This is a genomic window from Streptomyces sp. SDT5-1 (genome assembly GCF_052245995.1).
GTDB lineage: Bacteria > Actinomycetota > Actinomycetes > Streptomycetales > Streptomycetaceae > Streptomyces.
Window position 1 is genome coordinate 2906318 of record NZ_CM125963.1, and the last position, 54608, is coordinate 2960925.

Consider the following 54608-nt stretch of genomic DNA (forward strand, 5'->3'; position numbering starts at 1 on the left):
GGTCGGCATGCCTGACGAGACCTCCAACTCCCCCTCCCCGTCGCGGCGTTCCCTGCTCACGGTCGGCGGCGCCGGGCTCGCGCTCGGCGCCGCCGCCGCGGGCGGCGCGGTCGCCCTCACCCGCTCCGACGACGCCTCGGACATGCAGCCCGCAGGCGAGGCGGGCGGCGCCGTGGAGTTCCACGGCACCCACCAGGCGGGCATCGCCACGGCGGTGCAGGACCGGCTGCACTTCGCCGCGTTCGACGTGAAGACGGACGACCGCGAGGAGTTCGTGCAGCTCCTCAAGGACTGGACGGCCGCCGCCGCGCGGATGACCGCGGGCAAGGCCGTCGGAGAGGGCGCGTACGGCGGGCTCGCCGAGGCGCCGCCGGACGACACCGGCGAGGCCCTCGGCCTCAAGGCGTCCCGGCTCACGCTGACCATCGGCTTCGGCCCGTCCCTGTTCGAGAAGCACGGCAAGGCCTTCGGGATCGCCGACAAGCGGCCCGAGGCCCTCGTCGACCTGCCGAAGTTCCCCGGCGAGAACCTGGAGAAGACCCGCAGCGGCGGCGACCTGTGCGTGCAGGCGTGCGCCGACGACCCGCAGGTCGCCGTGCACGCCATCCGCAATCTGGCGCGCATCGGCTTCGGCAAGGTCGCCGTCCGCTGGTCGCAGCTCGGTTTCGGCAAGACGTCGTCGACGACGCCGGGCGCGCAGACCCCGCGCAATCTGTTCGGCTTCAAGGACGGCACGCGCAACATCGCGGGCACCGAGAAGGACCGCCTCGACAAGCACGTGTGGGTGGACGCCCCGGACGCCGGGTGGATGAAGGACGGTTCGTACCTCGTCGCCCGCAGGATCCGGATGAACATCGAGACCTGGGACCGCACGTCGCTGCAGGAGCAGGAGGACGTGTTCGGCCGCGACAAGCGGGAGGGCGCGCCGGTCGGCAAGGCCAAGGAGCACGACCAGCCGTTCCTGAAGGCGATGAAGCCGACCGCGCACGTGCGGCTCGCGCACCCCGACTCCAACCACGGCGCGACGCTGCTGCGCCGCGGCTACTCGTTCACCGACGGCACGGACGGCCTCGGTCGGCTCGAGGCGGGCCTGTTCTTCCTCGCGTACCAGAAGGACATCCGCAAGGGGTTCATCCCGGTGCAGCGGAACCTGGCGACGGACGCGCTCAACGAGTACATCCAGCACGTCGGTTCGGCGGTGTTCGCGATTCCGCCGGGTGTGCGGGACGGCAGTGACTGGTGGGGCCGCGGCCTCTTCGAGCAGACGGAGGCGTGAGAAGCCATGTTCGCGAACTACTTGATCGGACTGCGCGAGGGCCTGGAGGCCAGCCTCATCGTCTGCATCCTCGTCGCCTACCTGGTGAAGACGGAGCGCAGGGACGCCCTGAAGCCCGTCTGGGCGGGGATCGGCGTCGCGATCCTGGTGTCGCTCGGCTTCGGCGCGGGCCTCGAATTCGGTTCGCAGGAGCTGACGTTCCAGGCGCAGGAGGCGCTCGGCGGCTCGCTGTCGATCATCGCGGTGGGCCTGGTGACGTGGATGGTGTTCTGGATGCGGCGCACCGCACGGCACCTGAAGTCGGAGCTGCACGGCAAGCTGGACAGCGCGCTGCAGATGGGCACGGTGGCCCTGGTCGTGACGGCGTTCCTCGCGGTCGGCCGCGAGGGCCTGGAGACGTCCCTGTTCGTGTGGACGGCGGTGCACGCCACCAGCAACGGGACGACGGACCCGGTGATCGGCGCGCTGCTCGGCCTCGCCACGGCCGTCGTCCTCGGCTGGCTGTTCTACCGGGGCGCGCTCCGCATCAACCTGGCGAAGTTCTTCACGTGGACCGGCGGCATGCTGGTCGTCGTGGCTGCGGGCGTCCTCGCGTACGGCTTCCACGACCTCCAGGAGGCGGACTTCATCGGCGGCCTCAACAACCTGGCCTTCGACATCAGTTCCACGATCTCCCCCGACGGCTGGCTCGGCACGCTCCTCAAGGGCGTCTTCAACTTCCAGCCCGACCCGACCGTTCTCCAGGTCACCGTCTGGTTCGTCTACCTTGTGCCGACCCTCGCGCTGTTCTTCGCTCCTCCCGGAGTGTTTTCCCGCAGGGTCGCGGCAGTGCGGGCCTCCTCTTCCCGGTAGGGTTCGGGCCCGTGGCAGGGGCCGGGGAGCGGAAGGTGAATCGAACGTCATGAGCGAGGCCAGGAACAGGATCGGCCGACCGGTCGCGGCAGCGGCGGCCGCGGTCGTGCTGTCCCTCACGGCGAGCGGCTGTGTGACCGTGCACGGCGAGCTGGAGATCGTCCCGACGACCACGAAGGCGCAGGCGGCGCGCGCCGTCGACACCTTCGTGGACGCGTACAACGAGGCGGACAGGACGTACGACGCCGATGCCGACGCCAAGTACGTGACGGGGGCGCTCGGCGCGATCGACGCGGCGAAGCTGAAGGCGGGCCGCGCGATCAACCCGACGGGCAACCCGAAGCACGCGCCGCTGAAGCTCACCGACACGCAGATCACGGTGCCGAAGAAGGCGGGCTGGCCGCGCTGGTTCGTGACGAACTCGGACAACAACCGGGTCGACGGCTACCGCTGGGTCATGGTGTTCACGCGGAACGCCGAGGGCGCGCCGTGGGCGGTGTCGTACCTGTCGCTGCTCCGCGACGGCACGGTGCCCGAGTTCAAGACGGACAAGGACGGTTACGGCGAGGCCGTGGACCTCGACGCGTCCGGTCTCGCGCAGCGCCCGAAGGACATGGGCGAGGAGTACACCCGGTACCTGAAGAAGGGCGGCGACGCGTTCGCGGACGGCCCGCACACCACGCGCTGGCGCCAGACCCGCGAGAAGGTCGCCTCCCGCCCCGGTCTCGCCATGCAGTTCATCGACGAGCCGCTGACGTCCGGTGCCTACGCGCCCGTGGCGCTGCGCACCAAGAACGGCGGCGCGCTCGTCTTCTTCTCGACCCGCCGCTACGAGAAGCTGACGGCGTCCCCCGGCTCGAACCTGCCCGCGATCGGCGCGGACGTGAAGGCCCTGATGACCGGCGAGGCCAAGCAGTCGGCCACGTACGGCTACGTCTCGGGCCAGGCGGCCATCGACCCGCCGAAGTCGTCGGGCAAGGTCAGCGTGGTGTCCCGGGTCGAGGGCATCACGACGGCCGAGGGCAGCTGACCCCGGCCGGGCCGGCTACGGCCAGGCCGAGGTGAAGTCGGGCTCCGCGCCCGCGTACCGGGCACACGCGTCCGTCAGCGTCTCGAGCAGCGTCAGCGGGTCGGGAAGCGGGTGCTCGGGCCCCCGTACCCAGAACACGGACCGCTCCCCCGGCAGCCGCGCGGGCGGCACCAGCACGTAGGAGCCGCGGCAGTGCCAGCGCAGCCCGGGGTGCTCGTCCATGGTCTCGGGGTGGCAGTCCAGCTCGCACGGCCACCACTCGTCCTCCTCGTCCGGCGTCCCGCGGGTCGCGGTGAAGAAGAGCATGCGGTCCTCGCCGGACTCGGCGACGGGACCGACCTCGACCCCGGCGGCGAGCAGCCGCTCCAGCGCCTCGTGCCCGGCCTCCAGCGGTACGTCGAGGACGTCGTGGACCATGCCGGTCGCGGTGACGAAGTTGGCCTGCGGCTGGTGTCTCGCCCAGCGCTCGATCTGCGCGCGGTCCGTCGTGGACTGCGTCTGCCAGGCGAAGGAGACGGGGTGCCTGCCGGGGGTGGGACAGCCGACGCGGTTGCAGGAGCACCGGTAGTCGGCCGGGTATGCGGCCGGGGCGAGCGGCAGTCCCGCCGCCGCGGCGGCGAGCAGCAGGCTCTCGCGGTCGGCGTCGGCGGCCGCGGTGTCCTTCGGGCCGCGCGCGCCGCGCAGCCACCGGGAGATCAGGCCGCCCGCCGCACGCCCGTCCGTACCGCTCCGCCCGCCGAATCGGCGGCCCCGCTCCGCGCCCATCAATCCCCTCACCATCGCCGTCGAGCCACTGCTGTCGTGCCGAGTCCGGATGAACCTTGGACCAAAAGTGTCCCACCATCCTGCGCCTCGGGTGGCCACAGTCCACATCCGGGGTGGGTGAGTGCGCTCGGGGCCGGTCCGCTACGTGCGCGGGCGTGCGCTGATTCCGTACAGGGCGTACTCGACGAGGGTGTCCGCGTACGCGTGGTCGAGGGGGCCCGTGTTCTGGAGCCAGCGCTGGGCGAGCGGGCCCGAGAAGAGGTCGCGGGCGACGATCGGGTCGACGTCGGCGCGGAGCTGCCCGGCGTCCTGTGCGGCGCGCAGCCGGGCCGCGTACAGGTCGAGTCCTGGCATGAGGAGCTTGGCGACGAAGTCCTCGGCGAAGTCGCGGTTGGCGAGGCCCTCGGCGGCGAGGGCGCGGGCCGGGGCCTCGAAGCGGGGGTCCTTGAGCTCGTCGACGGTGGCGCGCAGCACCAGCTTGAGGTCGGCCTCGATGTCGCCGGTGTCGGGCAGCGCGTCGCGGTCGAGCGGGTAGTCGGGGTGGTTCGCGGCGGCGGTCTCCTGGTTGCGCTCGCCGAGGTCGATGAAGGCCTCCATGAGGACCTCGGCCTTGGAGCCCCACCAGCGGTAGATCGTCTGCTTGCCGACGCCGGCGCGGGCGGCGATGCCCTCGATGGTGGTGCGCGGGTAGCCGATCTCGCCGACGAGGGCGAGGGCGGCGTCGTAGATGGCGCGGCGGGAGCGTTCGCTGCGGCGGGTGGAGTCGGGGGCGGTCTTCTTCGCCGCCGACTGGCTCTTTGCTGCTGACATGGTTCGAATGTAGCAGCGCACGAGCCGAGACGTACCGTCTCGAATTGGTGCGGGGTGGGTCAGGCGTGAACCACCCGTTCGGTTCACAGCCCGGAGGGCTCCCTCGACCGCACCATGGGCTTCACCCAAGTCCTGCGGTCGTGAGGAGCCCTCATTGCGTAATCCGCGCCGTGTCGAACGTCGCGCCACACCCCGGCGCTTTCTCATGTGCCCACCGGCACACTTCAAGGTCACGTACTCGATCAACCCGTGGATGGACCCGGCGAAACCCGTCGACGTCCCGCTCGCGGTGGCCCAGTGGGAGGACCTCAGGGACCGCTACCGGGCGCTCGGCCACACCGTGGAACTGCTCGACCCGCGCCCCGGCCTCCCGGACATGGTGTTCGCGGCGAACGGCGCGACGGTGGTGGACGGGCGGGTGCTCGGCGCCCGGTTCGCCCATCCGCAGCGGGAGCCGGAGGCCGCGGCGCACCTGGAGTGGTTCAGGGCGCACGGCTACGCCGACGTCCACGAGCCGGTCCACGTCAACGAGGGCGAGGGCGACTTCGCCGTCACCGCCTCCTACGTGCTCGCGGGCCGCGGCTTCCGGGCCTCGCCGCTGTCGCACGGGGAGGCGCAGGAGTGTTTCGGGCGGCCGGTGATCGGGCTCGACCTCGTCGACCCGCGCTTCTACCACCTGGACACGGCGCTCGCCGTCCTGGACGACGCGCGCGACTCCGTCATGTACTACCCGGGCGCCTTCTCCCCCGGCAGCCGGGCGGTGCTGCGCCGGATGTTCCCCGACGCGCTGATCGCCTCCGAGGAGGACGCGGTGGCCTTCGGCCTCAACGCGGTCTCCGACGGCCTGAACGTGCTGCTGCCGCAGGGGGCGGTGGGCCTGTTCGAGCCGCTGCGGGAGCGGGGGTTCGTGCCGGTGGGCATGGACCTGGGCGAACTCCTGAAGGGAGGCGGCTCGGTGAAGTGCTGCACGCTTGAGCTCCGCTGAGCCGGGGGCCGGTCAGGGCGACGGCCAGCTGTCGCCCCAATCGGCCTTCCTGGCCTCCCGGTAGGCCTCACCGTGCTTCTTGGTCACCGTCGCACGGGTCAGGCTCCCCTCCGCCTCGCACAGATCCAGCAGCACCTGCCCCTTGCGGATCTGGGGCCTGCGGACGATGCGGGCCGGGGCGGGGGTCGGTTCGAAGCGGGTCGCTGCGACGTAGGAGAACTTCTCGTCCTCGTACGCGAGGGAGCCGCCCTTGACCTGGCGGTGCAGGGAGGAGCGGGCGACCCGCGCCGAGAAGTGACACCAGTCCGTGCCGGGCACGATGGGGCAGGCGGCGCTGTGCGGGCAGGGCGCGGCGACGTGGAACCCGGCGGCGATCAGCCGGTCGCGGGCCTCGATGACGCGGGCGTAGCCGTCCGGTGTGCCGGGCTCGATGACCACGACGGCGCCGGTGGCGGCGCTCGCGGCGGCGTCGACGACGTCCGCCCGGTCGCCCTCGGTCAGTTCCTTCAGGACGTACGAGATGGTGACGAGGTCGGCCGCGGGCGCGTCGTGGGCGCCGATCCGCCCCCGCTCCCAGCGCACGGAATCCTTCGACCCGGCCTCCGCGGCGGCCAGTTCACGCCCGAGGTCGAGCGCGGGCTGCGACCAGTCGACGACGGTGGTGTCCCGCTCCCCCGGCCACACGTCCCGCGCCGCCCACACGGCCGCGCCCGTGCCGCCGCCGATGTCGAGGTGGCTCGCGGGCGACCAGTCGGACACGGCGTCCAGCGCGTCGAGCGCGGACCGCACCGCCTCGAACGTCGCCGGCATCCGGTACGCCGCGTACGCCACGACGTCCGCCCGCTCGCGCAGGATCGGGGCGTCGGTCGGGGTGGTCCCCCGATAGTTCGCGATGAGCCGCTCGACGGCCTTCGCCGCCTGCGTGGGCGGGAGGCCGTCGACGAGTCCGGCGAGGGCCGTGCGGAGGGTGTCGGAGGTCGACTGGAGGGGGGCGTTCACCCGGCGATTTTAGTCGAGGACCGCACGGGCGAGGCGGGTGGCCGCCGCCGCCCGTGGCCGCGAGCCCGCGCGGCGGCGGCGCGGGTGGACCGTGTTGGCCAGGAGGACCAGGAAGGTGTCCGTCGCCGGGTCGATGACCAGGGACGTGCCCGTGAAGCCGGTGTGGCCCGCCGCGCCGCGGCCCGCCAGGTCGCCCATGAACCACGGCTGGTCGATGGCGAAGCCGAGGCCGGGCGCCGCGAGCATCAGGTCGACGAAGTCGGGGCCGAGGATGCGGGCCGTGCCGTGGGAGCCGCCGGTGAGCAGGGCGCGGCACAGGACCGCGAGGTCGTGGGCCGTGGAGAAGAGGCCCGCGTGGCCCGCGACGCCGCCGAGCGCCCACGCGTTCTCGTCGTGCACCTCGCCGCGCAGCATGCCGCGGTCGGCCTTGGCCCAGGGCCGGCGCTGGTCCTCGGTGGCGGCGGCGTCGGGGCGCGGCCCGTAGGACGTGGCGGTCATGCCGAGGGGGCGGGTGATGCCCTCGCGGATCAGGACGTCGAGCGGCCGGTCCGTGACGCGCTCGAGGACCTGCTGGAGGAGCAGCATGTTCAGGTCGGAGTAGAGGTGGTCGCCGGGCGGCGACGAGGGTTCCTCCTCCCGGAGGAGGGTCAGCATGGCGGCGCGGTCCTCGGCCTCGTACAGCGGGAGTTCGGGGCGCAGGCCCGAGGTGTGCGTGAGGAGTTCGCGGACCGTGATGCCGTGCCGGGCCGCGGCCGTGCACTCGGGGACGTAGGCCGCGACCTTCGCGTCGATGCCGAGCCTGCCGCGCTCGATCTGCTGCACGGCTGCGACCGAGGTGAAGAGCTTGGTGAGGGAGGCGAGGTCGAAGGGGGTGTCGACCGTCATCGGGACCCGGTCCGCGGGCGGCAGCTCGATCCCGGTGTCGGTCTCCTCGTCGTACGCGGAGAAGCGCACCGCCCAGCCGCTCGCGTCCTCGGCGGCGATCACCGGTCCGCGGCCCGCGAGGACGACGGCCCCGGCGCACCAGGGGCGCGGGCCTTCGCTCAGCGCGCGCACGTCGCGGACGAGGCCCGCGAGCTGCTCCGCGTCGAGCCCTGCCCGCTCGGGGGTGGCGTGGCGCAGTCGTGGCGCGTTCAGCGCTGAGCCACCTCCTCGGCCGGGCGGCGCCGCCAGGGGCGGCACAGCGTCACGAAGGCGAGGGCCGCGACGAGCCCGCAGACGAGCTGGACGAGCGCCATCGGCACGGCTGTGTGCTCGCCCGCGATGCCGACGAGCGGGGAGGCGACGGCGCCGATCAGGAACGACGACGTGCCGAGCAGCGCGGAGGCGGAGCCCGCCGCGTGCGGGGTGCGCATCAGGGCGAGGGCGTTGGTGTTGGGCGTGGTGAGGGCCATGGACGCCATGAGGACGAAGAGTCCTGCCGCGATCGGGGCGAGGCCCAGTTCGTCGGGACCGCCGAAGACGCCGGACGCGGCGAGGAGCAGGAAGGTGGCGGCGAGGACGACGAGGGTGAGGCCGACGGCGAGCACCTTGTCGAGGTTGACGCGGCCGACGAGCACCTTGCCGTTGAGCTGGCCGACGGCGATCAGGCCGATCGAGTTGAGCCCGAAGAGGAGGCTGAACGTCTGCGGGGACGCTCCGTAGATCTCCTGGATGACGAAGGGGCTGGCGCTCACGTACGCGAAGAGGGCCGCGAAGGCGAAGCCGCCGACGATCGTGTAGCCGAGGAAGGCACGGTCCGCGAGCAGCCCGCGCATGGTGCGCAGCGCCTCCATGGTGCCGCCGCCGTGCCGCCGCTCGGGCGCGAGGGTCTCCGGCAGGAACTTCCACACGACGGCGGTGAGCGCGATGCCGATGCCGGTGAGCACGACGAAGACGCCGCGCCAGTCGGTGAACCGCAGCACCTGCCCGCCGATCAGCGGCGCGACGATCGGGGCGATGCCGGAGATCAGCATCAGGGACGAGAAGAACCGGGCCATCGCGACGCCGTCGTACAGGTCGCGGACCACGGCCCGCGCGATGACGATGCCCGCCGAGCCCGCGAGGCCCTGCATCAGGCGGAAGGCGATGAGCAGCGCGGCGTTCGGCGCGAAGGCGCAGATCGCGGTCGCGAGGACGTAGATGAGCAGGCTGATGACGAGGGGCCTGCGGCGGCCCCACTTGTCGCTCATCGGGCCGACCACGAGCTGCCCGAGCGCCATGCCGGTGAGGCAGGCGGTGAGGGTGAGCTGGGCGGTGGCGGCGGAGGTGTGGAGGACCTCGGTGACCTGCGGCAGCGCCGGCAGGTACATGTCCATGGAGAGCGGTGGTACGGCGGTCAGACCGCCGAGGATGAAGGTGACGAGGAGGCTCGCGCCCGCGCCGACGGCCGCCTTGGGAACGGGACTCGGGGCTGCGTTCCTGACCTCACCGGTCGCGTTCTCCCCCGTGGCGCTCCCGGTGGAACATCCGCTGTCCTTCATTCCGTTGTCCCTCGTTTCCCTTCGTCTCTCCCGGCCACCTGTGCGATTCCCTATGCTCTCAGCTCGGCGGTGCGGTCGAGACCAATATCTGGAGTGGGTGGGGCGCGATGGCGGAACGGGTGCGTTGGGGAATCCTCGCGACGGGCGGTATCGCCGCGTCGTTCACGGCCGATCTGCTGGATCTGCCGGACGCCGACGTGGTGGCGGTGGCCTCGCGCAAGGAGACCTCGGCGAAGGCGTTCGCGGAGCGCTTCGGGATCGAGCGGGCGTACGGCGACTGGGCCTCGCTCGCCGCCGACGAGGACGTCGACGTCGTGTACGTCGCGACGCCGCACGCCGCGCACCGGGAGGCGGCCGGGCTGTGCCTGGAGGCGGGCCGTGCGGTGCTGTGCGAGAAGGCGTTCACGCTGAACGCGCGGGAGGCGGCGGAGCTGGTGACGCTGGCCCGCTCGCGCGGCGTGTTCCTGATGGAGGCCATGTGGATGTACTGCCATCCGCTGATACGCCGCCTGAAGGCGCTGGTCGACGACGGGGCGATCGGTGAAGTCCGCACGGTGCAGGCCGACTTCGGGCTCGCGGGCCCCTTCCCGCCCGCGCACCGGCTGCGCGACCCGGCGCAGGGCGGCGGCGCGCTGCTCGACCTCGGCGTGTACCCGGTGTCGTTCGCGCAGCTGCTGCTCGGGGAGCCTTCGGGGGTGACGGCGTCGGCGCAGCTGTCCGAGGAGGGCGTGGACCTGCAGACCGGGATGCTGCTGTCGTGGGAGAGCGGGGCGCAGGCGCTGCTGCACTGCGCGATCAACGCGGGTACGGGCGTGACCGCTTCGGTGACGGGTTCGGCGGGGCGCATCGACGTGCCGGGCGGCTTCTTCTACCCGGAGCGGTTCGTGCTGCACCGGGACGGGCGTGACCCGGAGGAGTTCGTCGCGGTGGCGGAGGACGGCCCGCGGGACTCGATGCGGCACGAGGCGATCGAGGTGACGCGGCGGATCCTGGCGGGCGACACGGAGTCGCCACTGGTGCCGCTCGACGGCACGCTCGCCGTGATGCGGACGCTCGACGCCGTCAGGGAACGGGTCGGCGTCCGCTATCCCGGCGAGTGACCGCTACGCGGGCTTCAGACCCGGCTCCCCGACGGCCGTCACGAAGGAAGCGGCGGTGGTGAGGGCGGCGCCCGGCGTGGTCACGGCGGGCACGGTCTTGAAGTCGGCGCGCGCCGCCTCCTGCCCCAACTCGACGGTGACGTAGCCGCGTTGACCGTTGTAGTGCTTCATGTGCGGGTTGCGGGCGAGGTAGTTCGCCCAGTTGGACGGCTTGGCGGAGCCGTCCTTGCCGCTGGTGATCGACGTGGTGACGATCTCGGTGCCGACGGTCCGCGAGTCCTGGTCGTCGGCGTCCCGCTTGATGTCCATGGCGTACGAGACGTGGACGTCGCCGGTGAGGACCATCAGGTTCTCGACGCGGGCGGCGTCGGCGCCCTTGAGGATCCGCTCGCGGGAGGCCGGGTAGCCGTCCCAGGAGTCCATGGAGAGCGTCGTGTTGCCCGCGGTCGGGTTGTTGCGGCGGGAGAACGTGACCTGCTGCGGGACGACGTTCCACAGGGCGCGCGAGTCCCGCCAGCCGTCGGTCAGCCAGCGCTCCTGCGTGAAGCCCGGCAGCGTCTGCGAGGCGGCCTCGGACTCGGGCGTCGGCGTCTTCCAGCCGTCGCCGTTGGCCTGGTCGGTGCGGTACTGGCGGGTGTCGAGGATGTCGAACTGGGCGAGCCTGCCCCAGTGCAGCCGCCGGTACAGCTTCATGTCGGGGCCGCTCGGGACCTGCGGGCGGCGCAGCGGCTGGTTCTCCCAGTACGCGCGGTACGCGGAGGCGCGGCGCAGCAGGAACTCCTCGGGCGGGTTGCCGTTCTCGTCGGTGTCGCCCGCGTAGTTGTTCTCGGTCTCGTGGTCGTCCCAGGTGACGACGAAGGGGTGCGCGGCGTGGGCGGCGCGCAGGTCCTCGTCGGACTTGTAGAGGGCGTACCGCAGCCGGTAGTCCTCCAGCGTCGTCGTCTCCCGGTTGAAGACGTCGGGCAGCACGCGGTCGGTGTAGTTGCGGGCGCCGCCGACGGAGGTCACGGCGTACTCGTACAGGTAGTCGCCGAGGTGGAGGACGACGTCGACGTCGTCCTGGGCGAGGTGCTTGTACGCGGTGTAGTACCCGTCGTGGTACGCCTGGCAGGAGACGGCGGCGAGGGTGAGCGCGGAGGCCTTGGCGGCGGTGGCGGGCGCGGTGCGGGTGCGACCCGCGGGGCTCACCCAACTCCCGGCGCGGAAGCGGTAGTAGTAGACGCGTCCGGCGGCCAGCCTGTCGACCTCGACGTGCACGGAGTGGTTGTACTCGGGGTGCGCGGTGGTGGTGCCGCGCCGCACCACACGCCGGAACTTCGCGTCGGCCGCCAGCTCCCAGGCCACGTCGACGCGCGCGGCGGGCAGCCCGCCACCGGTCTCGTACGGGGACGGGGCGAGCCGCGTCCACAGCAGCACGGAGTCGGGCAGCGGGTCGCCGGACGCGACACCGAGCGTGAAGGGGTCGCTCTTGATCTTCCGGGCGTCGAGCTCGGCGGCGGCAGCGGTGCCGGCGGTCGGCAGGTTGGTCGCGAAGGCGAGCGCGGCGGCGGCGCCCGTGACGGTCAGGAAGCGTCTGCGGCCCAAGTGCTGGGCGGCGACACGGAGTTCGGCTGCGTGCTGCGATGTCTGGGGCATGAAGCGTTATTGCAGTGGCCGGGGACGACGCCCGACTGTCACGTACACAACAGCCACATGGCGGATCGATGATCTCCGCGTGGCCCCGGGGCCCGTACGCTGCGGCCTCATGAACGCTTCGCAAACGGACACCGCTCCGCGCTCCGCCGTCGTCACCGGCGCGGGCTCCGGCATCGGCCGGGCCGTCGCCCTTGAACTGCTGCGCGCGGGCTGGCGGGTGGCGCTCGCGGGCCGCCGCACCGAGACCCTGGAGGCGACCGCGGCCCTCGCGCCCGACGCCGACTCCCTCGTGGTGCGCGCGGACGTGTCGTCGCCGGACGACGTGACGGGCCTCTTCGCCGCGGCGGCCGACCGGTTCGGCCGGCTCGACCTGCTCTTCAACAACGCGGGCACGTTCGGGCCGGGCGGCGTGGGCATCGAGGACCTGGAGTACGACGCGTGGCGGCAGGTCGTCGACGTGAACCTCAACGGGGCGTTCCTGTGCGCGCGGGCGGCGTTCCGGCAGATGAAGGAGCAGGACCCGCAGGGCGGCCGGATCATCAACAACGGCTCCATCTCGGCGCACGCCCCGCGCCCGCGCTCGGTCGCGTACACGACGACGAAGCACGCCCTGACCGGCCTCACCAAGTCGCTCTCGCTCGACGGCCGGCCCTACCGGATCGCCTGCGGCCAGATCGACATCGGCAACGCGGCGACCGACATGACCGAGGTCATGCAGCGGGGGATCCCGCAGGCCAACGGGGAACTGGCGGCCGAGCCGGTCATGGACGTCGCCGACGTGGCGCGCACGGTGCGGCACATGGCGGAGCTGCCGCTGGAGGCCAACGTGCAGTTCGCGACGGTCCTCGCGACGAACATGCCGTACATCGGGCGGGGCTGATCCACGGCGTCCGCCGTGTCCCGTGTGCGTCTTGATCAACTGCACTGGGGTCACTCGAACGGGCCCGCGCACCGGGTGCGGGCCGGACGAGTGCCGGACGGTGAGGTCATGACCTGCTCACGTTTTCGTACGTCTCGTAAAACCTGCCCCGGCCGCCGTGACCTGGGCCTGCTCGCGCTGCGGCTCGGCACCGGCGGGGTGCTCGCCGCGCACGGCGCGCAGAAGCTGCTCGGCTGGTTCGGCGGCGGCGGGGTGTCCGGCACGGCCGCCGGCATGGAGGCCATGGGGTACCACCCGCCGAAGGCCAGCGCCCTCGCGGCCGGGCTCGGCGAGGCGGGCGGCGGGGTGCTGCTCGCGCTCGGGCTCGCGACGCCGGTGGGCGGTGCGGCCGCCGCCGGGACCATGGCGGGCGCGGCCGCCGTGCACGCGCCGAACGGGTTCTTCGCGCAGGGCGGCGGTTACGAGTACCCGGCGTTCCTCGGCTTCGTCTCGGCGGGCCTCGCCGTGACCGGGGCGGGCCGGTACTCCCTCGACCACGCCCTCGGGCACCGGCTCGACCGGCACTGGATGGTGCCCGCCGCGCTGGTCGGGGCGGGGGCGGCGGCGCTGGCCGTCGTGGCGACCCGCAACAAGCAGGTGGCCGCGCGCCAGGAGGAGAAGGAAGAGGAATAGCCTCGTCGCCCGTGACGACGAACTCCGACTCCCCCGCCGCGGCCGACGACGTGCTGTGGACGACGATCGACCGACTGCGGTCCTGGCTCGACGACAACAACGCCCGCCCACCCCAGGAGGCGCTGCTCCTGCGGATGCTGAAGCTGTCCGAGGAGGTCGGCGAGGTCTCCGAGGCGGTGATCGGGGCGATCGGCCAGAACCCGCGCAAGGGCGTCAGCCACTCGTGGACCGACGTCCAGTCGGAGCTGTGCGACGTGGTGGTGACGGCGCTCGTCGCCCTCGGCACGCTGACGCCCGACCCGCGGGGTGCGTTGCGGGCGCACGTGGCGGGCGTGGCGGAGCGCTCGCTGGAACGCTGAGCAGCGGGGCCCCGGACGGCTTCACGGCAGCCGCCCCGCCCCGCGCAGCAACGGCACGACCTGCCCGCCGACCGCGGGCGCGAGCCGCACGCCGTCCCGGCCGTCGGTCCACCGCAGCGCCGCCAGCTCGGCGGCCGGCACCGGCGTACCGGACAGCGTGGCGGTGAACACCTCCATCCGCATCGGCACGCCCTCCAGCGCCGCGACGTCCTCCACCACCGCGAGCCGCTCGACGTCGCGCGGCACGACCCCCAGCTCCTCTTCCAACTCCCTCGCCAGCGTCTCCTCCGGCCGCTCCCCCGGCTCGGGCTTCCCGCCCGGCAGATAGAAGACGTCCGGCGCGGCCCCCTTGCTGACGACGAGCAACCGCCCGTCGACGACGACGGCGGCCGCGACCACTTCCATGACCGTTCCCTGCTGCATCCACCGATTCTCTCCGGCCGTACGCTGACGCGGATCACCGGCCACGGATCTCAGGGGGCACGCCATGGACGACGGCACCGTCACGGCGGTCAGCAGCAACGGCACGTACTCCTTCACGAAGCCGAACCGGGACAGCATCACGCTGCTCGCCGGGCTCGGCGTCGAGGGCGACGTGCACGCGGGCGTCACCGTCAAGCACCGCTCCCGCGTCGCCAAGGACCCGACGCAGCCGAACCTGCGCCAAGTGCACCTGATGCACGCCGAGTTGTTCGATGAGCTGGCCGCGGCGGGGCACAGCGTGCGACCCAGCGACCTCGGCGAGAACGTCACCACGCGCGGCATCGACCTGCTGTCCCTGCCCACCGGGGCCCTGCTGCGGTTCGGCACGGGCGGAGCCGTCGTCGAGGTCACGGGGCTGCGCAACCCGTGCGCGCAGATCGAGGCCTTCCAGGGCGGGCTGCTCAAGCAGGTCGTGGGGCGGGCCCCGGACACCGGCGAGCTGGTCCGGAAGGCCGGCGTCATGAGCGTCGTACGGGAAGGTGGTGTGATCCGGCCCGGTGACGTGATCCGGGTGGAGCTGCCCGCCGAGCCGTTCCGTCCGCTTGAGAGGGTGTAGGGGCGCAGCGGCGGACGGGCGCGGGTGAACGGTTACCATCGCGGCCATGGCTGACAGGCACCGAAGCAACGAACTCCCGCGTCTGGGTGTGGCGATCGTCACGATGGGCAATCGGCCCAAGGACGTCGACGCCCTCCTGGAATCCGTGGCGAAGCAGGATGCGGTGCCGGTCCGCGTGGTCATGATCGGCAACGGCACGGCGCTGCCCGCCTACACCGGCTACCCGTTCGAGGTCACGACGGTCGAGCTGGACGACAACCTCGGCTGCCCCGGCGGCCGCAACGTCGCCCTCGCCCGGCTGCGCGAGTTCGGCGACGTGGACGTGGCCGTCGAGCTGGACGACGACGGGCTGCTCGTCGACGCCGACGTGTTCTCCACCCTTCAGCGCCTGTACGCGGACGACCCGAAGCTCGGCATCGTCGGCTTCCGGATCGCCGACGAGCTGGGCGAGACGCAGCGCCGCCACGTGCCGCGGCTGCGCGCCAAGGACCCGATGAAGCGCGGGCTCGTGACCGCGTTCCTCGGCGGCGCCCACGGCTTCTCGATGAAGATGCTCGAGGAGACCGGCGACTGGCCCGCCGACTTCTTCTTCACGCACGAGGAGACCGACCTGGCGTGGCGCGCCCTCGACGCCGGCTGGAAGGTGCTGTACGAGCCGTCGCTGCTGCTCCAGCACCCGAAGACGTCCCCGGCCCGGCACGCCGTCTACCACCGGATGACCGCCAGGAACCGTGTGTGGCTTGCCCGCCGCCGGCTCCCCCTCCCCCTGATCCCGCTGTACCTGGCGGTGTGGACCGGCATCACGCTGCTGCGCACGCGGTCGCTCGGCGGCCTGCGCGCATGGGCGGGCGGTTTCGCGGAGGGCGTGCGGGCCTCGGCGGGCGAGCGGCGCCCGATGCGCTGGCGCACGGTGTGGCACATGACGCGGCTCGGTCGGCCGCCGCTGATCTGACGGACCTGGTTGGCTGTCCCCATGGTCGTCGTCATCACGAGCGTCATAGCGGTCCTCGGCACCCTGTTGGGCGCGGGCCTCAGCCACGTACTGCAGAGCAGGACGGCCGCCCGCGGCCAGGACTTCGCGCGGGCGGAACGGCTCAGGCAGGAACGCATCGACGCGTACTGCGCGTTCGGCGGCGCGCTCGCCAACTACCGGCGCGGGCAGCTGGACTACTGGTTCCCGCGCCACGACCGGCGCCCCGACGACTCGACCGGGGTGCACGAACTGCGGCGCGAGGCACAGCGGTTGCGGGCCGTCGCCATGGAGGCGCTGTTCCGCGTCGAACTCCTCACCGACGCCCCGGCCCTGGTGACGCTCGGCCGTGAGGCCCTGGAGGCGGTCGCGACGATCACGACCGCCGCCGACCGCGAGGAACTGGCGGGCCTGCGCGAGCGGTCCCGCACCCTCATCCACGACTTCGTCACGGCGTCACGCCCGCACGTACTGTCCCGGTGACTCAGATCGACTCCAGGCTCCGCCCGGTCGTCCGCGGCCCCAACAGCCGTACGTTCAGGCACAGGACGAGCATCAGCACACCGGAACCGACGAACACCGCGTCCGCGCCCAGGTCTTCGAGGACGTCGATCGCGACGAACGGCAGCACGACCGACGTCAGCCGGGACAGCGAGTACGCGATGCCGATGGCGCTGGACCGCATGCCCGTCGGGAAGATCTCCGTCTGGTAGACGTGGAAGGCGTTCGAGAAGACGTTGGAGCACACGGTGAGCAGGAAGCCCGCCCCGACGATCAGCCACGACGCGTCGGCGAACCCGAAGACCAGGCCGAACGCGGCGATCCCGAGCGCCGACAGGATGATCAGCGTGCGCCGCTCGATCCGGTCGATGAGCGGCACGGACAGCGCCGAGCCGACCGGGTAGCCGAGATAGCTGAGGGCGGCGTACGACAGGGACTCGGTGACGGTGTGGCCCTTGGCCTGGAGGACGACGGGGGCCAGGGACCCGAAGCCGTAGTAGCCGACCGTCTGGAGCACCTGGAAGATCCACCACATGATGGTGCGGCGGGCGTACGGGGGCTTGAACATGTCGCCCAGCGGCACCTTGGCGGCCTCGGCGGGAGGCCGGCTGCGCTGCGTCGGCAGGCTCTCCGCGGGCTGCGCCCCGACCCGCAGCTCGATGTCCCGCACGACGGCGTCGGCCTCCGCCTGCCGCCCCCGCGCGGCGAGCCACCGCGGCGACTCCGGCAGCCTGGTCCGCAGGACCTGGATGAACGCGGCGCCGAGCGCGCCCGCGACGAGCAGCCATCGCCACCCGTCGATCCCCAGCAGCTCGTGCTTGGCGACGAGCCGCGCGCCGAGCAGCGCCGCGACGGGCACCCCGACGAAGCCGAGGGTGTACGCCCAGGCGATGTAGCGCCCGCGCACCTTGCGGGGCAGGAACTCGGCCAAGTACGTGTCGACAAGCACCAGTTCGGCGCCGAGCCCGAGCCCGGCGAGGAACCGCAGCACGGACAGCTGCGTGGCGTCCTGCGCGAACGCGCACGCCAACGAGAACAGCGAATACAGCCCCAGGTTGACCAGGAACATCTTGCGCCGCCCGAACCGGTCGGCGAGCACGGACAGCACGTTGGCCCCGACGAACATCCCGAGGAACCCGGAGGCGATCAGCCACGACTTCTCGGTGCCGGACAGCTCCCACGACTCGGCGAGCGCGGCGGCGAGCACGCCACCGAGGAACACCTCGTAGAGATCGAAGAAGGCCCCTACGCCGACGATGGCGGTCAACCTCTTGTGCCACGCCCCGACGGGCAACCGGTCGAGCCGGTCGGCCGGCCCTGTGGTCGCCTGGTCGCTCTCCGGGGTTGCGGCAGCCCCCGTGACTCCCTGCTCACTCATGCTCACCGACGTTAGCTGTAACCCCCAGCTAAATGAAGACCTTGATTCCGCTTCTGAGCTGGCGTAATGAGGGCGCCGATGGAGCCGCTCGCGGGGGGAGAGAGAAAGGGGCAGACGAGTCGGGCTGTACGCCGGGTTCTGTTCCGGAGGTTCCTCGCGGGGCCTCCGGCGACGGCCATCCATCTAGGACCGGCGTTGCCACCGGCCTCCTGCGGTCTACCCGCGAACATCGGGCGGGCAGCCCTCGATCGTTCGCGCAGAGCCACCGAGGCGGCTCCTCTTGACCTTGCTCCAGGTGGGGTTTACCTAGCCGCCTGAGTCGCCTCAGGCGCTGGTGGTCTCTTACACCACCGTTTCACCCTTACCCAGCAAGCTGGGCGGTCTGTTTTCTGTGGCACTGTCCCGCGGGTCACCCCGGGTGGCCGTTAGCCACCACCTTGCCCTGTGGAGCCCGGACGTTCCTCGGGAGGTTCCGAAGAACCCCACGCGGCCGCCCGCCCGGCTCGTCTGCCGTCCGGCCATCCTACCTGCCGCGCCGGGCGCCGCCGTGCGCTTGACCCTGCCGCAGCGTCAACGTTTCTACTGAGGGCATGCGGATCGGAGAGTTGGGGCGGGTTGTCGGGGTCACCACGCGGGCCATCAGGCACTATCACCATCTGGGGCTGCTGGCGGAGCCGGAGCGGCTGGGCAATGGGTATCGGTCGTACGGGCTGCGGCACGCCGTCGAGCTCGCGCGGATCCGGCGGCTCACCGAGCTGGGGCTCGGACTCGCCGAGGTGCGGGACGTGCTCGCGGACGACGCGGGGCGCGACCTCGTGGAGGTGCTCGGCGAGCTGGACGCCGATCTGGCGCGGCAGGAGGCGGCCATCCATGAGCGGCGGGAGCGGCTGCGGGGGCTGTTGTCCGACGCCGAGCGGGGGCGGTTGCCCGCCGAAGGGCCGTTGTCGCCGGAACTGTCGGAGTTCTTGGGCGAGTTGGGTGATGAGCTGAGCGGGTCGCCGATGGCCGCGAAGGATCGTGAGGTGCTCGCGCTCATCGACACCGCCGCGCCTCCCGAGGAGCGGGAGCGGCTGATGGCGGTGCTGCTGCCCACGCTCTCCGGTCCTGGCGCGCTCGACGCCGCCCGTGACGTGTACGCCCGGCTCGACGCGCTCGCCGACGCCCCGGCCGACGACCCCCGGGTGGACGAGGCGGCGCGGGCGCTGGCCGCGTGCGTGCCGCCCGAGCTGCCGACCGGCGAGGCCCTGGCGGACGGCGCCACCCTGCTCGACACCTTCCTCGCCGACTTCTCCCCCGCCCAGGCCGAGGCCGTCCGCCGCGCGCTGCGGATCGCCGCCGAGGGAGGCGCGCCATGACCGCCCTGCGGACGACGCTGCGCGTGCTCGCCTACGCCGCCCTGGGCGCCGAACTGCTCGTAACCGGCTTCCTGTTGGCGGGCATCAGGCCACCGCGGGCCGTCGAGGCCGCGGTCGTCGCGGTGCTCGTCGTCGAGGCCTGCGGTCTCGGTGTGCTGTACCGGCGCGGGGGCCGGGACGCCGTGCGGGATGTGGTGCCCGCGGGCGTGCGCCGGGTCGTCGGGCACGAGCTGCGGGTGTTCGTGAGCCTGGGGCGCTGGGCGGCGCGGCGGCGGCACGGGGTTCCGGAGGGCGCCGACGTGTTCCCGTACGCGCGGGGCCAGGCGGTGATGATGTACGGCATCACGTTCGTGTGCGTCGTCGAGTCCTTCGGGATGTGGGCGCTGCTGCGCGACTGGCCGACGCTCCACCACGTCGTCCTGTTCCTCGACGTCTACACGGTGCTGATGGTGCTCGGCCTGCACGCCGCGTCGGTGACCCGGCCGCACGTGGTCACGGGCGACGCGCTGTACGTGCGCCGCGCCGCCCATGTCGACCTGCGGATACCGCTGGAGCGGATCGCGTCGGTGCGCCGCGAGAACAAGTACACGCACCAGCCCGCGGAGGGTGAGCTGAACCTGGACGTCGGCGCGCAGACCAGCGTCGCCGTCGAACTCGCCGAGCCCGTCACGCACGTCACGTTCCTGGGCCGCCCGCGCCCCGTCCGCCTGGTGCGGCTGCACGCCGAGGAGCCCGACCGGCTCGCCCGCGCCCTGGAACAGCGGCTCACGCGGGAGCGAACAGCACCTTCGCCGAGCCCGGGTCGGCCTGCGTGAGCCGGACCCGCAGCCGCTCCCCCAGCGGCAGCGCGGACGCGCCGCCCTCGATGCGGGCGACGACGGCGGGCCGGGTCAACTGCACGGTCCCCGCGGTGGGTTCGCGCTCCTTGACGTCCACGACGACCGCCTCGAAGAGGTCGCCGACCCGGTGCTTGAGCAGCGCCGCCTCGACGATGTCGACGCACTCGCGCTCCACGGTGTTGGCCCGCCGCGTGCCCTCGGCCATCTCCTTCGGGAGGCCGTCGAGGGCGGCGAGCACCCACTCGGGGACGCCGCGGCCCGCGCACGCGGCGAGGCACAGCTCGGAGGCGTAGCGGTCGACGAGGCGGCGCAGGGGCGCGGTGCAGTGCGTGTAGGGCGCGGCGACGGCGGCGTGCGTGGCGAGTTCGGGGGCCTGGCCGCCCGTGAACGCCGTGTACCCGGCGCCGCGCAGCAGCGTCGTGCACTCCTGGAGGAACGCGGCGTGGTGCGGGTCCCGCGGGTCGAGGGAGCGTACGAGGTCGGAGTACGGGACGTGGTGCGGCCATTCGATGTGCAGCGCCTTCGCGGTGCGGCGAAGGCGGCCGACCGCGCCGTCGGGGGCGGCCGGCAGGGTGCGCAGGATGCCGGTGCCCGACACGAGCATCAGGTCGGCGGCGGCCATGCCGGTGAGCAGCGAGATCTGGGCGTTCCACGAGTCGGCGGGCAGCGGGGCCCGGTAGGCGAGTTCGTACGCGGTGTCGCTCGCGACGATCTCCTGCTCGGGCACGTCGAGCGAGATGCCGCCGCGCTCGATCTCCAGGCGTTCGCGCAGCGTGCCGACGTCCTTGAGCAGCGCGAGCGGCTCCTCGGCGGTCCCGTCGTCGATGGCCTTCTGCACGCCTTCGTAGTCGAGCTTGGCGCGGCTGCGGACGAGCGCGCGGTCGACGTCGGTGGACTCGACGCGCCCGTCGGCGTCCAGGTCGATGGTCCACAGCACGGCGGGGCAGGTCTGGTCGGGCAGCAGGCTCGCGGCGCCCTCGCTGAGCACGGTGGGGTGCAGCGGCACCTTCTCGTCGGGGAAGTACAGCGTGGTGACGCGGCGGTGCGCCTCGGCGTCGATGGCGCCGCCGGGCGCGACGAACGCGGCGACGTCGGCGATCGCGTACCGCACGCGGTAGCCGCCGCCGGGGCGCCGGGACAGGTGCATGGCCTGGTCGAGGTCGGTCGACGTGGGCGGGTCGATGGTGAAGAACGGGATCGCCGTCTCGTCCCGGTCGGGCAGCCACGGCGGCTCGGCGGCCACGCGCTCCGCCTCCGCGAGCACGTCGGCGGGGAACTCCTGGGGCACGTCCAGCTTCGTACGCAGGTCGCGCAGCACGGCGCCGAGCGGCTCCCGTGCCGCGCCGGTCACACGGAGGTGGCGACGGGGCATGCCACGAGCGTAGAAGCGGGCGGCGGGATCGGCACGCCGTACGCTGGGGCGTCGATCGACAGTTGTTCCGTACGTGTAAGAGGAGTGCCCCGTGCTTGTGCTGTTGCCGCCGTCGGAGGGTAAGGCCGCTTCCGGACGCGGGGCGCCGCTGAAGCCGGAGGGTCTTTCCCTGCCGGGCCTCGCCGAGGCGCGGGCGGCCGTCCTGGACGAGCTGGTCGAGCTGTGCGCCGCCGACGAGGAGAAGGCGCGCGAGGTGCTCGGCCTGAGCGAGGGGCTGCGCGGCGAGGTCGCCAAGAACGCGGAGCTGCGCACGGCGGGCGCCCGCCCGGCGGGCAAGATCTACACGGGTGTCCTCTACGACGCCCTCGACCTGGCCTCCCTGGACGCCGCCGCGAAGAAGCGCGCGGCGAAGTCGCTGCTCGTCTTCTCCGGCCTGTGGGGCGCGGTCGGCGTCGCCGACAGGATTCCCTCGTACCGCTGCTCGATGGGCGTGAAGCTGCCGGGGCTCGGCGCCCTCGGCGCGTACTGGCGGGGACCCATGGCCGAGGTCATGCCGGAGGCCACGGGCGACGGCCTCGTCCTCGACCTGCGCTCGTCGGCGTACGCGAGTGCCTGGAAGCCCAAGGGCGAGGTCGCGGAGCGGACGGCGACGGTGCGGGTGCTGCACGCGCCGACCCGCAAGGTCGTCTCGCACTTCAACAAGGCGACCAAGGGCCGGATCGTCCGCTCGCTCCTGGAGTCGGGCGCCGCGCCCGCGGGCCCCGCGGAGCTGGTCGACGTGCTGCGCGGCCTCGGCTACGTCGTCGAGGTCGAGGAGCCGGCGAAGGCGGGCCGGCCGTGGAGCCTGGACGTCCTGGTCGACGAGATCCACTGACCCGCAAGCCGATTCATTGCAGCATGCGCAACGCCCTTTGCGCATGCTGCGTCGACCGGGGCAGGATGGTGCCATGACCTCGACTGCCGCCGCCTCTGCCGGCTCCTCCGTGCTGGATCTCGCCCCCGTCGTCCCCGTCGTCGTGGTGGAGGACGTCGCCGACGCGGTGCCGCTCGCGCGGGCGCTCGTCGCGGGCGGCCTGCCCGCGATCGAGGTGACCCTGCGCACGCCCGCCGCCCTCGACGCGATCCGGGCCATCGCCGCCGAGGTGCCGGAGGCCGTCGTCGGCGCCGGCACGGTGATCTCGGCGGAGAACGTCGCGGACTCCGTGGCCGCGGGCGCCCGCTTCCTGGTCAGCCCCGGCTGGACGGACGCGCTGCTCGACGCGATGAAGAAGTCGGGCGTGCCGTTCCTGCCCGGCGTCTCGACGACGTCCGAGGTCGTGGCGCTCATCGAGCGCGGCGTGCACGAGATGAAGTTCTTCCCCGCCGAGGCCGCGGGCGGCGCCGCCTACCTGAAGGCCCTCGCGGGACCGCTTCCCCAGGCCCGCTTCTGCCCCACGGGCGGCGTCTCCCCCTCGAACGCGCCCGGCTACCTGGCCCTGAAGAACGTCGGCTGCGTGGGCGGCAGCTGGATGCTCCCGGCCGACGCGATCGCGGCGAAGGACTGGGGCCGGGTGGAGTCCCTGGCCCGCGAGGCGAGCGGCCTCCGCCAGGGCCCGGTCAGCCCAGGTGCGCTGTCTCGTTGAGGCAGCGCACGCTCGCGTTCCCGTCCGCGTAGTACGCGACCGTGGACAAAGACGCCGCCGCGATCTCCATCCGGAACATCGCATCGGCCGGTGCGCCGAGCGCGAGCCGCACCAGCGTCTTGATCGGCGTCACATGGCTGACCAGCAGCGCGGTACGCCCCCGGTGGGCGGCGGTCAGCCGGTCCCTCGCCTTCGCGACCCGGTCGGCGACCTCGGCGAAGCTCTCGCCGCCGCCGGTGGGCGCGGCGTCGGACGAGCCGAGCCACGCCTTGAGGTCGTCCGGATACCGCGCGCCGACCTCCTTGAACGTGAGCCCTTCCCACGCCCCGAAGTGCGTCTCGCGCAGCCCGTCGTCGACCTCGACCCCGATCCCGAGCCGCGTGGCCACGACGTCGGCGGTCTCCCTGCACCGGGCGAGCGGCGACGCGACGATGACGTCAACCCCGCGCGTGACCAGGGCCGTCGCGGCGGCGGCGGCCTGCGCCCGCCCGACCTCGGACAGCTCGGGATCCCCGCCCCCGCTCCCGGAGAACCGCTTCTCGGGCGTCAGGGCGGTCTCCCCGTGCCGGAGCAGCAGGAAGGTGGCGGGGGCGCTCAGGTCAGGTGCGGCCATTCAAGCCCCGCCGGCGATTGAGGCGCGGGGTCCGGGGCAGAGCCCCGCGACCGCAACACCGTGGGACCGTGACATTCCTACAGACCCGACTCGGACGTACGGACCAGAATCCGCCGGCAGTTCTCGCACCGCACCACCGCATCCGCGGCAGCGGCACGCACCTCGTTCAGCTCCGTGATGTTCAGCTCGAGACGGCACCCTTCGCAGCGCCGCTGGAACAGCTTCGCCGCCCCGACCCCGCCCTGCTGCTCGCGCAGCTTGTCGTAGAGCTTCAGGAGGTCCGCCGGGATCGACCCGGCGACGACCTCGCGCTCCTTCGTCACCGACGCCACGTCGGCGTCGATGGCGGCGGCGGCCTCGTCGCGGCGCGAGGTCGCGTCGTCGACCTTGGCCTGCACGGAGGCGAGCCGCTCGGCCAGCTCGCCCGCGCGCTCCTGCGCGGACTCACGGCGCTCCATGACCTCGAGGACGACGTCCTCCAGGTCGCCCTGGCGCTTGGCCAGCGAGGCGATCTCGCGCTGGAGGTTCTCCAGGTCCTTGGGCGAGGTGACGGCGCCGGAGTCGAGGCGCTTCTGGTCGCGGGCGGCGCGCTGGCGGACCTGGTCGACGTCCTGCTCGGCCTTGGTCTGCTCGCGGGCGCAGTCGCTCTCCTCGGTCGTCGCGGCGACGTGCAGGTCGCGCAGCTGCGTGAGGTCCTTGGTGAGGGACTCGATCTCGGCGTGCTCGGGCAGCGACTTCTTCTTGTGCGCGAGCTGCTGGAGACGGGTGTCCAGGTCCTGGAGGTCGAGCAGACGGATCTGGTCGGCGGGCGCGGCGTTCAGTTGGGGGCTCCAAAAGTAGATACAGACGAGTCAGAAGGGGTGCGCGTAGCGCTCGCTGAAGGGGTGGTGGCGGGCGACGGGCGGGCGGACGCCGCGTGGGCGGTCCAGGGATCGGTGACCGTCTTCGAGACGTGGACTCGCAGGCCCCATCCCTCGCGGTCGGAGATCTCGTCGAGCTGAGCCGCGGCCAGCTCGCACCAGGGCCACTCGGTGGCCCAGTGCGCCGCGTCGAGCAGCGCGAGAGGCGTGGTCTCGCGGGCCTCGCTCACCGGGTGGTGGCGCAGGTCCGCGGTGAGGAAGGCGTCGACACCGGCCGCACGCACCTCGTCGAAGAGGCTGTCACCGGAGCCGCCGCTCACGGCGATCGTACGCACGGTCGCGTCGAGGTCGCCCGCGACCCTGATGCCCTGCGCGGTGGCGGGCAGCCGGTCGGCGGCGCGGCCCGCGAGCTCGCGCAGCGTCACGGGGTGCTCGAGCTCGCAGACCCGGCCGAGGCCGCGGCGGCCCGCGGGGTCGGTGGGGTCCGGGACCAGGGGGCGTACGACGCGGACGTCGAGGGCGCCGGCGAGCGCGTCGGAGACACCGGGGTCGGCCTTGTCGGCGTTGGTGTGCGCGACGTGCAGCGCGATGTCGTTCTTGATCAGCGTGTGGACGGCGCGGCCCTTGAACGTGGACGCCGCCACCGTCGTCGTACCGCGCAGGTAGAGCGGGTGGTGGGTGACCAGCAGGTCGGCGCCCAGCTTCACGGCCTCGTCGACGATCTCCTGGACCGGGTCGACCGCGAACAGGACCCGGCCGACCTCGGCGTCCGGGTCGCCGGCGACCGTGCCGACCGCGTCCCATCCCTCGGCGAGGGCCGGGGGCCAGAGGGCTTCGAGGGCGGTGGTTACTTCAGACAGACGGGGCACGCACACAGGTTACCCGCGCCGCCCGCCGCACCCCCAAGCCCGGCCCCGACCGGAAGGACGGCGAAGGGGAGCACACGGCACCGGTCGTTCTCAGCCAATTCATGGCACGGCCCACCTTTCGTGTGAAACGGCGGGCGCCGGGTGCCACGGAGGTTCGTGCGAAAACTAGCGTCTGCCCGGACAAGCGGAGGTGACTGATCCATGACGGCCCTGGCCACCGAACCCACGCCGGATACGCCGGAAATGCCGCCACGACCGCCGCACACCGGATGTGTGCTCACGATGGACGCGTCGTACGCGGCACGGCTCGCGCACGACGGCGACTCCCCCGGCTCCTGGTTCCCCGAGCGCTGGACCCTGGACGGCCCGGAGCCGTACGCGGTGCCGCTGCCCGGCAACCAGCCGGAGGAGCCCGGCACCGCCGTACAGCCCCTGACCGACGGCCGGGTGCTGATCCAGCGCACCGCGGCGGGGCGCCAGATGTTCTCGCTGCTGTACCCGACGGGCCCCGGCACGGGCGAGGTGCCGCTCGGCGCCGTGGAGTGCGAGGACCTCACGCTGCTGCCGCCGACGCCGGACGGCCGGTGCGCGTACGCCCTGTCGGTCGGCGAGACGACGACGCAGGTGTGGCAGGTGGCGGGCGGCTCCTTCGGGCCCGAACTGCTCGCCGAGGTGCCGGGGCACTGCTCGGGCGGGGTCTGGCTGTCCCGCGAGGCCCGGCTGCTCGCGCTCGACCGGGGGCTTCCCGAGTCGGCGGGCGGCGGCCCGGTGAAGACGGTGGTGGTGGACCTGGACCGGGGCGGCGAGGTCTCGCCGCTGCTCCAGATCGCGGAGGAGAGCGAGGACCGGCTGCTCGTCGCCGACCTCGACAGCGGGCTCATCCTGCTCCGCTCGGACGCCGCGAGCCCGGGTGAACTCCGGCTCGGCTGGGGCGTCCTGGGCAGCACGCTGCCGATCCGCTTCCCCGATTCGCTGCGGCTCGCCGACTGCGAGCTGACGCCGTTCGCCGTCCAGCCGGGGCAGTCCCTGATGCCGGAGGGCTGCGCGGTGGCGCTGCACGTCGAGAGCGCGGAGGGCGGCTCGCCGTGGCTCGGCCTGTGGCGGCCCGCAGAGGGTGTGCTGCACCAGGTCGCGGCGCCCGGCGGCTGGCTGCCCGGCAGCGGCTTCTTCTCGCGGGAGGGGCTGCTCTCGCTGCCCTGTGTCACCGAGGAGGCGCCGTGCGGTCTCGCCCGGATCCCGGCCCCCGAACCCCGCGTGGAACGGCCGGGACCTGCGGCGGAACCGGAGCCCCCGGAACCGGCGGCGCCCCGCCCCGTCCCACTGGCGCAGGCACCCCTCGGCGGCCGCGGCGCGGACCGTTAGACTCGCCCGGCTGTAACTGAAGGATCTTGTACGTGTTTACGGGGTGAATGTTCCGATGGCGGAAGGCAACGGCACGGATGTCGAGGTCGACACGGAGGCGGCGCACCAGGTGCGGGCCGGCTCGGGTCGGCACCGCGGCGAGGTGTCCTCGTCGCCCACGCCGGGCGGCGACCAGGAGTCGAAGCCGCGCGGGCGGCACCGCGGGCCGCGCGCGAACGAGGCGTAGCGCTCGACACTCGACGTGAAGAAACGTCACTCTGAGGGGCCCGGCAACTGCCGGGCCCCTCAGTCGTGTTCGGCTCTGCCCGGCCGTGCTCAGCCGTGCTTGAGGCCGAGGATCTCGGCCGCGGCGAACGTCTCGTGGGGCGGGCGGTCCTTGTAGTGCGGCGTGAGCAGCGCGTCCAGCTCGTCGTACGTGAACGCGTCCTTGGCCGTGTCGAACTTGGCCTGCACCCTGGGCCGGTCGACGACGGCGACCATGCCGCCGTGCACCACGAGCAGCTGCCCGTTGACGTTGGCGGCGGCGGGCGACGCGAGGTAGCCGACGAGCGGGGCGACGTGCTCGGGCGCGAGCGGGTCGAGCCCCTCCTCCGGCTGGGCGAACCCGGCGAACACGTCCTCCGTCATACGGGTGCGGGCGCGCGGGCAGATGACGTTGGCGGTCACTCCGTACTTGGCGAGGGCCAGCGCCGTGGAGGTGGTGAGCCCCACGATGCCGCCCTTGGCCGCGGCGTAGTTGGGCTGCCCGGCGGAGCCCGCGAGGAAGGCCTCGGACGAGGTGTTGACGATCCGGCCGTAGACCGGGGCGCCGGCCGCCTTCGAGGCCTCGCGCCAGTGGCGGGCCGCGAAGTGGCTGGTGTTGTAGTGGCCCTTGAGGTGGACGTGGATGACCGAGTCCCACTCCTGCTCGGTCATCGAGAAGATCATGCGGTCGCGGAGGATGCCGGCGTTGTTGACGAGGATGTCCAGCTTGCCGTACGTGTCGACCGCCAACCGGACGAGTTCCTCGGCCTGTTGGTGGTCGGCGACGTCGCCGGTGTGCGCGGTGGCGGCGCCGCCCGCGGCCTCGATCTCGGCGACGACCTGCTCCGCGGGGCCCGCCGTGGCCTCGCCGGAGCCGTCGCGGCCGGGTTGGCCGAAGTCGTTGACGACGACGTTGGCGCCGAGGCGGGCGAGTTCCAGGGCCTCGGCGCGGCCGAGGCCCCGCCCGGCGCCGGTGACGATGGCCGTGAGGCCGGTGAGCGGCGTTGACATGCGGTCGGCTCCCTTGGTTCGTGTGTGCCGCGGCTCGAAATGCCCGGCCTACAGCTCGATGCAGGTCCGCAGCGCGACGCCCGTGCGCATCTGGTCCAGCGCCTCGTTGATCTCCGCCAGCGGCACCCGGTGGGTGATCAGGGACTCCAGGTCGATGCGGCCCGCCCGCCACAGGGCGATCGCGCGCTCGTAGGACTGCAGGACGTCCCCGCCCCCGTACATCGACGGCAGGATCTTCTTCTCGTCGAAGAACAGCTCGAACATGTTGAGCTGGAGGAAGTCGTCCATGGCGCCCGCGCCGACGACGCACAGCGTGCCGCCGCGCCGCGTCGTCTCGTACGCCGTGCGGGCGGTGGCGGACTTGCCGACGACCTCGAAGACGTAGTCGAAGCCCTCGCCCGCGGTGATGTTCTGCTTGGCGTCGGCGAGCTCGTCGGGCGAGATCGCCTTCGTGGCACCGAACTTGAGCGCCGACTCGCGGCGGGACTCGACCGGGTCGACGGCGACGATCTCCGCCGCGCCCTTGAGCCGGGCGCCCTGGATCGCGGAGATGCCGACGCCGCCGCAGCCGATGACCGCGACCGACGAACCCGCCGCCACGTCCGCCGTGTTGATCGCGGCGCCGAGCCCCGTGGTGACGCCGCAGCCGATGAGCGCGGCGATGTCGAACGGCACGTCGTCGGGGATCGGCACGGCGCAGGCCGCGTTGACGACGACCTCCTCGGTGAAGGTGCCGGTGCCGGCGAAGCCGAAGACGTCGCCGCCGGGGCGCTTGAAGTTGGGGGTGCCCGCGTTCATGAACCCGGCGAGGCAGAGTTCGGTCTGGCCGCGCTTGCAGGCGGGGCAGGCGCCGCAGGCGGGCAGCCAGCACATCAGGACACGCTGGCCCGGCGTGAGGTTCGTGACGCCGTCGCCGACCTCGACGATCTCGCCCGCGCCCTCGTGCCCCGGGATGAAGGGGGCGGGCTGCGGCAGCACCCCGTTCATCGCGGAGACGTCGGAGTGGCACAGGCCGGTGGCGCGCAGCCGGACCCGAACCTTGCCGGGGCCGAAGCCGACCGCCTCGACGTCGTCCAGTACCTCGAGTTTGTCCTGGCCTATCTCGTGCAGTACGGCTGCTCGCATGGCGTGCGGCTCCTTCGTACGTCGCGGTACCTGTACCGGTGGTCAGTGGTGGTCGACGAGGGTGTCCGCGAGCACCGGCGCGTCCTCGCGCTCCACGGCCGTGACCGTGACCTGCACCCGGCCCGGCTGCTCCCACATGCGCACGCGCAGCGTCTCGCCCGGGAAGACGATCCCGGCGAAGCGGGTGCTGTAGCGGGTGATGCGGGAGACGTCGCCGCCGAGGACCGTGTCGGCGACGGCCTTGAGCGTCATCCCGTAGCTGCACAGGCCGTGCAGGATCGGCTTGTCGAAGCCGGCGAGCTTGGCGAACTCCGGGTCGGCGTGCAGCGGGTTCCAGTCGCCGGAGAGGCGGTAGAGGAGGGCCTGGTCCTCACGGATGGCACGCTCGACGGTGCGGTCGGGCGCGCGCTCCGGGACCTCGAGGCGCTCGGAGGGGCCGCGGTCGCCGCCGAAGCCGCCCTCCCCCCGGACGAAGATCTGGGAGTCGCTGGTCCACAACGGCCCTTCGGCGTCGGCGACTTCGCTGCGCAGGACAAGAACGGCCGCCTTCGTCTTGTCGTAGACGGCGGCGACCCGCGAGGTGGCGGTGGCCTTCCCCTCGACCGGGATCGGACGGTGCAGCTCGATGGTCTGGCCGCCGTGCAGGACGTGCGCGAGGTTGACGTCGATGCCGGGCGCGGAGAGGCCGCCGACGACGCCCATGCCGGCGCCCGCGACGGTCGCGAAGCTCGGCAGGACGTGCAGCTTCGACTCGAGCGTGTAGCGCAACTCGTCGGGGTCGGTGGCGGGGACGCCCGCGCCGAGCCCGAGGTGGTAGAGCTGGATGTCCTTGTGGCCCCAGGTGATCTCGGCGGACCTGGGCTCGGCGGCTACGGCCTTCGCGGCGTCGATGGGCATAGAGGCAAACGCTCCTAAGGCTGGTCGAAGACCTCGGTGCGGCCGTCCGCACCGTCGACCGCACCGAGGTCGTCAGGGGCCGGGTAGAACCTGTTCCATTTCCCCCGGCGCCCCATGTATAGCCAACGGCGCATGGCTTGGGAAGGGCCGTGGCACACCTTTCTGACGACGCGTCAGAAAACCTGGGTGGTGACATTTGTACTGCCGAAGTCCGGACAGTCGCATCTGCCACCGCCCCTCCCCCGCTCCGTAGCGTCATCGGCATGAAGACGACGAACGCAGCGGCCGTCTCGTTCACGGGGGCCGTCAGGACATTCGGTGCGGTACGGGCCGTGGACGGGCTCGACCTCGACATCGCGGCGGGCGAGACCGTGGCGCTGCTCGGCCGCAACGGCGCGGGCAAGTCCACCTCCATCGCGCTCCTCCTCGGCCTGGACGAGCCGGACGAGGGGCACGTCGAGCTGTTCGGCACGGCGCCGCGGGAGGCGGTGCGGGCCGGGCGGGTCGGCGCGATGCTCCAGGAGGGGCGGGCGGTGCCCCGGGTGACGGTCGCCGAGCTGGTCTCGTTCGTGGCGGGCCGCTATCCGCACCCCATGGACGTACGGGAGGCGCTGCGGCTCGCCGGGATCGAGGAGCTGGCCGGGCGCCGCGTCGACAAGCTGTCCGGCGGGCAGACGCAGCGCGTGCGGTTCGCGGTGGCGCTCGCGGGCGATCCGGCGCTGCTCGTGCTCGACGAGCCGACGGCCGCGCTCGACGTCGAGGCACGGCACGCGTTCTGGAGGTCGATGCGGGCGTACGCGCGGCGCGGGCACACGGTGCTCTTCTCCACGCACTACCTGGAGGAGGCCGACGCGAACGCCGACCGGATCGTGGTGATCGACCGCGGCCGGGTCGTCGCGGACGGCAGCGGCGACGAGCTGCGCAGGGCGGGCGGCGGCAGCCTCGTCTCCTTCGGCCTGGCGGGGCGCGGCACGGAGGGGCTCGCGCTGCTTCCGGGGGTGACGGCGGTGGAGGTGCGCGGGGACCGGGCCCGGCTGCGCTCCGACGACCCCGACGCGACGGTCGTGGCGCTGGCCGCGCAGGGCCTCGTACGGAATCTGGAGGTGAAGGCCGCCTCCCTCGACGACGCCTTCATGGCGCTGACGGCGGCCCCCGAGGGCCTCGACGACCACCTGGAGCGTGTGTGATGTGGGACTACCTGAGGCTCGAAGTGCGGCGCACGCTGCGCGACGGACGGTTCGTGATCGGCGCGATCGCGATGCCGGTCCTGATGTACCTCCTGTTCACCAACATCGGCTACACGGACGACAGTTGGCGCACCGCCTCCATGGTGGGCATGGCCGCGTACGGGGCGCTCGGCGCGGCCCTGAACACGGCGGGCGGGGTCGCCGAGGACCGGGCGATCGGCTGGCTGCGGCAGCTGAGGATCACGCCGATGACCTCGCGGCAGGGCGTCGTCGGGCGGGCGCTCACCGGGGCGGTGACGGTGCTGCCCGCGGTGGTGGCGGTGCTGCTCGCGGGCGCGCTGGTCAACGGCGTACGGATGGACGCCTGGAAGTGGCCGGTGATCGCGGTGCTGTTGTGGCTGGGCTCGCTGCCGTTCACGATGCTGGGCCTCGGCAACGGCTACCGGCTGACGTCGCAGGCGCTCGGCGGCGTCAACATGCTCTGCTACCTGGGGCTCGCGGTGCTCGGCGGGCTCTGGTTCCCGGTGGCGCTGTTCCCCGACTGGCTCCAGAAGGTGTCGTCGTTCACGCCGACCAACCGGTTCGCGCAGCTCGGAACGGCCGTCGCGGACGGGCACGCGCCGTCCGTCGCCGCGCTCGCCGTGCTCGCCGGCTGGCTGCTGGCCTTCGGTTCGTACGCTGTGGTCTCGTACCGCGGGTCCGCGCGCACCATCTGAACGACGGGGGTCGGTCATGTCCTGGAGGAATCGGGTCGGTCACGGGGTGCGCGCGTGGCGCGACGCGCGGGCCGAGTGGCGGGCCGACAACGCGCGGGCGCGGGCGCGGCGGCGCGAACATGGGCGGCCCGCCGAGGAGTTGGGCCCGCCGCCCACCGGGTTCGCGCTGCTGCCGTGGCTGCTGATGGGCCTGGGCGCCGCGTCGAACCTCGTCCAGGGCAGAACCCCGCACCCGTGGGCGGGCGGCATCGGCCTGTTCGTCTTCAACTCCCTGTACGTGTACGTGGTGTTCCGGGCGTTCCACCGGAAGACGCGGCAGGCGGCGTCGACGCGGGGCGCGGTCGTCGTGATGACGCTGCTGACCTGCGGGCTCGCCGGGGCGTACGGGGGCAGTTGGCTGGCGCTCTTCCCGCTGCTCGGGCTCGCGGTGGGGGCGGTGGCGCGGGGGCGGCACCTGGGCCGGATCGGGCTCGCCCTGACGGTTCTCGCGGGCGTGGTGTCCGGGGTGCGCGAGGGCTGGGACGCGGTGAGCGTCTCGTACGGCACGTTCCTGTCCACGATGGTGACGGCGGCGATCCTGTCGCTGTCCGAGACCGTACGCGAACTGCGGGACGCCCGGGAGGAGTTGGCGCGGCGGGCCGTGGAGCAGGAGCGGCTGCGCTTCTCGCGCGACCTGCACGATCTGCTCGGCCACACGATGTCGGTGATCGTGGTGAAGTCGGAGGCGGCGCGGCGGCTCGCCCCGCGCGACCTGGACGCGGCGCTCGAACAGGTCACCGACATAGAGGCGGTGGGCCGGCAGGCGCTCACCGAGATCCGGGAGGCGGTCACGGGATACCGGGAGGGCAGCCTCGCCACAGAGCTGGACCGGGCGCGCTCGGCCCTCTCGGCGGCGTCCGTCGAACCGGTCGTACGGCAGTCAGGGCCGCCCCTCTCGGCACGGACGGAAGCCCTGCTGGGGTGGGTGGTCCGGGAGGCGGTCACCAATACGATCCGGCACAGCGGGGCGACGCGGTGCGTGATCGCCGTCGACGGCACGGACGAGCGGGTCCGGCTGCGGGTCACGGACGACGGGGCGGGGCCTGGCTCCGCGGCCGGGTCCGGGGCGGGCGGCACGGGCCTGAAGGGGCTGACGGAACGGATCGCCGCGGCGGGCGGGTCGCTGCGGTCCGGCGAGGGACCGCGCGGCGGGTTCGAGGTGCGGGCGGAACTTCCCACGGCCGACCGTGTGCCGACGGCGGCCGGGGGCCCGGCGTCGTAGTCTCTCGGCGTGACCGAGATGCCGCAGGACCACCGCCCGGCCAAGTGCATCCGCGTGCTGCTCGCGGAGGACCAGGGGATGATGCGGGGCGCGCTCGCGCTGCTGCTGGGGCTCGAGCCCGACCTGGAGGTCGTCGCGCAGGTCGCCACGGGGGACGTCATCGTCGACACGGCGCTCGCGCAGCGGCCCGACGTGGCGCTCCTCGACATCGAGCTGCCGGGTCGCAGCGGGCTCGACGCCGCGGCGGACCTCCGTGACCAGGTGCCGGACTGCCGGGTCCTGATCCTCACCACGTTCGGGCGGCCCGGGTATCTGCGGCGGGCCATGGAGGCGGGAGCCGCGGGGTTCCTCGTCAAGGACGGTCCGGTGGAGGAGCTCGCCGAGGCGATCAGGGCGGTGCTGCGGGGCGAGACGGTGGTCGATCCGGCGCTGGCCGCGGCGGCGCTGGGCGCGGGGCCCAGCCCGTTGACCGCGCGGGAGGCGGACGCGCTGCGGGCGGCGGCGGACGGGGCGACCGTCTCCGACATCGCCGGGAAGCTTCATCTGTCGGAGTCGACCGTGCGGAACTATCTGTCGTCGGCGATCGGCAAGACGGGGGCGCGGAACCGGACGGAGGCGCTGGGGGTGGCCGCGGACAAGGGGTGGCTGTAACGGGGGGGGGTGCGGTCGCGGGGCTCCGCCCAGAGCCCCGCTCCTCAATCGCCGGAGAGGCTTGATTTTGCCGAACCGGCACCCGGCCCTGCCTGCCGCATGCCTGCGAGGAGTACCACCGCGGCCACCACCAGGATCGCCGCTCCCGTCGCGAACGCGCCCGCGTAGCCGCGGGTCAGGGCCGATGGGTCGGTCGAGCCCGCGGAGCGGCTCGTGGCCACCGTGGAGAGGATCGCCAGGCCCAGGGAGCCGCCGAGAGTGCGGGACGTGTTGACCAGGCCCGAGACGAGGCCCGCGTCGCCGGGGGCCGCGCCCGATGTGGCGAGGGACGCCAGCGGGGTCATCGCGCAGCCGGCGCCCGCCATCATCACGATGCCGGGGAGCATGATCGTGGTGACGTACCCGCCGTCCGGGGTCATCGTCGACTGCCAGAGGAATCCGGCGGCGGTGACGAGGACACCCGCGGTGGCCACGTTGCGGGCGCCGTAGCGGGGCATCAGGCGCGGGGCGAACTTCGAGCCGATGACCACGGCGAGGGAGCTCGGGACGAGGGCGAGGCCCGCCTCGATGGGCGTGTAGCCGAGCACGTTCTGGGCGTAGAGGGTCATGAAGAACCACATGGCGAACGAGCCCATGCCGCACACGAACATCGCGGCGTTCGCGACCGCCACCGAGCGCACCTTGAACAGGCCGAGCGGCATCAGGGGCAGCCGCGTACGGGCCTCCACCGCGAGGAATCCCACGACCAGCAGCAGCCCGATCGCCAGCGGCACCAGCGTCGCCGCGTCGCCCCAGCCCCGCGCCTCCGTCTGCACGATGCCGTACGCGAGGACGGCCGTGCCCGCCGTGACGAGGACCGCGCCCGGCAGGTCGAGGCGCCGGTCGCCGCCCCCGCGGGACTCCCGGATCCAGCGGGCGGCCGCCGCGAGCACGACGGCGCCCAGCGGAACGTTGATCAGCAGCACCCACCGCCAGCTCAGGCCCTCGGTGAGGACGCCGCCGACGAGTCCGCCCGCCGCGCCGCCGCCCGCGCCCACCGCGGTCCAGGTCGCGATGGCCCGCGCCCGCGCGGCGCCCTCGGGAACGGCCGAGGTGAGGATCGTCAGGGTGGAGGGTGCCAGCACCGCGGCTCCGAGGCCCTGCACCGCCCGCGCCGCGAGCAGCTCCCAGCCCTCCTGCGCGAGGCCGCCCGCGAGCGAGGCGAGCGTGAACAGGCCGAGCCCGACGAGGAACATCCGCTTGCGGCCGAAGAGATCGCCCGCCCGGCCGCCGAGCAGCATGAAGCCCGCGAACGCGATCGAGTACGCGTTGACGACCCACTGCAGCCCGTTCGCGCTGAGCCCGAGGTCGGCGCGCATCGACGGCAGCGCCACGTTCACCACGGACACGTCGAGGACGACGAGGAACTGCCCGGCGCAGGCCACCGCCACCACGAGCCACGCGGGCGGCCCACCGCCCGCCCGGCCTCGGGAACGTATCGCGTCGTCGGAGGCCGCTTCGGAAGCGGCGCCGGAAGGAGTCTGGGCCATGCGTGTCATGGTCTCAGCCCCCCGACACCCCGTACATCCGGATTTCGCCGCAGCCGTTTCCGCCCCGGGCCATAGGTCCGGGGACCTAGGTCCGGCCGGTCGACCGCCCGGTCACCGGCGGCGCAAGTCGTGCACCGCACCGCTGCCGGGGCGTCCTACGGTCGGCCTGCGCGGCGGCTCGGGGTACACCACACCGCTGCTGGTTCGCCCTGCGGTCGGCGCGCGCTGCGACTCGCCCTCGTCCCGCTCCTGCTTGGCCAGCAAGGCCTGGAACCGCTCCTCACTCTTCTGCTCCTCCTCGGGCGAGAGCGATTTGGCCGCTTTCACCGCCTCGCCCACTCGCGCTCCGAGCGCGTCCATGTAGACGTCCGAGAGCACGGCCTCACGGAGTGTCAGGTCCCCGGAGAGCACCCCACGCGCCATCTCTCGAACCCGGTCGTCCATCTTCGGGTTGTCCGCCAGGGCACGCATCGAACGCAGCACGTCCTGAGCGCGCTCCGGCGATTCGACATCCGCCAGATCCGCGGGATCGATCTCAACCCGCTCAGACCTCAGTGGGTCCACCCGCCTCGCCCTCCCAACAAGAGTCATATTGACCTCACCCCGCCCCCGCACCATACAGTCCGTCAGGGAACACATGATCGGGGACAGTTGATGGGCATAACCCTGCCGGGCTGGGCGGACGAGGCGCTGGACATCATCGGGGTGTCCTGGCCGAACGTGGACGAGGACGACTACCGCGAAATGGCCGAAGCCATGCGGGAGTTCGCCGAGACCGTCGACAAAGGCGCCGCGGACGCCGCGAAGTTGCTGAGCGATGTCATCGGCAACAGCGAGGGCGGAGCGGTCGACGCGCTGTCGGCCCACTGGTCCACGGTCAAGGGGACCCACCTGGCGAACCTCGCCGAGGCCGGCCGGCTGACAGGCACCGCCCTGGACGCGGTGGCCGTTCTGATCGAGGGCGCGAAGATCGCCGCGATCGTCCAACTCGGCGTCCTGGCCGCCGAGATCGCCGCCTCCGTTGCCGCGGCGCCCTTCACGCTCGGCCTGTCCACCCTGGGCGGACTGGCCGGGACGGCGGCCACCCGTACCGCGGTGAAACGCATCCTCTCAGAAGTGTGCGAACAGATCGCGTCACAGATCGTGACCACCGCCATGGGCCCGGTATTCGAGGCTCTCGGCTCCATGGCCGGTGACCTGGCCATTCAGGCCGCGGGCAACGCGATGGGGGGACAGGGCGACAAGCAGGCCGGAGACATGCAGCTCCTCAGTGCCGCCGGCCCCTCCGGCGGGGGCAGCGGCAAGTTCAGCATCGATCTGGATGCGTTCGACGACGCCAGCTCCAAGCTCAAGAGCATCGGCGCCGAACTCGGCTCCTCCAGCGACCACAGCCTCGGCCGGGCCCGCAGTGCCCACGGCCGCACACGAGGCAAGGATGCTCTCGCCGACGCCGCCAACGCCGGCCTGGACACCGTCTCCGACGGAATCCAGAAGGGCGCCAAGCGCATGGCCACGCACCTCGATGACGTCATGCCCCGCGGCCTCAAGAAGATGGCCACCAACCACCGCGAGAACGACAGGGACACCGCCCTGTCGCTGGACGAGATCGGGAAGAGCCGGGGTTCCACCCCGGTGTACCACCACAGCGACAACAGGAACGTCACGCGGCTCGGGAACGACGGGCAGAAGCACCCCCTCGACGAGAACGACAAGAAGCGTCTGGGCATCCTGCGGCTCAACGCCGACGACACGACCGATCCACGCCCACGGGGAAAGCTCGGGCTCCCGAAAAAGAAGAAGGGCGAGGCGCGACCGCAGAAGGACTCCACGCAGGTCGCCCTCGGCAGCACCGACCTGTCCAGGGCCGCACAACTCGCGCGCCACTCGGACAAGAGCTACGGAACCTACGCGAAAGACAAAGACGGAAATCAGCAGTTCAGCAGCAACAACTACGCCGCGGTCAGGTTCGGGCAGAAGGGCGCCGATGACGAGTTCATTCTCGCCGGGCGCAGCAGGTTCCCCGTGCATTCCGAGCGAGTTCTGGGAATTCCTTCGATCCAGTCCGGCGCCACTCACAAAATTTCCGAACTGTACACGGAACGCGAACCCTGCACGTCGGGGCCGAACTGCAGCGCATGGATGAGCGAACACATGCCGAAGGAAGTCCAGGTCTCCCATAGCGTAGAATACGGCACTTCAAAGGAGTCACAGCTTCGCGGAAACCAGGAGATGCAAAACTACCTGGATGATCTGCGCAAAAAGGGTAAATAGCCGCAAGTTACATCGCCGGATTGGAAAGACAGCACGCATGCCTCCGCTCATTGACCGCGAAACCATGGAGCGCCACTTCGAGCCGTCCGACATGGTCACACTCGACGAAGCACAGCTCGCCGGGGTGACGCACGCCGAGACTCGGTCGTTCCTGCGGGACGTGGGGCTGCCCCACCAGGAGAACAAGTGGTTCTACCTCGACCTCGGCTTCTCCGGTGGAAGCGTCCGTCTCGGAGATGTGCACCCGGAGATCGCGGACGCATTCGACAATCTCCCCCCGACCGCGGCCGACTGGATCTCTCTGGGCGACATCCCCTACGACGGGATCGCGGTGGACGGCGAGACCGGAATCGTCTACTGCCTGCCCGACGACGGCGCTGAAATTTACCCCCTCAACGCGAGCATCCACGCGTTCGCACATTTCCTCTGCCTGCTCGAAGAAGAGCGTAAGAATTACGATTTCGGTGCCGTCGAAGAGTTCATTGACACAACCGGTGCGGCCGCCCGGCTGCTCAGCCGGATGCAGGAATCGGATCCCACCTCGGTCGGCGACGAGGACTCCACGTGGCGACGCATGCTGGAATACGTTGAAGAAGGGATCCCGGCGTAGCGTTGCGCCCGAATCCCCCGCACGGTCGAAATTTTGGAGTCTCCACCTTGAATGATGCCCGGGTTCACAGGTCCTTCGGGACCGCGGACGCTCAGAACCCGCTCGACGTGCCCGCCAGTGTGCGTCGCGTCTCGCAGGTCGTGCTGCCGCTGCGCGTGGGACCGTATTTTGCGACTCAGGCCGACGAGCCGGTGCTGCTGGGCGAGTACGCGGCCGCGGTGGGCCGGCAGGTCGTACAGGAGGAGTGCGAGGCGTGGGCGCGCCTGGGGACCGACGGCGGCTTCGAGCTGTGCGCCGACCGGGACGGGGCGGTGCGGGCCGTACTGCTGGACTGGGAGGAGGACCTGCGCTTCGTCAGCTCGTCTCCCGAGGCGTTCGCCCAGTCCCTCACCGAGCTGGATCAGGCACTGCGTCTCATCCTGACGACCGATGAACCTCAGCGTGCCGAGCAGGCGTACACGCGCCTGGAGGAACGCCTGCGCTCCCTCGACCCTGAGGCCTTCGCCCAGCGCGAGAACTGGTGGCCTCTGGTCCTTGACGACATCCGGGACACCGCGAGCACCGAGTGGTTCACCGCCTTCGAAGTCCTCAACGGGCAGGGCGAGAAACAGATCGTCACCGCCTCGGGTGCCATCGGTGTTCACCCTGAGGAGCGGCTTTGGGAACAGCTCAGCGCCGCGGGCCTGGAGGCCGAGCAGGTGCTGCGCATCCATACCGAGTTGGAGCCCTGCTTCATGCCCGGCCACTACTGCTCGATGTGGCTCGGCCAGGTCTTTCCCGAGGCGCAGATGACGCACAACTTCCCCTATGGGGAAAGCGCCGCCTCTCGGGCGGAGGGGATTCGGCAGCTGCGCGAAGCCGCTGAGCAGCAGCAGTAGGGGAGCCCCAGGGGAGCTACAGGAGAACTATCAGTGGGTACGAGCAGCGAGATCGTGGATACGACGCCGGCACAGGAACTGCTGGCCTGGGTTGCGGAAGGTTCGTCCCGTCTTTGCCGGGTCACTGGAACGCGGGGCAGCGGCAAGAGCCATATGCTCGCCCGCTTCCTGGCCGAGTGGGGCGACAGTCCGGGCACCACCGTGCATGCCACGGTGCCGGCCAAGGGACTGGACACCGACGGCGTGGCCTGGGAGCTGGGCCGTCAGCTGGGCTACGGCCCGCGGCCCGCGCACCGGCTGCTGAAGCGGGTGGCAGATGATCCGCGTCCGCTGCTGCTGGTCGTACCCGACCTGCATCTCGCCCGCGGTCCGGCGACGGTCGTCGAGATGCTGCTGGCTCCGCTGCTGCGTCTTGAGCACGTCCGCATGGCCGTCGAAACCACCGACGAGGCGCTGTTCCCAGGCGAGGCGAAGAACATCGCCCTGAGGTGCGACGCTTTCGAAGCGCCGCGGCCGCAGGCCGACTTCGCCGCCCTCCGGGGCTCCGTGCCCCGCACCGAGCAGGGTCGTGCCGACTGGGCCCGGGCCCCGCGTCAGGTACGCGATCAGATTCTGGATCAGGCACCGGACCGCAACGCCGTACGGGACCTGCTGAGCGACCCGGGCTTCCTCCTGCACGGCCCGGTCGCAGCGATCAGCGCGTCCCTCGACGCACCGGGCTCCCCCGCCCCGCTCTCGCTGCGTGCGCTGTGGCCCCTGGCCGCCCCACAGCTGTCCGCCCGTGAACACGGGGACGCTCAGCGTGCCGTGTTCCTGCACACCGCCGCCCTCGCCCACGACGCCGCCTTGGCCAGCGCCCTGCAGCCGCTGGCCGAGGAGCACCCGCTGCCCACTGTGTGGGCACGGTCCGGCCTCCCCGTCACGGCCCTTGCGGCGCTCGCCGACGGCACCGTGGTCGCCGCCGCCCCGCCCGGCGACCTGCAGGTCCTGGACGCGGCCACCGGCCGGAACGCCGGGACGCTGCCGGCCCCACGCACCGCCCGCCCGTCCCACATGGCCGGGGCACAACTCCTGCTGGACGACCGGGGCACCCTCCTGCCCGCGACACCCGATGCGCCCTTCGCGGCCGACATCGCCGCGTACCACGGACAGGCCGCCCTGGCCCCCCGCCCCGTGCTCCCCACCGCCCTGGCCTCCGACCTGCGGGCGACGACCGCGGTGATCGGCGACACGCAAGGCACCGTGCACGTCTGGTCGTTGACCACGTACCAGTCGCTGCCACAAGCAGTGCGGCTCCACCAGGCACCCGTCTCCGCGGCCACCTGTCTGCACCTGGCGGAGGACGACATCGACCTGGTCTTCGCCGCCGCGACGGACGGGACCGTCCGACTGTGGTCCGTCGGCAGCGATCCGATGCCGAGGCCCGTCGAACAACGACCTGCGCTGGTCACCGCCCTTGCCGCAGCCGACACCCCTGCGGGCCCGGTCCTCGCGACCGCTTGGGACGACGCCCGGTTGCACCTGACCCACGTCTCCACCGGCCGTACCCGGGCCCTTCCTCTCCTCCAGGAGGCCAACGCCCTCGCTCTCACCTCCGGCGGGCTCCTCGTGATCGGCGGAGCGGAGATCACCTACGCGCTGCGGCTTCCTTCGGAGGGGCTGTGGAACTGATGGGGCGGGCGGGTCAGCCGTCCGCTTTGTGGGGGCGTGACGTTCACCCCCGCCGCAGCATCGTCACGACCGCCGCGCCGCCCAGGCCGATGTTGTGCGCGAGGCCGACCCGCGCTTCCGGTACCTGGCGGGGTCCGGCCTCGCCCCTCAACTGCCAGGTCAGTTCCGCCGCTTGGGCGATGCCGGTCGCGCCCAGGGGGTGACCCTTGGAGATGAGGCCGCCGGAGGGGTTCACGACCCAGGTGCCTCCGTAAGTCGTCGCGCCGGACTCGACGAGTTTGCCGGACTCGCCCTCGGCGCACATGCCGAGCGCCTCGTAGGTGAGGAGTTCGTTGATGGAGAAGCAGTCGTGGAGTTCGACGACGTCGACGTCCTCGATGCCGAGGCCGGAGGTTTCGAAGACCTGGCGGGCCGCGTCCCGCGACATGGGCTGTCCGACCACGTCGATGCAGGAGCCGGACGCGAAGGACTCCTCGGTGTCCGTCGTCATCGACTGGGCGACGATCTCGACCGCCCTGTCTCCGAGGCCGCGTTCCTCGACGAAGCGTTCGGAGACGACGACGGCAGCCGCCGCGCCGTCCGAGGTGGGTGAGCACTGGAGCTTGGTGAGCGGCATGTGGATGGTCTTCGCGGCGAGGATCTCGTCGACCGTGTACGGGTCCTGGAACTGGGCGTACGGGTTGTTCACGGAGTGCCGGTGGTTCTTGGCGCCGACCGCCGCGAGCTGCGCCTCGGTCGTGCCGTACTTCTCCATGTGCTCGCGGGCGGCGTCGCCGAAGATCTGGGCGGTGGGCGGGCTCATCTCGAATCCGTGCCGGGCCGCCATGATGCCGTAGTGGCGGGCGACGGGAGACGTCTTGAAATCGCCGCCGTCGGCCCCGCCCCCGAGCGCGCCGCGCTGCATCTTCTCGAAGCCGAGGGCGAGCACGCAGTCGCTGATGCCGCCCTCGACGAACTGGCGGGCCATCATCAGCGCGGTCGAGCCGGTCGCACAGTTGTTGTTGACGTTGTAGACCGGGATGCCGGTCAACCCCAGCTCGTACGCGGCCCGCTGGCCCGCCGTCGACGCCTGGAAGCAGTAGCCGACGGGGGCCTGCTGCACGTCGTCGTAGGAGATCCCGGCGTCGGCGAGGGCCGTGGTGCCCGCCTCCTTGACCATGTCCCAGTACTGCCAGTCCCGGGTCTCGGGCTTCTCGAACCTGGTCATGCCGACGCCGACTATGTACGACTTCATGGCTGCGCAGCCCTCCTGCCGTGGTTCCCTGTCCACATCAGGCGACCTGACGGTTCGTCAGATCGCTGAGCCGATGGTGGCAGGACAGGGCGGTGAACGGAAGGCCCTCAGGGGGAGAGGAGTGCGTCGATCTCGGTGGTCGTGTAGCCGAGTTCGGTGAGCACCTCCCTGCTGTGCTCGCCCAGCGTCGGTGGCGCAGTGCGCACCGCAGGGCGTGTGCCGCGGAACGTGACGGGGAACGCCACCTGCTCCAGCGCTCCTACGTCCGGGTGGTCGACCTTCTGCACCATGCCGAGAGCCGCCGTCTGCGGGCAGGCGTAGACCTCGTCGAGAGTGCGGATGGGCGTGACGGGGACGCCGAGGGGCTTGAGCAGGGCCTCCCAGTGGGCCACCGGCTCGTCGACGAGGACCGCCTCCAGTTTGGTGTTCAGGGTGGTGCGGTGGGTCACCCGGTCCCTGTTCGTCGCGAAGCGCTCGTCTTCCGCCCACTCCGGGTGGCCGAGCGCGGTGACGAGGCGGCGGAACAGCGCGTCGTTGCCGACCGCGATCACGAAGTGCCCGTCGGCGGCCCGGTACGCCTGGTACGGGACGAGGCTGGGGTGGCCCGAGCCGAGGCGGCCCGGCCGCTCCCCCGTGGCGAAGTAGCCGGTCGCCCAGTTGATGTGCAGGGCGAGCTGGGACTCGTAGAGGGAGGTCGTGACGTACTGGCCGCGGCCGGTGCGCTCGCGCTCGACGAGGGCCGCGTTGACGCCGATCAGGCCGAAGAGGGCCGCGCCGAGGTCGCCCATCGCGTAACCGGCCTTGACCGGGGGCCCGTCCGGTTCGCCGGTCAGTGACATCAGTCCGGCGCTCGCCTGCGCCACCATGTCGTAGCCGGGTTCGTCGCGCAGCGGGCCCGTGTCGCCGAAGGCGGAGATGTGCAGGATGACGAGGCGCGGGTAGCGGGCGCTCAGCTCCTCGTAGTCGAAGAGGCGGGCGAGGGAGGAGCCGGGGCGGAAGTTCTCCACCATGACGTCCGCGTCGGCGAGCATCCGGTGCACGGCCTCCTGCCCGGCCTCCGACTTGAGGTCGAGGGCGACGGAGCGCTTGTTGCGGTTGGCGGCGAGGTAGTAGGTGGCATCGGGGCCGTTGAAGGGCGGGCCCCAGGAGCGGGTGGGGTCGCCGCCGTCGGGGTGCTCGACCTTGACGACGTCGGCGCCGAGGTCGGCGAGGGACATGGTGACGTACGGGCCCGCGAGGATCTTCGACAGGTCGACGACCTTCATGCCGGCGAGCGGCGCGCTGTCAGACACGGTGGGCCTCCTGGAGTGCGGGGAGCGGGACCGGGCCGCCGTCGGCGAGCGCGGCGAAGTGGTCGAGGGCGGGGCGGGGCAGGGCGTCCGGGTCGTCGGCGAGCGCGGTGTACGTGCGGGCGACGAGGAGGGCGCGGCCGTCGTCGCGGGTGCGGGCGTCGTGCTCGGCCTGGTCGTACAGGAGGGTCTCCATGACGGCACGCGTGAGTTCGTCGGCGTACCGTCCGATCCTCATCTCCTGTTCCTCGTCCGGGAGTTGAAGGATCTCGTCGCCCTTCTTGCGCAGGCGTGCCCACCTGTCCGCGGTCTCCGGGCGGTCGCCGTAGGTGTCGGCGAGGGTGGTGTGGGCGTTCTGGCGGCGCATGCAGCGCAGGACGTCGAGGGCGATGACGTTCGATGAGCCCTCCCAGATGGAGCCGAGGTGGGCGTCGCGTACGAGGCGCGGGTTGACCCAGTCCTCGATGTAGCCGTTGCCGCCGCGGATCTCCATGGCCTCGCCTGTGACGGTGCGGGCGCGCTTGCACAGGGTGTGCTTGGCGAGGGGGGTGAGGACGCGGACGAGGGCGCGGGCGTCGGCGTCACCGTCGTCGGCCGCGGTGAGGCGGGCGGCGGCTTCAAGGACGAGGTGCAGCGCGGCCTCCGTGTCGAGGATCATCGGCAGCAGGGTGGCCCGCATCAGCGGCTGGTCGAAGAGGGGCTTGCCGAAGACGTTCCGTACGCGGGTGTGGTCGACGGATTCGCGGACGGCGCGGCGCATCAGGGCGGTGGCGCGCATGGCGTTGGAGAGGCGGGAGACGTTGAGCATCTCGGCCATCTGCCGGAAGCCGTTGGTGAGTTGACCGACGGGCGTCGCGTACGCCTCTTCCAAGGTCACCTCGCCGCTGGCGATGGAGCGGGAGCCGAGCTTGTCCTTGAGGCGGTCGATGCGGAGGGCGTTGCGGGTGCCGTCGGGGCGCAGCCGGGGCACGAGGAACATGCCGAGGCCGCGAGTGCCCTCGCCCTGTCCCGGCACGCGGGCGAGCGTGAGGATCACGTCGGCGGACGGGTTCGAGGCGAACCACTTCTTGCCGGTGAGGGTCCAGTGGTCGCCGTGCTCGGTGGCGACGGTCTCGGTCAGCCCTACGTCGGTGCCGCCCTGCTTCTCCGTCATGAACATCGCGCCGGTGGCACGGAGTTCGGGGTCGGTGGAGGAGAGCGCGGCGATCTCGGCGGCGTAGCGGTCGGGGTCGAAGAGGCGCAGGATGCGGGCGGCGGAGTCGGTCATGGAGAGCGGGCAGGCCATGCCGAACTCGGACTGTACGTAGAGGTACGACAGGGCGTATTTGACGGTGTGCGGGACCTTCGTCGGCCAGCCGAGGACGCCGGGCCTGTGCGACATCGCGGCGAGGCCGAACCGTTCGTAGGCGAGGGCGGCGGCGCGGTCGTGGGCGGGGTGGAAGTCGACCTCGTCGATACGGGTGCCGTCCGGCGCGTACGGGACGAGGCGGGGCGGGTTGGCGTCGGCGACGGCGGCGTACCGGTCGAGCTCCCCTGCGGCGAGCTCTCCGAGTTCGGCGAGGTGGGGTTCGATCCGGGCGCGGTCCTCGTGGCTGAGGACACGGTCGAGGGCGGCCCGCAGCGCGGGGTCCCGGTCGGCGTAGTTCACGTGGTCTCCAGGTGTGGGTCGGTCGCCCCGAGGCGTCAAGCACGGGTGGGCGGAGGGGAATCGGTGCGGGTGAGCAGGGGCAGCACGCCCGCCAGCGTGATCGCCGTGTACGCCAGGCCGAGTGCGACGACCGGCCAGATCGAGGCGAACGACGTCAAGAGGTACTGGGAGACGATCGGCGCCGTGCCGGCGAAGAGCGTCGTGCACAGCTGGTACGACAGCGACATGCCGGTGTACCGGACCTCCACCGGGAAGACGCGTGCGAGGATGCCCGCGAGCGCTGCGTAGTACATCGCGTGCGGGAACGTGGCGAGTCCCATGCCGAGGACGGCCAGCCAGAAGTTCCCCGTCCCGACGAGGACGAACATCAGCGGCAGCACCACGAATTCGGGAATCAGCATCCACAGCACCGCCTTCCGCACCGGCCACTTGCTCGCCAGCACCGCCCCGAACGGCTGCACCACCACCTGCACCACGAGGGCCAGCGAGATGACGGTGAGGAACGTCGACCGGTCGAATCCCAGGTCGGACGTGGCCCAGGACAGAGCGAACGTCGTCTTCACGTAGGTGATGGCGACGCCTGCGGTGCCCGCGAGCACGCCGAGGAAGACCAGCAGCGGGTACCGGCCGAGCACCGTCTTGATGGGCAGCTTGACCGGCTTGTCGCGGGCGAGCGCCGCCCGCATCTCCGGCGTCTCCGCGAGCTTCAGCCGGATGAAGAGACCGACCGCCACGAGCACCGCCGAGAACAGGAACGGCACCCGCCACCCCCACGACTCGAAGGCGTCGTCCGGGAGTTGGGCGATGCCGAGGAAGGCGAGCGTGGCGAGAAGGTTGCCGACCGGCGAGCCCTGCTGGGCGAACGCCCCGTAGAGCAGCTTCCGCTTCGGCGGCGCGTACTCGGTCGCGATGAGCACCGCCCCGCCCCATTCGCCGCCCATCGCGACGCCCTGGATCATGCGGAGCAGCACCAGCAGGATCGGCGCGGCCGCCCCGATCCTGTCGTAGCCGGGCAGCAGGCCGACACAGAACGTGGCGCCGCCCATCATGGTGAGCGTGGTGATCAGGGCCTTCTTGCGGCCGTACCGGTCACCGAAGTGCCCGAAGATCAGCCCGCCGAGCGGGCGGGCGAGGAAGCCGACCCAGAACGTGGCGAACGCGGCGAGCGTGCCGACGGCCGGCGAGGCGTCGGCGAAGAAGATCTTGCCGAGGACCAGCGCGGACGCCGATCCGTAGATGTAGAAGTCGAACCACTCGATGGTGGTGCCGACGAACGCGGTGACTCCGGCGCGGCGGGCGTCCTTGGCGAGCGCGGGGTCCGGGGCGCCGGGATCGGTGGCGGTGGGCTGCGCGGGGGCGTCCTGCGGCATGCGAGCGTCCTCTCGGTGCGGCGGGTCCCGCCCGTACGGCGCGCGCTGCGCGGCCCGTGCACGCTCCGTCGCGAGACGTGGATCACTCTGCACCGCCCCATTAGGCGCTGTCCAAGACCAATGCCGGGGCCGATTGTGCTGCGATCGCACACAATCAGGCGTCGGCCTCCGGCGTGGGCAGCACCTCCTCCGCGACCCGCAGCACCGCCTGGAGCGCCGCCGACGGGTTGCCGGTGCGCCAACCGAGCGCGATCGGCAGCACCGGCACCTCCTCCCCGGCGAGCGGCCGGAACACGACGTGTTCGAGGTGGATGTTGCGCGCCGACTCGACGACGACCGCGACGCCGACCCCCGCGCCGACGAGCGCCAGCATGTTGTACGAGTCCGGGGCCTCCTGCGCGATCCGGGGCGCGAAACCGGCGTCGTGGCAGGCCTGCGCCATCGCGTCGCGCACGGCCGACTCGCGGGAGCGCGGGAACGTGACGATGGGCTCGTCGGCGAGCGCGCGCACGGGCACCTCGGCGCGGTCGGCGAGCGGGTGGCTGTCGGGCAGGGCGAGGACGAGGCGTTCGCTGCGCACGACGCGGGCGGTGACGCCGCGCCGCACGGGCAGCGCGACGAAGCCGAGGTCGAGGGTGCCGTCGGTGATCCGGCGCAGCGCCTCGCCGCTGTACGTCTGGCCCTCCAGGACCAGCTCGATGCCGGGCAACCGGGAGGTCACGGCCCGGGTGAGGAGCGGCAGCGCGGCGTAGCTGCTGGCGCCCGCGAATCCCACGGACACCCGTCCCACCTCGCCCAGGTGGGCGGCCCGCACGGTCCTGCGCACGGCGGACGCGTCCGCGAGCAGTTTCCGCGCGGGCTCGACGAGCGCCTGCCCCGCGGGGGTGAGCCGGACGCTGCGGGTCGTGCGGTCGAACAGCTTGACCCCCAGGTCCCGTTCGAGCAGCTTGATCTGCTGGCTGAGCGGCGACTGGGCCACGTGCAGGCGCTCCGCGGCGCGCCCGAAGTGCAGCTCCTCTGCGACGGCCACGAAGCCGGTGAGGTGTTTCAGTTCCACGGGGTGAGGCTACGGGGGCGGCCACAGGTGGCCGGGTCGTCGCCGCGAGCGGTCGCCCGTGGTTGCGCGCGCAGTTCCCCGCGCCCCTTGTCGCCGCACTTCCTCCTCAGTCGCGCGGCAGGCCCAGGATGCGTTCCGCCACCACGTTGAGCTGCACCTGTGTCGTGCCGCCCGCGATGGTCAGGCAGCGCGACAGCAGGAACCCGTGCAGCGCACGCTCCCCCGCCCCCTCCCGAAGCGCGCCCGCCGGGCCGAGGAGTTCGAGGGCCAGCTCCGCGACCTTCTGCTGGTGCGGGGTCTGCACCAGCTTCCGGACGGAGGCCCCCGCTCCCGGCTCCACGCCCTCGACCTGCTGCATGGTCGTACGGAGCCCGATGCACCCCAGCGCGTGCGCCTCCGCCGCGAGGGCGCCGATCCGCGCCCGGTACGCCCCGTCCAGCTCGGCGGCCCGCGCGAGCAGCGCCTCGAGGCCGGTGTCGAAGGTCAACTGGTCGGCCATGTGGACGCGTTCGTTGCCGAGCGTGTGCCGGGCGACCCGCCAGCCGTCGTCGACCTCGCCGACCACGGCGTCCGCGGGGAGCAGCACGTCGTCGAAGTACACCTCGTTGAAGAGGGAGTCGCCGGTGATCTCGCGGAGCGGCCGGATGTCGATGCCGTCCGTGTGCTTCATGTCGACGACGAAGTAGGTGAGGCCCTTGTGCTTCGGGGCGTCCGGGTTCGTCCGGGCGAGGAGGATGCCGTGGTCCGCCCATTGCGCGGCGCTCGTCCACACCTTCTGCCCGTTGATCCGCCACCGCCCGTCGGGCATCCGCTCGGCCCGCGTGCGCAGCGAGGCGAGGTCGGATCCGGCACCGGGTTCGGAGAACAGCTGGCACCACAGCGTCTCGCCGCGCAGGGTCGCCGGGAGGTACCGGTCGCGCTGCTCCTGGGTGCCGTACGAGATGAGGGAGGGGACGACCCAGGTGGCGATGCCGAGGTCGCTGAGCCTTACCCCGGCCGCCTTCAACTCCTGCTGCACCGCCAGCTGTTGGACGGGACCGGCGCCGAGCCCGTACGGCGTGGGGAGGTGCGGGGCCGCGTACCCGGTGGGCGCGAGCGCGCGGCGGGCCGCCTTCGGGTCGAGGCCGCGCGCCGCCTCGATCACCGCGCGGGCCGCGCCCCGGTGTCCTTCCGCCTCGGCGGGGAGCGTGAACCGCAGTTCGCGGCGGGCCCCCGATTCGGCGAGCCGCACGGCGCGCAGCCGGTGCGCGTCCCCCGCGCCGAGGAGCTGGCGGGCGACGACGGCGCGGCGCAGATAGAGGTGGGCGTCGTGCTCCCAGGTGAAGCCGATGCCGCCGAGCACCTGGACGCAGTCCTTGGCGCAGGAGTACGCGGCGTCCAGCGCGGTCCCCGCGGCGAGCGCGGCGACGAGCCCGCGCACGTCCGCCCCGCAGTCCTCGTCGAGGCCGCGCGCCGCGTCCCAGACCAGCGCCGCCGCCTGTTCGACGCGGATCAGCATGTCGGCGCAGAGGTGCTTGACGCCCTGGAACTGTCCGATGGGCCGGCCGAACTGTTCGCGAACCTTGGCGTGTTCGGCTGCGGCGTGCAGGGCCCAGGCGGCGGTGCCGCAGGCGTCGGCGGCGAGCAGGACGCCGGCGAGGTCGCGGACGAGGGTGCCGTCGACGGCGAGGATCCGGTCGGCGGGCACCACGGCGCCGGACGCGGTGACCTCGGCGGTGGGCCGGGTCGGGTCGCCGCTCTCGTGGGCGCGGACGGTGAGGCCCGGTGTGTCGGCGTCGGCGGCGCACCACACGACGCCGTCGGCGCTCTCCGCCGCGAGCAGCAGGAGGTCGGCGTCGGCCGCGGTGAGGACGGGCGGCGCGGCGCCGTCGAGCACGAGCCCGTCGGGGCCCGCGACGGCGCTGAGCCCGCCGGGCCCGAACGCGACGGCGCCGATCCGCTCCCCCTCGGCGATGGCGCGGGCGAGGTCCCGCTGTCCCGCGCGGCGCAGCACGTCGGCGGCGAGCACGCTGCCGAGGAAGGGTCCGGGGAGCGCCGCGCGGCCCGCCTCCTCCACGACGACCGCGAGGTCGAGCAGGGTCCCGCCCCCGCCGCCGTACGACTCGGGGAGGTGCACCCCGAGGAGGCCCTGCCCGGCGGCGCCGTCCCAGTAGCCGGGGCGGGCCGGGAGGTCGCCGGCCCCGTCGAGCAGTTTGCGCACCTCGTCGGGCGGTACGGCGCGCGCGATCCAGCCGCGCACGGCGTCCGCGAGTTCCCGCTGTTCCTGCGTGATGGCGATGCCCATGCGGCGCACGGTAGAACACGTTCCAGTAGACCGGAAGAGCACATCTGACATGGAGTCAGAAAACGTGGGGCCGGTCGCCCCCGGAGGCGCCTTGTAATGACGAGGTAAAGAATTCCGCTCGTACGACGACCGTCGGAATAGCAGCCCCGGGCGACCGGTTCGACATACACACAACCTGCCCGCAGACCGACCGCACAGCGCGCGCCCCGACCCGGTGGCGCGCGCTCGCCGTCGTCCCACATGTGGACCGAGACCGCCTTCCGGAGGCCTTCCTTCATGTCCCAGCCGACGACTCAAGCCCGCCCGTCAGGCGGCGTCGTCCCCGTCCTCGCCTTCGCCGGCATCACGGTGGCCGTCATGCAGACGCTGCTCGTGCCGGTGATCAAGGACCTGCCCGAGCTGCTGAACACCGCCCCCTCCAACGCCACCTGGGTCATGACCGCGACCCTGCTCGCGGGCGCCGTCGCGACCCCCATCATGGGCCGCCTCGGCGACCTCGCCGGCAAGCGCCGCATGCTCCTCACCAGCCTCGCCATCATGGTGATCGGCTCCCTGATCTGCGGTTTCACCGACAACCTCCTCGTGATGATCGTCGGCCGCGCGCTCCAGGGCTTCGCCATGGGCGCCATCCCGCTCGGCATCGGCCTGATGCGGGACATGCTGCCGCGCGAGAAGCTCGGCTCGGCGATGGCCCTGATGTCCTCCTCCATCGGCGTCGGCGGCGGCCTCGCGCTGCCGGCCGCCGCGCTCGTCGCCCAGCACGCGAACTGGCACGCGCTGTTCTTCGGCGCCGCCGGGCTCGGCGTCGTCGCGATCGTCCTCACGCTCGCCGTCGTCCCCGAGAGCCCGCTGCGCGCCGAGGGCAGCTTCGACATCGCGGGCGCCCTCGGCCTCTCCGCCGGACTCGTCCTCTTCCTGCTGCCGATCACCAAGGGCAGCGACTGGGGCTGGGGTTCCGGCACGACCCTCGGCCTGTTCGCCGCCGCGCTCGTCGTCCTCGTCCTGTGGGGCGTGATGGAACTGCGCCTGAAGGCGCCGCTCGTCGACCTGCGCACGACGGCCCGCCGCGAGGTGCTGCTCACCAACCTGGCCTCGATCATGGTCGGTGTCGCCTTCTACGCGATCTCCCTCGTCCTGCCCCAGCTGCTCCAGCTCCCGAAGGCGACGGGCTACGGCCTCGGCCAGTCGATGGTCGTCGCGGGCCTGTGCGTGGCGCCGCTCGGCCTGACGATGATGCTGACGGCTCCGGTCTACGCCCGCCTGTCGGCGAAGTTCGGCCCGAAGATCACGCTGCTGCTCGGCCTGCTGATCATCGCGATCGGCTACGGCGCGGGCCTCGGCCTGATGAGCGCCGCCTGGCAGACCATCGTCATCTCGGTCCTGGTCGGCGCGGGCATCGGCCTCGCCTACTCCTCGCTGCCCGCCCTGATCATCGGCGCGGTCGACCCCTCGGAGACGGGCGCGGCCAACGGCCTCAACACGCTGATGCGCTCCATCGGCACGTCGGTGTCCTCCGCCGTCATCGGCATGGTGCTCGCCAACACGGCGAACAACGTGGGAGGTGTCGCGATCCCGACGATGCACGGCTTCCGCGTCTCGTTCCTCATCGCCACGGCCGCCGTCGCGGTCGGCGTGCTGCTCGCGGTCGGCCTGCCGAAGCGCAGCGCGCCCACCGTCCAGCTCCGCGCGAGCAGCGAGGAGGACGCGGTCCTCGAACGCGTCGAGGAGGCGCTCGCCGCCCGGTTCCACGGCCGGGTCCTCGACCCGGCGGGCCTGCCGGTGGCGCGCGCCAAGGTCACCCTGATCGACCGCCGCGGCCGCCAGGCGGGCGCCGCCCTCACGGACACCGACGGCCAGTACGCCCTCGACGTCCCGGCGGGCGGCTCGTACGTCCTCGCGGCGACGGCCGGCGGCCACGCCCCGCGCGCCTCGGCCGCCACCCACCACGGCGAGGACCGACCGGTGCGGGTCGACCTGGCCCTTGAGGCGCTGGCCGAGTCGGTGCGATAGAGGTCCGGAGGAAGCGGTACGGGGGCCCGGGGCGGGCCGGGCCCCTCCGCTTTTAATCGGTGTGCCCCGGCCCCCGGCGCCAGTAGTCTCGCGCCTCATGAGCTGGCTGCCCGACGACTTCGTCCACCCCGTCCACATACCCGTACCCGGAACGGACCTGCATCTGCGGCCGATCCGGGAGTCCGACACCGCCATCGACTATCCCGCCGTGATGGGCTCCCGCGAGCGCCTGTGGGAGATCTTCGGCCCGGCGTGGGGCTGGCCCGCCGAGACCATGACGTACGAGGCGGACCGCGTCGACCTGCTGCGGCACGAGAAGGAGATCGCGGCCCACGAGTCGTTCAACTACGCCCTCCTGAACGAGGACGAGTCGGCGCTCCTCGGCTGCGTCTACATCGATCCGCCCGAGCGCGTCGGCGCCGACGCCGAGATCTCCTGGTGGGTCGTGGACGAGCTGGCGGGCGGCGCCGACGAGCGCGCCCTCGACGCGCTGGTCCCCGAGTGGATCGCCGTCGGCTGGCCGTTCGAGCGGCCCCGCCTGGTGGGCCGCGACCTCACGTGGCAGGAGTGGCTGGCCCTGCCGGAACTCCCGTAGGACCTACGCGTCGAACTCCGGCCGCGTCGCCAGGAGTTCGGACACGTCGGAGCCCGCCGCCAGCTCCTCGGGCGCGGCTCCGCGCCGGAACAGCCGGGCCGGGTGGGCGCCCTCGACCGAGGCGCGCTCGCCCGCGACCCGCAGCCACGAGCCCTCCCGCAGGCCGAGCACCGGCACGTCGTTCTCCTCCAGGAACTCGGTGAGACGCTGCTCGCGGGTCTCGCCCTTGTGCGTGGAGGACGGGTCGGGGTCCAGGTAGTGCGGGTTGATCTGGAACGGGACCAGGCCCAGCGTCTCGAAGGACGGCGGCTGCACGATCGGCATGTCATTGGTCGTACGGAGCGTGGGCGCCGCCATGTTGGTGCCCGCGCTGGCACCCATGTACGGCAGGCCGCCGCGCACCGCCTTCGTCACCGCGTCCCGCAGGCCCGTGCGGTAGAGCGCACTCAGCAGCCGGAACGAGTTGCCGCCGCCGATGAACACCGCGTCCGCCGCCGCGAGTTCGGCCGGCGGGTCGTCGCCCTCGTGGACGCCGCGCACCTCGATCCCCGCGCCCTGAAGCGCCCCGCGCACCCGCGCCGTGTACGCGTCGTGGTCGGCGAGCGCGTACGGCACGAACGCGAGCCGGGCGTTCGCCGGGAGGAAGCCGGTGACGACGTCGAGGGCGTGCTCCAGGTAACCCTGTCCGTACTGGGTGGAGTTGGAGAGCAGCAGCAGATTCATGGGCGGGTGGCTCCGTTCAACGGGTGGTGCGGGTACGTCAGTCGGTGGTGCGGGCGCGGCGCGTGCGCTGCGGCGGATGCGTCAGGCGCTGCTCCAGGAGGTGGGCCGCCTTGCGCAGCACGTCGAGGCGGTCGTCGGGCCCGTCGGGGAAGCGTTCCTTCGCGGCGCCGAGGCTGAGGCTCCCGTAGGGCTCGCGGCCGAGGAAGACGGGGACGGCGACGGTGCCGATCCCGGCGTCGTACTCGCCGACCGTCCACGCGTACCCCTGGGCGCGCACGGCGAGGAACTCCCGCTCCAGCTCGTCCGCGTCGGTCACCGTGCGCTCGGTGAAGCGGGCCATGGGGCGGCCGCGGAACAGCCGGTGACGCTGCTCGTCGGGCAGGAACGCGTAGTACGACTTGCTGGTGGCGCCCGCGTGCGCCGGGTACAGCTCGCCGACCAGCGGGTAGTAGCGCAGCGGCCCCTCCTCGCCCTCGACGGCCGCGACGCAGCGCATGTGGAAGCTGTCGGGCAGGCAGAACAGGACCGTGTCGCCGGTGGCCGCCCGCAGCTCCTCGAGGACCGGCCCGGCGAGGAGTTCGAGCGAGCCCGAGCGCTCCCACAGGCGGCCGAGGCGGAGCACGGCGGGCCCGATCCGGTAGCGCCGCGTCACCGGGTCGGAGACCAGGAAGCCACGCCCGGCCAGCGTCGAGAGCAGTCGCTGCGCGACCGAGGTGTCCCAGCCGAACTCGGCGGCGACCTCCGTCACGCCCCAGTCGGGCCGCGTCCGCTCGAACGCGAGCAGCACGAGCAGGGCCCGGTCGACGGTCTGCAGCGCGCCGGCCGGGGTCTTGCGGTCGAGCGGGATCTCCGGCACGCCATCTCACCATCCAGACCTGTATTGCAAATAACGGGAAAGACTTGCCGACAACGCTATCGGATCCCGAATCTGCTGTCAGCACCAGGCGCGGTCGCGCGCAGTTCAGTCCGGTAGGGAGATGCCCCGCATGTTGAAGTACGTCCTCGATGTCGTCGATCTCCTCGACGACCCCGACGTCGACGGCAAGCGCGCCGTCGCCTGGCTCGACTCGTTCGCGGGGCCCGAGGGTTCCGGCGCCGAGGTCACCACCGTGGAGGGCGGGCGCGGGTCGACCGACTTCGTGCTCGTCCGGATCCCCGGCGCCAAGGGCCGCGGCCGTGGGGGCAGCGCCCGCACGCTCGGCGTCGTCGGGCGGCTCGGCGGGGTCGGCGCCAGGCCCGAGATGACCGGCCTGGTCTCCGACGCGGACGGCGCCGCCGCCGCGCTCTCCACCGCCGCCAAGCTCCTCGACATGCGCCGCCGCGGCGACGTGCTGGACGGCGACGTCGTCGTCGCGACGCACGTGTGCCCGGACGCGCCGACCGCGCCGCACGACCCGGTCCCGTTCATGGACTCGCCGGTCGACATCGCCACGATGAACCGGCACGAGGTCACGGACGACATGGAGGCCGTGCTCTCCATCGACACCACCAAGGGCAACCGCATCATCAACCACAAGGGCCTCGCCCTGTCCCCCACCGTCAAGGAGGGGTGGGTGCTGCGGGTGAGCGAGGAGCTGGGCGAGCTGCTCGCCGTCGTCACCGGTGAGCCGTTGGTCACGTACCCCGTGACCACGCAGGACATCACGCCGTACGGTAACGGTGCACATCACATCAATTCGATCCTGCAGCCGGCCACGGCGACCGCCGCCCCGGTCGTCGGCCTCGCGGTCACCTCGGCCGCGG

General features: G+C 72.3%; 52 protein-coding genes, 1 other RNA gene and 1 pseudogene (1 of these 54 cut by a window edge). 28 read left to right on the forward strand and 26 right to left on the reverse strand.

Annotation, left to right across the window (positions count from 1 at the left end):
- The first annotated feature begins 7 nt into the window (after positions 1–7).
- The 3 genes from efeB to ACTWJ8_RS13590 are packed head-to-tail and all read left to right on the forward strand — an operon-like array spanning position 8 to position 3158.
- Entirely contained in the window at positions 8–1276 is a 1269-nt protein-coding gene (gene efeB, locus ACTWJ8_RS13580) for an iron uptake transporter deferrochelatase/peroxidase subunit (protein ID WP_443263946.1), read from the forward strand.
- Between the two features lie 6 nt (positions 1277–1282).
- Positions 1283–2128: an iron uptake transporter permease EfeU gene (gene efeU, locus ACTWJ8_RS13585; RefSeq protein ID WP_356377719.1), complete on the forward strand. Its 846-nt coding sequence runs from the start codon at positions 1283–1285 to the stop codon at positions 2126–2128.
- Between the two features lie 49 nt (positions 2129–2177).
- Positions 2178–3158, forward strand: coding sequence for a hypothetical protein (locus tag ACTWJ8_RS13590; RefSeq protein ID WP_443263947.1), 981 nt, complete (start codon positions 2178–2180; stop codon positions 3156–3158).
- 15 nt (positions 3159–3173) lie between these two features.
- Here the strand turns inward: ACTWJ8_RS13590 and ACTWJ8_RS13595 are convergent, their stop codons facing one another.
- Complete coding sequence (locus ACTWJ8_RS13595) at positions 3174–3923, reverse strand: bifunctional DNA primase/polymerase (RefSeq protein ID WP_356377714.1); 750 nt, start codon at positions 3921–3923, stop codon at positions 3174–3176.
- 141 nt (positions 3924–4064) lie between these two features.
- Complete coding sequence (locus ACTWJ8_RS13600) at positions 4065–4733, reverse strand: TetR/AcrR family transcriptional regulator (protein ID WP_356377711.1); 669 nt, start codon at positions 4731–4733, stop codon at positions 4065–4067.
- A 154-nt stretch (positions 4734–4887) separates the two neighbouring features.
- Here ACTWJ8_RS13600 and ddaH point away from each other — a divergent pair, with 154 nt between their 5' ends.
- Positions 4888–5718: a dimethylargininase gene (gene ddaH / locus ACTWJ8_RS13605; protein WP_443263948.1), complete on the forward strand. Its 831-nt coding sequence runs from the start codon at positions 4888–4890 to the stop codon at positions 5716–5718.
- A 12-nt stretch (positions 5719–5730) separates the two neighbouring features.
- On the opposite strand, the gene ACTWJ8_RS13610 is transcribed toward ddaH, so the two are convergent.
- The 3 genes from ACTWJ8_RS13610 to ACTWJ8_RS13620 are packed head-to-tail and all read right to left on the reverse strand — an operon-like array spanning position 5731 to position 9179.
- Positions 5731–6717, reverse strand: a complete 987-nt coding sequence (locus ACTWJ8_RS13610; protein ID WP_443263949.1) for a small ribosomal subunit Rsm22 family protein — start codon at positions 6715–6717, stop codon at positions 5731–5733.
- A 9-nt stretch (positions 6718–6726) separates the two neighbouring features.
- Positions 6727–7899, reverse strand: a complete 1173-nt coding sequence (locus ACTWJ8_RS13615; protein WP_356377702.1) for a serine hydrolase domain-containing protein — start codon at positions 7897–7899, stop codon at positions 6727–6729.
- Positions 7851–9179: a multidrug effflux MFS transporter gene (locus tag ACTWJ8_RS13620; protein WP_443263950.1), complete on the reverse strand. Its 1329-nt coding sequence runs from the start codon at positions 9177–9179 to the stop codon at positions 7851–7853. Before ACTWJ8_RS13620 ends, ACTWJ8_RS13615 begins: the two co-directional genes overlap by 49 nt.
- 107 nt (positions 9180–9286) lie before the next feature.
- On the opposite strand from ACTWJ8_RS13620, the gene ACTWJ8_RS13625 reads away from it, so the two are divergent.
- Positions 9287–10279 (forward strand): Gfo/Idh/MocA family protein, encoded by a 993-nt coding sequence (locus tag ACTWJ8_RS13625; protein ID WP_356377696.1) that lies wholly within the window; start codon positions 9287–9289, stop codon positions 10277–10279.
- Positions 10280–10282: 3 nt separating this feature from the next.
- Here the strand turns inward: ACTWJ8_RS13625 and ACTWJ8_RS13630 are convergent, their stop codons facing one another.
- Complete coding sequence (locus tag ACTWJ8_RS13630) at positions 10283–11914, reverse strand: alkaline phosphatase D family protein (protein WP_443263951.1); 1632 nt, start codon at positions 11912–11914, stop codon at positions 10283–10285.
- A gap of 109 nt (positions 11915–12023) precedes the next feature.
- Here ACTWJ8_RS13630 and ACTWJ8_RS13635 point away from each other — a divergent pair, with 109 nt between their 5' ends.
- The 3 genes from ACTWJ8_RS13635 to ACTWJ8_RS13645 all read left to right on the forward strand — a co-directional run bounded on the left by ACTWJ8_RS13635 (position 12024) and on the right by ACTWJ8_RS13645 (position 13825).
- On the forward strand, positions 12024–12794 hold the full coding sequence (locus tag ACTWJ8_RS13635; RefSeq protein WP_443263952.1) for an SDR family oxidoreductase: 771 nt from the start codon (positions 12024–12026) through the stop codon (positions 12792–12794).
- 108 nt (positions 12795–12902) lie between these two features.
- Positions 12903–13466 carry a DoxX family protein gene (locus ACTWJ8_RS13640; RefSeq protein ID WP_443263953.1) on the forward strand — a complete coding sequence of 188 codons (564 nt, stop codon included), beginning with the start codon at positions 12903–12905 and terminating at the stop codon, positions 13464–13466.
- 11 nt (positions 13467–13477) lie between these two features.
- Complete coding sequence (locus ACTWJ8_RS13645) at positions 13478–13825, forward strand: MazG-like family protein (protein WP_356377684.1); 348 nt, start codon at positions 13478–13480, stop codon at positions 13823–13825.
- Positions 13826–13846: 21 nt separating this feature from the next.
- Here the strand turns inward: ACTWJ8_RS13645 and ACTWJ8_RS13650 are convergent, their stop codons facing one another.
- Complete coding sequence (locus tag ACTWJ8_RS13650; protein ID WP_443263954.1) at positions 13847–14248, reverse strand: NUDIX hydrolase; 402 nt, start codon at positions 14246–14248, stop codon at positions 13847–13849.
- A 64-nt stretch (positions 14249–14312) separates the two neighbouring features.
- Here ACTWJ8_RS13650 and ACTWJ8_RS13655 point away from each other — a divergent pair, with 64 nt between their 5' ends.
- The 3 genes from ACTWJ8_RS13655 to ACTWJ8_RS13665 are packed head-to-tail and all read left to right on the forward strand — an operon-like array spanning position 14313 to position 16317.
- Entirely contained in the window at positions 14313–14864 is a 552-nt protein-coding gene (locus tag ACTWJ8_RS13655) for an MOSC domain-containing protein (protein WP_443263955.1), read from the forward strand.
- Positions 14865–14910: 46 nt separating this feature from the next.
- Positions 14911–15816 carry a glycosyltransferase family 2 protein gene (locus ACTWJ8_RS13660; RefSeq protein ID WP_356377675.1) on the forward strand — a complete coding sequence of 302 codons (906 nt, stop codon included), beginning with the start codon at positions 14911–14913 and terminating at the stop codon, positions 15814–15816.
- Positions 15817–15837: 21 nt separating this feature from the next.
- Positions 15838–16317: a hypothetical protein gene (locus ACTWJ8_RS13665; RefSeq protein ID WP_443263956.1), complete on the forward strand. Its 480-nt coding sequence runs from the start codon at positions 15838–15840 to the stop codon at positions 16315–16317.
- 1 nt (position 16318) lies between these two features.
- On the opposite strand, the gene ACTWJ8_RS13670 is transcribed toward ACTWJ8_RS13665, so the two are convergent.
- Complete coding sequence (locus tag ACTWJ8_RS13670; protein WP_356377670.1) at positions 16319–17713, reverse strand: MFS transporter; 1395 nt, start codon at positions 17711–17713, stop codon at positions 16319–16321.
- A 111-nt stretch (positions 17714–17824) separates the two neighbouring features.
- Positions 17825–18219, reverse strand: an RNA gene (rnpB, locus tag ACTWJ8_RS13675) — RNase P RNA component class A.
- A gap of 84 nt (positions 18220–18303) precedes the next feature.
- On the opposite strand from rnpB, the gene ACTWJ8_RS13680 reads away from it, so the two are divergent.
- Together ACTWJ8_RS13680 and ACTWJ8_RS13685 are read left to right on the forward strand one after the other, a co-directional pair.
- Positions 18304–19068: a MerR family transcriptional regulator gene (locus tag ACTWJ8_RS13680; protein ID WP_443263957.1), complete on the forward strand. Its 765-nt coding sequence runs from the start codon at positions 18304–18306 to the stop codon at positions 19066–19068.
- On the forward strand, positions 19065–19883 hold the full coding sequence (locus tag ACTWJ8_RS13685) for a hypothetical protein (RefSeq protein ID WP_443263958.1): 819 nt from the start codon (positions 19065–19067) through the stop codon (positions 19881–19883). Before ACTWJ8_RS13680 ends, ACTWJ8_RS13685 begins: the two co-directional genes overlap by 4 nt.
- On the opposite strand, the gene ACTWJ8_RS13690 is transcribed toward ACTWJ8_RS13685, so the two are convergent.
- On the reverse strand, positions 19834–21279 hold the full coding sequence (locus ACTWJ8_RS13690) for an RNB domain-containing ribonuclease (protein WP_443263959.1): 1446 nt from the start codon (positions 21277–21279) through the stop codon (positions 19834–19836). The genes ACTWJ8_RS13685 and ACTWJ8_RS13690 overlap by 50 nt on opposite strands.
- Before the next feature lie 91 nt (positions 21280–21370).
- On the opposite strand from ACTWJ8_RS13690, the gene yaaA reads away from it, so the two are divergent.
- Together yaaA and eda are read left to right on the forward strand one after the other, a co-directional pair.
- Entirely contained in the window at positions 21371–22153 is a 783-nt protein-coding gene (yaaA, locus tag ACTWJ8_RS13695; RefSeq protein WP_443263960.1) for a peroxide stress protein YaaA, read from the forward strand.
- A 73-nt stretch (positions 22154–22226) separates the two neighbouring features.
- The gene (gene eda, locus ACTWJ8_RS13700; RefSeq protein ID WP_443263961.1) at positions 22227–22901 is read left to right on the forward strand and encodes a bifunctional 4-hydroxy-2-oxoglutarate aldolase/2-dehydro-3-deoxy-phosphogluconate aldolase; all 675 of its coding nucleotides are present in this window, start codon (positions 22227–22229) and stop codon (positions 22899–22901) included.
- On the opposite strand, the pseudogene ACTWJ8_RS13705 reads toward eda, so the two are convergent.
- The 3 genes and pseudogenes from ACTWJ8_RS13705 to ACTWJ8_RS13715 all read right to left on the reverse strand — a co-directional run.
- Positions 22876–23511: pseudogene (locus ACTWJ8_RS13705) on the reverse strand (histidine phosphatase family protein); the annotation flags it as partial. The gene eda and the pseudogene ACTWJ8_RS13705 sit on opposite strands and share 26 nt — an antisense overlap.
- An 80-nt stretch (positions 23512–23591) precedes the next feature.
- Complete coding sequence (locus tag ACTWJ8_RS13710) at positions 23592–24335, reverse strand: zinc ribbon domain-containing protein (RefSeq protein ID WP_443264882.1); 744 nt, start codon at positions 24333–24335, stop codon at positions 23592–23594.
- Positions 24332–25243 (reverse strand): Nif3-like dinuclear metal center hexameric protein, encoded by a 912-nt coding sequence (locus ACTWJ8_RS13715; protein WP_356377652.1) that lies wholly within the window; start codon positions 25241–25243, stop codon positions 24332–24334. The genes ACTWJ8_RS13710 and ACTWJ8_RS13715 overlap by 4 nt, the downstream gene beginning before the upstream one ends.
- A gap of 201 nt (positions 25244–25444) precedes the next feature.
- On the opposite strand from ACTWJ8_RS13715, the gene ACTWJ8_RS13720 reads away from it, so the two are divergent.
- Together ACTWJ8_RS13720 and ACTWJ8_RS13725 are read left to right on the forward strand one after the other, a co-directional pair.
- On the forward strand, positions 25445–26605 hold the full coding sequence (locus ACTWJ8_RS13720) for a hypothetical protein (RefSeq protein ID WP_443263962.1): 1161 nt from the start codon (positions 25445–25447) through the stop codon (positions 26603–26605).
- Between the two features lie 55 nt (positions 26606–26660).
- Positions 26661–26831 (forward strand): hypothetical protein, encoded by a 171-nt coding sequence (locus ACTWJ8_RS13725; protein WP_356377646.1) that lies wholly within the window; start codon positions 26661–26663, stop codon positions 26829–26831.
- Positions 26832–26920: 89 nt separating this feature from the next.
- On the opposite strand, the gene ACTWJ8_RS13730 is transcribed toward ACTWJ8_RS13725, so the two are convergent.
- From ACTWJ8_RS13730 to ACTWJ8_RS13740, 3 genes are read right to left on the reverse strand one after another with little or no spacing between them, the layout of a single operon-like run.
- A complete protein-coding gene (locus ACTWJ8_RS13730) occupies positions 26921–27859 on the reverse strand; it encodes a 3-oxoacyl-ACP reductase (protein ID WP_356377643.1) in 939 nt (312 codons plus the stop codon).
- 48 nt (positions 27860–27907) lie between these two features.
- On the reverse strand, positions 27908–28984 hold the full coding sequence (locus ACTWJ8_RS13735; protein ID WP_443263963.1) for a Zn-dependent alcohol dehydrogenase: 1077 nt from the start codon (positions 28982–28984) through the stop codon (positions 27908–27910).
- Between the two features lie 42 nt (positions 28985–29026).
- The gene (locus ACTWJ8_RS13740) at positions 29027–29881 is read right to left on the reverse strand and encodes a MaoC/PaaZ C-terminal domain-containing protein (protein WP_443263964.1); all 855 of its coding nucleotides are present in this window, start codon (positions 29879–29881) and stop codon (positions 29027–29029) included.
- 263 nt (positions 29882–30144) lie between these two features.
- Between ACTWJ8_RS13740 and ACTWJ8_RS13745 the strand changes: the two genes are divergently transcribed.
- The 4 genes from ACTWJ8_RS13745 to ACTWJ8_RS13760 are packed head-to-tail and all read left to right on the forward strand — an operon-like array spanning position 30145 to position 33696.
- Positions 30145–31068 carry an ATP-binding cassette domain-containing protein gene (locus ACTWJ8_RS13745; RefSeq protein ID WP_443263965.1) on the forward strand — a complete coding sequence of 308 codons (924 nt, stop codon included), beginning with the start codon at positions 30145–30147 and terminating at the stop codon, positions 31066–31068.
- A complete protein-coding gene (locus ACTWJ8_RS13750; RefSeq protein WP_356377632.1) occupies positions 31068–31784 on the forward strand; it encodes an ABC transporter permease in 717 nt (238 codons plus the stop codon). The genes ACTWJ8_RS13745 and ACTWJ8_RS13750 overlap by 1 nt, the downstream gene beginning before the upstream one ends.
- Before the next feature lie 16 nt (positions 31785–31800).
- Entirely contained in the window at positions 31801–33045 is a 1245-nt protein-coding gene (locus ACTWJ8_RS13755; protein ID WP_356377629.1) for a sensor histidine kinase, read from the forward strand.
- A gap of 18 nt (positions 33046–33063) precedes the next feature.
- Positions 33064–33696 (forward strand): response regulator transcription factor, encoded by a 633-nt coding sequence (locus tag ACTWJ8_RS13760; protein ID WP_356377966.1) that lies wholly within the window; start codon positions 33064–33066, stop codon positions 33694–33696.
- A 44-nt stretch (positions 33697–33740) separates the two neighbouring features.
- Here ACTWJ8_RS13760 and ACTWJ8_RS13765 read toward each other — a convergent pair whose 3' ends face one another.
- On the reverse strand, positions 33741–35234 hold the full coding sequence (locus ACTWJ8_RS13765; RefSeq protein ID WP_443263966.1) for a DHA2 family efflux MFS transporter permease subunit: 1494 nt from the start codon (positions 35232–35234) through the stop codon (positions 33741–33743).
- Between the two features lie 102 nt (positions 35235–35336).
- A complete protein-coding gene (locus ACTWJ8_RS13770; protein ID WP_443263967.1) occupies positions 35337–35789 on the reverse strand; it encodes a hypothetical protein in 453 nt (150 codons plus the stop codon).
- A gap of 90 nt (positions 35790–35879) precedes the next feature.
- Here ACTWJ8_RS13770 and ACTWJ8_RS13775 point away from each other — a divergent pair, with 90 nt between their 5' ends.
- From ACTWJ8_RS13775 to ACTWJ8_RS13790, 4 genes are all read left to right on the forward strand, one after another.
- On the forward strand, positions 35880–37496 hold the full coding sequence (locus ACTWJ8_RS13775; protein WP_443263968.1) for a nucleic acid/nucleotide deaminase domain-containing protein: 1617 nt from the start codon (positions 35880–35882) through the stop codon (positions 37494–37496).
- A gap of 37 nt (positions 37497–37533) precedes the next feature.
- Positions 37534–38106 (forward strand): SUKH-4 family immunity protein, encoded by a 573-nt coding sequence (locus ACTWJ8_RS13780; protein WP_443263969.1) that lies wholly within the window; start codon positions 37534–37536, stop codon positions 38104–38106.
- A 107-nt stretch (positions 38107–38213) separates the two neighbouring features.
- Positions 38214–38984 carry a nucleic acid/nucleotide deaminase domain-containing protein gene (locus tag ACTWJ8_RS13785; RefSeq protein WP_443263970.1) on the forward strand — a complete coding sequence of 257 codons (771 nt, stop codon included), beginning with the start codon at positions 38214–38216 and terminating at the stop codon, positions 38982–38984.
- 153 nt (positions 38985–39137) lie between these two features.
- Positions 39138–40655 (forward strand): WD40 repeat domain-containing protein, encoded by a 1518-nt coding sequence (locus ACTWJ8_RS13790; protein ID WP_443263971.1) that lies wholly within the window; start codon positions 39138–39140, stop codon positions 40653–40655.
- 43 nt (positions 40656–40698) lie between these two features.
- On the opposite strand, the gene ACTWJ8_RS13795 is transcribed toward ACTWJ8_RS13790, so the two are convergent.
- The 6 genes from ACTWJ8_RS13795 to ACTWJ8_RS13820 all read right to left on the reverse strand — a co-directional run bounded on the left by ACTWJ8_RS13795 (position 40699) and on the right by ACTWJ8_RS13820 (position 49537).
- Positions 40699–41889: a lipid-transfer protein gene (locus ACTWJ8_RS13795; protein ID WP_356377609.1), complete on the reverse strand. Its 1191-nt coding sequence runs from the start codon at positions 41887–41889 to the stop codon at positions 40699–40701.
- 107 nt (positions 41890–41996) lie between these two features.
- A complete protein-coding gene (locus ACTWJ8_RS13800; RefSeq protein ID WP_443263972.1) occupies positions 41997–43181 on the reverse strand; it encodes a CaiB/BaiF CoA transferase family protein in 1185 nt (394 codons plus the stop codon).
- Positions 43174–44826, reverse strand: coding sequence for an acyl-CoA dehydrogenase family protein (locus ACTWJ8_RS13805; protein ID WP_443263973.1), 1653 nt, complete (start codon positions 44824–44826; stop codon positions 43174–43176). Before ACTWJ8_RS13805 ends, ACTWJ8_RS13800 begins: the two co-directional genes overlap by 8 nt.
- 35 nt (positions 44827–44861) lie before the next feature.
- Positions 44862–46196, reverse strand: a complete 1335-nt coding sequence (locus ACTWJ8_RS13810; protein WP_443263974.1) for an MFS transporter — start codon at positions 46194–46196, stop codon at positions 44862–44864.
- Between the two features lie 154 nt (positions 46197–46350).
- Positions 46351–47253: a LysR family transcriptional regulator gene (locus ACTWJ8_RS13815; RefSeq protein WP_356377597.1), complete on the reverse strand. Its 903-nt coding sequence runs from the start codon at positions 47251–47253 to the stop codon at positions 46351–46353.
- Between the two features lie 106 nt (positions 47254–47359).
- Positions 47360–49537 carry an acyl-CoA dehydrogenase gene (locus ACTWJ8_RS13820; protein WP_443263975.1) on the reverse strand — a complete coding sequence of 726 codons (2178 nt, stop codon included), beginning with the start codon at positions 49535–49537 and terminating at the stop codon, positions 47360–47362.
- Between the two features lie 276 nt (positions 49538–49813).
- Between ACTWJ8_RS13820 and ACTWJ8_RS13825 the strand changes: the two genes are divergently transcribed.
- Positions 49814–51547, forward strand: coding sequence for an MFS transporter (locus tag ACTWJ8_RS13825; RefSeq protein WP_356377591.1), 1734 nt, complete (start codon positions 49814–49816; stop codon positions 51545–51547).
- A gap of 97 nt (positions 51548–51644) precedes the next feature.
- Positions 51645–52142, forward strand: a complete 498-nt coding sequence (locus tag ACTWJ8_RS13830; RefSeq protein WP_443263976.1) for a GNAT family N-acetyltransferase — start codon at positions 51645–51647, stop codon at positions 52140–52142.
- Between the two features lie 3 nt (positions 52143–52145).
- Here the strand turns inward: ACTWJ8_RS13830 and pepE are convergent, their stop codons facing one another.
- Both pepE and ACTWJ8_RS13840 read right to left on the reverse strand, forming a co-directional pair.
- Positions 52146–52865, reverse strand: coding sequence for a dipeptidase PepE (pepE, locus tag ACTWJ8_RS13835; protein ID WP_356377585.1), 720 nt, complete (start codon positions 52863–52865; stop codon positions 52146–52148).
- A gap of 37 nt (positions 52866–52902) precedes the next feature.
- Complete coding sequence (locus ACTWJ8_RS13840) at positions 52903–53721, reverse strand: IclR family transcriptional regulator (protein ID WP_356377582.1); 819 nt, start codon at positions 53719–53721, stop codon at positions 52903–52905.
- Between the two features lie 130 nt (positions 53722–53851).
- Between ACTWJ8_RS13840 and ACTWJ8_RS13845 the strand changes: the two genes are divergently transcribed.
- On the forward strand, positions 53852–54608 hold the 5' portion of the coding sequence (locus ACTWJ8_RS13845) for a DUF1177 domain-containing protein (protein ID WP_443263977.1). Its footprint extends 197 nt past the window's final position; only the first 757 of its 954 coding nucleotides appear in the window; its start codon is at positions 53852–53854; its stop codon lies beyond the right edge, outside the window.

Excerpts from the sequence above, each read along its gene's own strand:
- ACTWJ8_RS13745 (WP_443263965.1), top strand. The coding sequence starts at position 30,145 with ATGAAGACGACGAACGCAGCGGCCGTCTCGTTCACGGGGGCCGTCAGG.
- ACTWJ8_RS13730 (WP_356377643.1), bottom strand. The coding sequence starts at position 27,859 with ATGTCAACGCCGCTCACCGGCCTCACGGCCATCGTCACCGGCGCCGGG.
- ACTWJ8_RS13825 (WP_356377591.1), top strand. The coding sequence starts at position 49,814 with ATGTCCCAGCCGACGACTCAAGCCCGCCCGTCAGGCGGCGTCGTCCCC.
- ACTWJ8_RS13655 (WP_443263955.1), top strand. The coding sequence starts at position 14,313 with ATGGACGACGGCACCGTCACGGCGGTCAGCAGCAACGGCACGTACTCC.
- ACTWJ8_RS13680 (WP_443263957.1), top strand. The coding sequence starts at position 18,304 with ATGCGGATCGGAGAGTTGGGGCGGGTTGTCGGGGTCACCACGCGGGCC.
- ACTWJ8_RS13640 (WP_443263953.1), top strand. The coding sequence starts at position 12,903 with ATGACCTGCTCACGTTTTCGTACGTCTCGTAAAACCTGCCCCGGCCGC.
- ACTWJ8_RS13650 (WP_443263954.1), bottom strand. The coding sequence starts at position 14,248 with ATGCAGCAGGGAACGGTCATGGAAGTGGTCGCGGCCGCCGTCGTCGTC.
- ACTWJ8_RS13660 (WP_356377675.1), top strand. The coding sequence starts at position 14,911 with ATGGCTGACAGGCACCGAAGCAACGAACTCCCGCGTCTGGGTGTGGCG.
- ACTWJ8_RS13795 (WP_356377609.1), bottom strand. The coding sequence starts at position 41,889 with ATGAAGTCGTACATAGTCGGCGTCGGCATGACCAGGTTCGAGAAGCCC.
- ACTWJ8_RS13775 (WP_443263968.1), top strand. The coding sequence starts at position 35,880 with ATGGGCATAACCCTGCCGGGCTGGGCGGACGAGGCGCTGGACATCATC.
- ACTWJ8_RS13670 (WP_356377670.1), bottom strand. The coding sequence starts at position 17,713 with ATGAGTGAGCAGGGAGTCACGGGGGCTGCCGCAACCCCGGAGAGCGAC.
- ACTWJ8_RS13685 (WP_443263958.1), top strand. The coding sequence starts at position 19,065 with ATGACCGCCCTGCGGACGACGCTGCGCGTGCTCGCCTACGCCGCCCTG.
- ACTWJ8_RS13810 (WP_443263974.1), bottom strand. The coding sequence starts at position 46,196 with ATGCCGCAGGACGCCCCCGCGCAGCCCACCGCCACCGATCCCGGCGCC.
- ACTWJ8_RS13690 (WP_443263959.1), bottom strand. The coding sequence starts at position 21,279 with ATGCCCCGTCGCCACCTCCGTGTGACCGGCGCGGCACGGGAGCCGCTC.
- efeB (WP_443263946.1), top strand. The coding sequence starts at position 8 with ATGCCTGACGAGACCTCCAACTCCCCCTCCCCGTCGCGGCGTTCCCTG.
- ACTWJ8_RS13595 (WP_356377714.1), bottom strand. The coding sequence starts at position 3,923 with ATGGGCGCGGAGCGGGGCCGCCGATTCGGCGGGCGGAGCGGTACGGAC.
- pepE (WP_356377585.1), bottom strand. The coding sequence starts at position 52,865 with ATGAATCTGCTGCTGCTCTCCAACTCCACCCAGTACGGACAGGGTTAC.
- ACTWJ8_RS13820 (WP_443263975.1), bottom strand. The coding sequence starts at position 49,537 with ATGGGCATCGCCATCACGCAGGAACAGCGGGAACTCGCGGACGCCGTG.
- ACTWJ8_RS13765 (WP_443263966.1), bottom strand. The coding sequence starts at position 35,234 with ATGACACGCATGGCCCAGACTCCTTCCGGCGCCGCTTCCGAAGCGGCC.
- ACTWJ8_RS13620 (WP_443263950.1), bottom strand. The coding sequence starts at position 9,179 with ATGAAGGACAGCGGATGTTCCACCGGGAGCGCCACGGGGGAGAACGCG.
- eda (WP_443263961.1), top strand. The coding sequence starts at position 22,227 with ATGACCTCGACTGCCGCCGCCTCTGCCGGCTCCTCCGTGCTGGATCTC.
- ACTWJ8_RS13760 (WP_356377966.1), top strand. The coding sequence starts at position 33,064 with ATGCCGCAGGACCACCGCCCGGCCAAGTGCATCCGCGTGCTGCTCGCG.
- ACTWJ8_RS13600 (WP_356377711.1), bottom strand. The coding sequence starts at position 4,733 with ATGTCAGCAGCAAAGAGCCAGTCGGCGGCGAAGAAGACCGCCCCCGAC.
- ACTWJ8_RS13830 (WP_443263976.1), top strand. The coding sequence starts at position 51,645 with ATGAGCTGGCTGCCCGACGACTTCGTCCACCCCGTCCACATACCCGTA.
- efeU (WP_356377719.1), top strand. The coding sequence starts at position 1,283 with ATGTTCGCGAACTACTTGATCGGACTGCGCGAGGGCCTGGAGGCCAGC.
- ACTWJ8_RS13635 (WP_443263952.1), top strand. The coding sequence starts at position 12,024 with ATGAACGCTTCGCAAACGGACACCGCTCCGCGCTCCGCCGTCGTCACC.
- ACTWJ8_RS13590 (WP_443263947.1), top strand. The coding sequence starts at position 2,178 with ATGAGCGAGGCCAGGAACAGGATCGGCCGACCGGTCGCGGCAGCGGCG.
- ACTWJ8_RS13665 (WP_443263956.1), top strand. The coding sequence starts at position 15,838 with ATGGTCGTCGTCATCACGAGCGTCATAGCGGTCCTCGGCACCCTGTTG.
- ACTWJ8_RS13630 (WP_443263951.1), bottom strand. The coding sequence starts at position 11,914 with ATGCCCCAGACATCGCAGCACGCAGCCGAACTCCGTGTCGCCGCCCAG.
- ACTWJ8_RS13725 (WP_356377646.1), top strand. The coding sequence starts at position 26,661 with ATGGCGGAAGGCAACGGCACGGATGTCGAGGTCGACACGGAGGCGGCG.
- ACTWJ8_RS13790 (WP_443263971.1), top strand. The coding sequence starts at position 39,138 with ATGCTCGCCCGCTTCCTGGCCGAGTGGGGCGACAGTCCGGGCACCACC.
- ACTWJ8_RS13755 (WP_356377629.1), top strand. The coding sequence starts at position 31,801 with ATGTCCTGGAGGAATCGGGTCGGTCACGGGGTGCGCGCGTGGCGCGAC.
- ACTWJ8_RS13625 (WP_356377696.1), top strand. The coding sequence starts at position 9,287 with ATGGCGGAACGGGTGCGTTGGGGAATCCTCGCGACGGGCGGTATCGCC.
- ACTWJ8_RS13740 (WP_443263964.1), bottom strand. The coding sequence starts at position 29,881 with ATGCCCATCGACGCCGCGAAGGCCGTAGCCGCCGAGCCCAGGTCCGCC.
- ACTWJ8_RS13780 (WP_443263969.1), top strand. The coding sequence starts at position 37,534 with ATGCCTCCGCTCATTGACCGCGAAACCATGGAGCGCCACTTCGAGCCG.
- ACTWJ8_RS13720 (WP_443263962.1), top strand. The coding sequence starts at position 25,445 with ATGACGGCCCTGGCCACCGAACCCACGCCGGATACGCCGGAAATGCCG.
- ACTWJ8_RS13735 (WP_443263963.1), bottom strand. The coding sequence starts at position 28,984 with ATGCGAGCAGCCGTACTGCACGAGATAGGCCAGGACAAACTCGAGGTA.
- ACTWJ8_RS13750 (WP_356377632.1), top strand. The coding sequence starts at position 31,068 with ATGTGGGACTACCTGAGGCTCGAAGTGCGGCGCACGCTGCGCGACGGA.